General features: G+C 59.5%; 42 protein-coding genes, 1 tRNA gene and 1 pseudogene. 21 read left to right on the top strand and 23 right to left on the bottom strand.

Features of this window, described 5'->3' with window-relative positions:
• The first annotated feature begins 12 nt into the window (after nucleotides 1–12).
• Together PQU92_RS17365 and PQU92_RS17360 are read left to right on the top strand one after the other, a co-directional pair.
• Nucleotides 13–2337, top strand: coding sequence for an acetamidase/formamidase family protein (locus PQU92_RS17365; protein ID WP_272749564.1), 2325 nt, complete (start codon nucleotides 13–15; stop codon nucleotides 2335–2337).
• Nucleotides 2338–2621: 284 nt separating this feature from the next.
• Complete coding sequence (locus PQU92_RS17360) at nucleotides 2622–3551, top strand: ribokinase (RefSeq protein ID WP_272749563.1); 930 nt, start codon at nucleotides 2622–2624, stop codon at nucleotides 3549–3551.
• A 4-nt stretch (nucleotides 3552–3555) separates the two neighbouring features.
• On the opposite strand, the gene PQU92_RS17355 is transcribed toward PQU92_RS17360, so the two are convergent.
• On the bottom strand, nucleotides 3556–5055 hold the full coding sequence (locus tag PQU92_RS17355) for a carboxylesterase/lipase family protein (protein ID WP_272749561.1): 1500 nt from the start codon (nucleotides 5053–5055) through the stop codon (nucleotides 3556–3558).
• Between the two features lie 147 nt (nucleotides 5056–5202).
• Nucleotides 5203–7614: a TonB-dependent siderophore receptor gene (locus PQU92_RS17350; protein ID WP_272749560.1), complete on the bottom strand. Its 2412-nt coding sequence runs from the start codon at nucleotides 7612–7614 to the stop codon at nucleotides 5203–5205.
• A 376-nt stretch (nucleotides 7615–7990) separates the two neighbouring features.
• Between PQU92_RS17350 and PQU92_RS17345 the strand changes: the two genes are divergently transcribed.
• From PQU92_RS17345 to PQU92_RS17330, 4 genes are all read left to right on the top strand, one after another.
• Entirely contained in the window at nucleotides 7991–8812 is an 822-nt protein-coding gene (locus PQU92_RS17345) for an oxidoreductase (RefSeq protein WP_272749559.1), read from the top strand.
• Between the two features lie 243 nt (nucleotides 8813–9055).
• Nucleotides 9056–10264: an aromatic ring-hydroxylating oxygenase subunit alpha gene (locus tag PQU92_RS17340; RefSeq protein WP_272749558.1), complete on the top strand. Its 1209-nt coding sequence runs from the start codon at nucleotides 9056–9058 to the stop codon at nucleotides 10262–10264.
• A gap of 95 nt (nucleotides 10265–10359) precedes the next feature.
• Nucleotides 10360–11451 (top strand): acetamidase/formamidase family protein, encoded by a 1092-nt coding sequence (locus PQU92_RS17335; RefSeq protein WP_272749557.1) that lies wholly within the window; start codon nucleotides 10360–10362, stop codon nucleotides 11449–11451.
• 15 nt (nucleotides 11452–11466) lie between these two features.
• Complete coding sequence (locus tag PQU92_RS17330; protein WP_272749556.1) at nucleotides 11467–12420, top strand: helix-turn-helix domain-containing protein; 954 nt, start codon at nucleotides 11467–11469, stop codon at nucleotides 12418–12420.
• Between the two features lie 60 nt (nucleotides 12421–12480).
• On the opposite strand, the gene PQU92_RS17325 is transcribed toward PQU92_RS17330, so the two are convergent.
• The gene (locus PQU92_RS17325) at nucleotides 12481–13758 is read right to left on the bottom strand and encodes an MFS transporter (RefSeq protein ID WP_272749554.1); all 1278 of its coding nucleotides are present in this window, start codon (nucleotides 13756–13758) and stop codon (nucleotides 12481–12483) included.
• Nucleotides 13759–14048: 290 nt separating this feature from the next.
• Between PQU92_RS17325 and PQU92_RS17320 the strand changes: the two genes are divergently transcribed.
• From PQU92_RS17320 to PQU92_RS17310, 3 genes are all read left to right on the top strand, one after another.
• Complete coding sequence (locus PQU92_RS17320; protein ID WP_272749552.1) at nucleotides 14049–16262, top strand: beta-glucosidase; 2214 nt, start codon at nucleotides 14049–14051, stop codon at nucleotides 16260–16262.
• A 156-nt stretch (nucleotides 16263–16418) separates the two neighbouring features.
• The gene (locus tag PQU92_RS17315) at nucleotides 16419–17255 is read left to right on the top strand and encodes a DODA-type extradiol aromatic ring-opening family dioxygenase (protein WP_272749551.1); all 837 of its coding nucleotides are present in this window, start codon (nucleotides 16419–16421) and stop codon (nucleotides 17253–17255) included.
• A 114-nt stretch (nucleotides 17256–17369) separates the two neighbouring features.
• Nucleotides 17370–17861 carry a VOC family protein gene (locus PQU92_RS17310; protein ID WP_272749550.1) on the top strand — a complete coding sequence of 164 codons (492 nt, stop codon included), beginning with the start codon at nucleotides 17370–17372 and terminating at the stop codon, nucleotides 17859–17861.
• Nucleotides 17862–17891: 30 nt separating this feature from the next.
• On the opposite strand, the gene PQU92_RS17305 is transcribed toward PQU92_RS17310, so the two are convergent.
• The 3 genes from PQU92_RS17305 to PQU92_RS17295 form a co-directional block, all read right to left on the bottom strand.
• Nucleotides 17892–18521 carry an NADPH-dependent F420 reductase gene (locus PQU92_RS17305; protein WP_272749549.1) on the bottom strand — a complete coding sequence of 210 codons (630 nt, stop codon included), beginning with the start codon at nucleotides 18519–18521 and terminating at the stop codon, nucleotides 17892–17894.
• A gap of 68 nt (nucleotides 18522–18589) precedes the next feature.
• Nucleotides 18590–19459: an NAD(P)-dependent oxidoreductase gene (locus tag PQU92_RS17300; RefSeq protein WP_272749548.1), complete on the bottom strand. Its 870-nt coding sequence runs from the start codon at nucleotides 19457–19459 to the stop codon at nucleotides 18590–18592.
• Nucleotides 19460–19477: 18 nt separating this feature from the next.
• Nucleotides 19478–20584 carry a TauD/TfdA family dioxygenase gene (locus tag PQU92_RS17295; protein WP_272749546.1) on the bottom strand — a complete coding sequence of 369 codons (1107 nt, stop codon included), beginning with the start codon at nucleotides 20582–20584 and terminating at the stop codon, nucleotides 19478–19480.
• Nucleotides 20585–21020: 436 nt separating this feature from the next.
• Between PQU92_RS17295 and PQU92_RS17290 the strand changes: the two genes are divergently transcribed.
• The 3 genes from PQU92_RS17290 to PQU92_RS17280 are packed head-to-tail and all read left to right on the top strand — an operon-like array spanning nucleotide 21021 to nucleotide 26444.
• On the top strand, nucleotides 21021–21716 hold the full coding sequence (locus PQU92_RS17290) for an ImuA family protein (protein ID WP_438263834.1): 696 nt from the start codon (nucleotides 21021–21023) through the stop codon (nucleotides 21714–21716).
• Nucleotides 21619–23157, top strand: a complete 1539-nt coding sequence (locus PQU92_RS17285; protein ID WP_272749544.1) for a DUF6504 family protein — start codon at nucleotides 21619–21621, stop codon at nucleotides 23155–23157. Before PQU92_RS17290 ends, PQU92_RS17285 begins: the two co-directional genes overlap by 98 nt.
• The gene (locus PQU92_RS17280) at nucleotides 23154–26444 is read left to right on the top strand and encodes an error-prone DNA polymerase (RefSeq protein ID WP_272749542.1); all 3291 of its coding nucleotides are present in this window, start codon (nucleotides 23154–23156) and stop codon (nucleotides 26442–26444) included. The genes PQU92_RS17285 and PQU92_RS17280 overlap by 4 nt, the downstream gene beginning before the upstream one ends.
• Nucleotides 26445–26919: 475 nt before the next feature.
• Here PQU92_RS17280 and PQU92_RS17275 read toward each other — a convergent pair whose 3' ends face one another.
• Nucleotides 26920–30300, bottom strand: a complete 3381-nt coding sequence (locus PQU92_RS17275; protein WP_272749541.1) for a type ISP restriction/modification enzyme — start codon at nucleotides 30298–30300, stop codon at nucleotides 26920–26922.
• A gap of 279 nt (nucleotides 30301–30579) precedes the next feature.
• Between PQU92_RS17275 and PQU92_RS17270 the strand changes: the two genes are divergently transcribed.
• Nucleotides 30580–31131 carry a recombinase family protein gene (locus PQU92_RS17270; RefSeq protein WP_272749540.1) on the top strand — a complete coding sequence of 184 codons (552 nt, stop codon included), beginning with the start codon at nucleotides 30580–30582 and terminating at the stop codon, nucleotides 31129–31131.
• Nucleotides 31132–31142: 11 nt separating this feature from the next.
• On the opposite strand, the gene PQU92_RS17265 is transcribed toward PQU92_RS17270, so the two are convergent.
• A complete protein-coding gene (locus PQU92_RS17265; RefSeq protein ID WP_272749538.1) occupies nucleotides 31143–31841 on the bottom strand; it encodes a HEPN family nuclease in 699 nt (232 codons plus the stop codon).
• Nucleotides 31842–32952: 1111 nt separating this feature from the next.
• Here PQU92_RS17265 and PQU92_RS17260 point away from each other — a divergent pair.
• Nucleotides 32953–33378, top strand: a complete 426-nt coding sequence (locus PQU92_RS17260; protein WP_272749537.1) for a hypothetical protein — start codon at nucleotides 32953–32955, stop codon at nucleotides 33376–33378.
• Nucleotides 33379–33864: 486 nt separating this feature from the next.
• Complete coding sequence (locus PQU92_RS17255; protein ID WP_272749536.1) at nucleotides 33865–34584, top strand: hypothetical protein; 720 nt, start codon at nucleotides 33865–33867, stop codon at nucleotides 34582–34584.
• A gap of 79 nt (nucleotides 34585–34663) precedes the next feature.
• Here the strand turns inward: PQU92_RS17255 and PQU92_RS17250 are convergent, their stop codons facing one another.
• A complete protein-coding gene (locus tag PQU92_RS17250) occupies nucleotides 34664–35362 on the bottom strand; it encodes a PDDEXK family nuclease (protein ID WP_272749535.1) in 699 nt (232 codons plus the stop codon).
• 465 nt (nucleotides 35363–35827) lie between these two features.
• Between PQU92_RS17250 and PQU92_RS17245 the strand changes: the two genes are divergently transcribed.
• Entirely contained in the window at nucleotides 35828–36886 is a 1059-nt protein-coding gene (locus PQU92_RS17245; protein WP_272749534.1) for a tyrosine-type recombinase/integrase, read from the top strand.
• A 25-nt stretch (nucleotides 36887–36911) separates the two neighbouring features.
• Here the strand turns inward: PQU92_RS17245 and PQU92_RS17240 are convergent.
• The 3 genes from PQU92_RS17240 to PQU92_RS17230 all read right to left on the bottom strand — a co-directional run bounded on the left by PQU92_RS17240 (nucleotide 36912) and on the right by PQU92_RS17230 (nucleotide 39439).
• A tRNA-Leu gene (locus tag PQU92_RS17240) sits at nucleotides 36912–36996 on the bottom strand.
• A gap of 45 nt (nucleotides 36997–37041) precedes the next feature.
• Nucleotides 37042–38490 (bottom strand): M20/M25/M40 family metallo-hydrolase, encoded by a 1449-nt coding sequence (locus PQU92_RS17235; RefSeq protein WP_272749533.1) that lies wholly within the window; start codon nucleotides 38488–38490, stop codon nucleotides 37042–37044.
• Nucleotides 38491–38635: 145 nt separating this feature from the next.
• Complete coding sequence (locus PQU92_RS17230) at nucleotides 38636–39439, bottom strand: competence/damage-inducible protein A (protein ID WP_272749532.1); 804 nt, start codon at nucleotides 39437–39439, stop codon at nucleotides 38636–38638.
• 37 nt (nucleotides 39440–39476) lie between these two features.
• Here PQU92_RS17230 and sfsA point away from each other — a divergent pair, with 37 nt between their 5' ends.
• Nucleotides 39477–40178 (top strand): DNA/RNA nuclease SfsA, encoded by a 702-nt coding sequence (gene sfsA / locus PQU92_RS17225; protein WP_272749531.1) that lies wholly within the window; start codon nucleotides 39477–39479, stop codon nucleotides 40176–40178.
• Here sfsA and PQU92_RS17220 read toward each other — a convergent pair.
• The 4 genes from PQU92_RS17220 to PQU92_RS17205 form a co-directional block, all read right to left on the bottom strand.
• Nucleotides 40157–40597 carry a hypothetical protein gene (locus tag PQU92_RS17220; RefSeq protein ID WP_272749529.1) on the bottom strand — a complete coding sequence of 147 codons (441 nt, stop codon included), beginning with the start codon at nucleotides 40595–40597 and terminating at the stop codon, nucleotides 40157–40159. The two genes, sfsA and PQU92_RS17220, sit on opposite strands and share 22 nt — an antisense overlap.
• Before the next feature lies 1 nt (nucleotide 40598).
• The gene (locus PQU92_RS17215) at nucleotides 40599–41147 is read right to left on the bottom strand and encodes a response regulator transcription factor (RefSeq protein ID WP_272749528.1); all 549 of its coding nucleotides are present in this window, start codon (nucleotides 41145–41147) and stop codon (nucleotides 40599–40601) included.
• 168 nt (nucleotides 41148–41315) lie between these two features.
• Nucleotides 41316–42953: a phosphatidylglycerol lysyltransferase domain-containing protein gene (locus tag PQU92_RS17210; protein WP_272749527.1), complete on the bottom strand. Its 1638-nt coding sequence runs from the start codon at nucleotides 42951–42953 to the stop codon at nucleotides 41316–41318.
• Nucleotides 42954–42993: 40 nt separating this feature from the next.
• Nucleotides 42994–43731, bottom strand: a complete 738-nt coding sequence (locus PQU92_RS17205; RefSeq protein ID WP_272749526.1) for an SPOR domain-containing protein — start codon at nucleotides 43729–43731, stop codon at nucleotides 42994–42996.
• Between the two features lie 56 nt (nucleotides 43732–43787).
• Here PQU92_RS17205 and panC point away from each other — a divergent pair, with 56 nt between their 5' ends.
• Nucleotides 43788–44654: a pantoate--beta-alanine ligase gene (gene panC, locus PQU92_RS17200; RefSeq protein ID WP_272749525.1), complete on the top strand. Its 867-nt coding sequence runs from the start codon at nucleotides 43788–43790 to the stop codon at nucleotides 44652–44654.
• 42 nt (nucleotides 44655–44696) lie between these two features.
• Here the strand turns inward: panC and PQU92_RS17195 are convergent, their stop codons facing one another.
• Nucleotides 44697–46445 carry a hypothetical protein gene (locus tag PQU92_RS17195; RefSeq protein ID WP_272749523.1) on the bottom strand — a complete coding sequence of 583 codons (1749 nt, stop codon included), beginning with the start codon at nucleotides 46443–46445 and terminating at the stop codon, nucleotides 44697–44699.
• A 363-nt stretch (nucleotides 46446–46808) separates the two neighbouring features.
• On the opposite strand from PQU92_RS17195, the gene PQU92_RS17190 reads away from it, so the two are divergent.
• Both PQU92_RS17190 and PQU92_RS17185 read left to right on the top strand, forming a co-directional pair.
• The gene (locus tag PQU92_RS17190) at nucleotides 46809–47270 is read left to right on the top strand and encodes a hypothetical protein (protein ID WP_272749522.1); all 462 of its coding nucleotides are present in this window, start codon (nucleotides 46809–46811) and stop codon (nucleotides 47268–47270) included.
• A 21-nt stretch (nucleotides 47271–47291) separates the two neighbouring features.
• Complete coding sequence (locus tag PQU92_RS17185) at nucleotides 47292–47858, top strand: hypothetical protein (RefSeq protein ID WP_272749521.1); 567 nt, start codon at nucleotides 47292–47294, stop codon at nucleotides 47856–47858.
• A gap of 6 nt (nucleotides 47859–47864) precedes the next feature.
• Here the strand turns inward: PQU92_RS17185 and PQU92_RS17180 are convergent, their stop codons facing one another.
• From PQU92_RS17180 to PQU92_RS17160, 5 genes are all read right to left on the bottom strand, one after another.
• Entirely contained in the window at nucleotides 47865–48848 is a 984-nt protein-coding gene (locus PQU92_RS17180; protein WP_272749520.1) for a glycerophosphodiester phosphodiesterase family protein, read from the bottom strand.
• Nucleotides 48849–48889: 41 nt separating this feature from the next.
• A complete protein-coding gene (locus tag PQU92_RS17175; protein WP_272749519.1) occupies nucleotides 48890–49321 on the bottom strand; it encodes a MarR family winged helix-turn-helix transcriptional regulator in 432 nt (143 codons plus the stop codon).
• A 235-nt stretch (nucleotides 49322–49556) separates the two neighbouring features.
• On the bottom strand, nucleotides 49557–53168 hold the full coding sequence (locus PQU92_RS17170; RefSeq protein ID WP_272749518.1) for a TonB-dependent receptor: 3612 nt from the start codon (nucleotides 53166–53168) through the stop codon (nucleotides 49557–49559).
• Nucleotides 53169–53777: 609 nt separating this feature from the next.
• A complete protein-coding gene (locus PQU92_RS17165; RefSeq protein ID WP_272749517.1) occupies nucleotides 53778–54695 on the bottom strand; it encodes a LysR family transcriptional regulator in 918 nt (305 codons plus the stop codon).
• 381 nt (nucleotides 54696–55076) lie between these two features.
• On the bottom strand, nucleotides 55077–55475 hold the full coding sequence (locus PQU92_RS17160; protein ID WP_272749516.1) for a DUF1489 family protein: 399 nt from the start codon (nucleotides 55473–55475) through the stop codon (nucleotides 55077–55079).
• A gap of 97 nt (nucleotides 55476–55572) precedes the next feature.
• Between PQU92_RS17160 and PQU92_RS17155 the strand changes: the two genes are divergently transcribed.
• Nucleotides 55573–57492: a patatin-like phospholipase family protein gene (locus tag PQU92_RS17155; RefSeq protein ID WP_272749515.1), complete on the top strand. Its 1920-nt coding sequence runs from the start codon at nucleotides 55573–55575 to the stop codon at nucleotides 57490–57492.
• A 73-nt stretch (nucleotides 57493–57565) separates the two neighbouring features.
• Here the strand turns inward: PQU92_RS17155 and PQU92_RS17150 are convergent.
• Nucleotides 57566–57671, bottom strand: a pseudogene (locus PQU92_RS17150) (IS5/IS1182 family transposase); the annotation flags it as partial.

The following is a 57671-nucleotide window of genomic DNA, read 5'->3' as shown; positions in this document are numbered from 1 at the left end:
GAGGGAGGCACGATGCTGCGTTTCACGACCAATGCCTATCCGAAGGAGCAACGCTGGGATTCGTGGCGTTTTGCATTGCAACGCAAATCCATGCAGCTTGAGGCGATGAATGCCGACACCGCCTATGGCGAACTGGCCTCGTACCAAAGTCAACAGAAACTCGAATTCATCAGCGTCGCCTCGACCCCGCAAATCCTGCGTATCGACATGACCGAACAGGCCGATCAGGTGTGGCTGGTCGTGCTGCTCGAAGGCGATATGAACATCACCTATGGCGGTACGGTGACGCCGGTGCGCGAAGGCGGCGTCGTGTTCGGCGACGGTAATGCCCAGGCGCAGCTCGATTTCCACCGCGATCACCGCTTCCTGCTGGTCAAGATTCCAAAGGCTTTTCTGAGCCTGCGTGTGCGCAATCCTCTGCCCGGCGGTGTCAATCCGATCGCCAGCGACATCGGCTCAGGCCGTATCCTGTCGGGGATGCTGCGTTCGGTCGCCGACACGATCAACGACCTCAATACCGACCGCATCCGTCCGGTCGAACTGAGCCTGCCGGAGTTCCTGCTCACCGCCCTGATGGAGGACGCCCCGGTCAAGTCGCTGGGCGGGTCCGCCGGGGCCCGCGCCATGCTGCTGGAGCGCGTGTTCCAGACCATCGAGATGCACCTCTCGGACCCGAACCTCAACCTGCAACAGGTGGCGACCGAGCACGGCATTTCGATGCGCTACCTGCAAAAGCTGTTTGAAAGCGTCAATGAAAGCTTTGGGCATTATGTGAAGCTGCGGCGGCTGGAACGCTGCCGGATGGACCTCCTGAGCCCGCTGCACGCGCAAAAATCGATCTCGGATATCCTGTTTCAGTGGGGGTTCAACGACTCCGCTTCGTTTAGCCGCGCCTTTCGCGAGCAGTACGGCCTGTCGCCGCGCGAATATCGTAAAGCGCCGCCAGCCCTCGACGACGGCGAAGCCCCGCGCCGCGGACGACCGGTCGTGGCAAAGGATGGCCGGTTTCGCGAAGACCTGTCGACCCCCGATCCCGATGAGGAGATCGAGGAACCGGTGACCGAAGACAGCCTGCCGGAATTGCCGAAACACAGCGTCCGCCACCACTTTTTGCCCGCGACGCCCGAGACGATCCACTGGGGCCACCTCAGCCGTCACCTCAAACCGGCGATCCGCGTGCAATCGGGCGATTACGTCACCATCGAGACCCTGACCCACCATGCGGGGGACGATTACGAACGGATGATCGAGGGTGATCCGGGAGCCGAGGCCATCTATCACTGGACCACCGATGAGAAGACCGTCGAACGCCGAGGCGCCGGACCGATGGATGCCTCCGCGGTCGGGCGTGGTGCCGGCGAAGGCTTCGGCGTCCATATCTGCACCGGCCCGGTGGCCATTGCCGGTGCCAAACCCGGCGACATCGTCGAGGTGCGCTTTCTCGACATCAAATCACGGCCTTCAGGGAATGCGAAGTTCGCCGGACGCAGCTTCGGCAGCAATGTCGCCGCCTACTGGGGCTTTCACTATAACGACCTGCTGACAGATCCCAAGCCACGCGAAGTGGTCACGATCTACGAAGTCGAGACCGGGCACGACCGCTGCTGCGCCCATGCCGTCTATAATTTCCGCTATACGCCGCAGACCGATCCCTATGGCACGCGGCACGACCGTTACGACTATCCGGGCGTGATTATCGATCCCGACAGCATCGAGCGCAATTTCGACGTCCTGCGCAATGTCGAAATACCCGTGCGCCCGCACTTCGGCTTTGTCGCCGTGGCCCCGGCCTATGACGGACTGGTCGACTCGGTGCCACCCGCCAATTTCGGCGGCAATATCGACAACTGGCGGCTGGGCCCCGGGGCGTCGATCTTCCTGCCGGTGCACGTGGCCGAGGCGTTGTTGTCGCTCGGCGATCCCCATGCGTCACAGGGCGATTCCGAGCTGTGCGGCACGGCCATCGAATGCTCGATGACGGCGCTGATCCAGATCGTCCTGCACCCGAAGGCGTCGCAGCGTGATCCCCTGCGCGACCTCGACTATCCGCTGATCGAAACCAGGGACGAATGGGTGCTGCTCGGCTTTTCGCAGCCCAACTACCTGCGCGAATTGGGCGACAAGGCGCAGAGCGAGATCTACAAGAAGGCCTCCATCGAAGGGGCCATGCGCGATGCTTTCCGCAAAGCGCGGCGGTTTCTGATGACCACCAAGGGGTTGAGCGAGGACGAGGCCGTATCGCTGTTGTCGGTGGGGGTCGATTTCGGCGTCTCGCAGGTCGTCAACGGCAACTGGGGCGCGCACGCGATCATCCGAAAAAGTCTGTTCCTGAATTAGGGTTTTAAGAAGATTTTGACCACGAAAAACACGAAAAGCACAAAAAAATTCATTGTGCTGAACTTTCGTGCGAAACGCTAAAATCCTTAATGTGCCACGAACTCGATAAGGCCCTTCAGGCAAGAAAGAGGTAGCTTCTTTTTCGTGCTTTTCGTGTTTTTCGTGGTCAATTCTTTCTTTGATTAGCACAAAATGCCGCAGCAAGAGGTTGTGCGCGTCAGGACAAGACCCGTCAGACGGCGCAGGCAAGACTTGAGGCCCTACCGCCTGAAAAAGAGAGCCTCATGTCCGGACCTGCCCCCAAAATCGTCGTCGTCGGCAGCATCAACGCCGACGTCACACTGGAGGTCGAGCGCCTGCCGCAGCCCAATGAGACCCTGATGGCGCGGGCCAGTCGCCAAAGCATCGGCGGCAAGGGATTCAATCAGGCCATGGCGCTGGCGCGGCTGGGCTGTGAGACGGTCATGGTCGGCGCGGTCGGCGACGACCTGATGGGCAGCGAGGCCCGCGCCCGTCTGCGTCGTTCGGGTATCGACGATCGCCATATCAGCACGATCACAGGACAGGTAACCGGCACGGCGCACATTCTGGTCGGGCGCGACGGGCAGAACATGATCACCGTCTCGCCGGGAGCCAATGCCGCCCTGACGCCCGCTCACGTCGAGGCCGCCACCGACCTGATCGCGTCGGCGGACGCGCTGATCGTTCAGATGGAAGTGCCGCTGGCGACGACCCGGCGCGCCTTGGAGATCGCCCGCGCGCACGGCATCCTGACCGTGCTCAACCCCGCCCCGGTCCTGCCCGGCGTCGAGTCGCTGCTGCCGTTGGCGGATGTCGTGACGCCGAACGAGACAGAACTGGAACGCATGACCGGCATGGACGGGTTTGGCGATGCCGCCCTGCACGCGGCCCTGCACAGCTTGATCAAAACCGGTGCAGGGCGGGCTCTGGTCACCATGGGCAGCAGCGGTATCGCGGCGTTGATCGAAGGGACTCTGGTGCGCCTGCCCGCGCATAGGGTGAAAGCCGTCGATGCGACCGGCGCGGGCGACGTGTTCAACGGCGCTTTGACGGCGAAACTGGCGGGCGGTGCGAAGTGGCTTGAGGCCCTGCACTATGCGATGGCGGCGGCGGCCCTGTCGGTGTCGCGCGCCTCGGCCGATGCCGCCCCGACCCTGAGCGAAGTCGAGGCGTTTTTGGCAGAAACCGTCTAAAACCCTATTTGGTGGTTGCCGCTTCCAGCGCATCGAGACGCGCCTTGGCAAAGTCGGTGACCGGTGCGATGCCGCTATTGTCAAAATGCATCAGGGTGCGGGATTGGGCCGTATAGGCAGGCCATGGCGTCAGGCCTTCGCCGTTCGGATTGCCGGTCCTGGCGAAATTGACCCAGTAGCGGTTCATCGATGCCGTCATGTTCAGGTCTGATGGCGTCCACTCATGCCGCGCGGTGCGGCTCTGGCGGATATCGAAAACCATCTCGATCTCATTCTCATGCCCTGCCCCCGGCGTCGTGGCGCGCAGGGTTTCCGGCACATAGCCGAAGCGATAGAGCCAGACCTTGCCGTTTTTCTTCGCCGTCTGTTCCGCCCGCCAGCGCGCCGGGAGCGTCATGGCGTATTCACCCCACAAGCGCTTTTCGGCGACCTCACGCGGCGTGCCGTCGGCCATGTAGAGTTTGACGACGCCTTCACCCTTCGGCCCCAGAGACTCGATCAGCTTTTTCTCGGCCCCAGGCAGCCAGCGGATCAGGCTTTCTTCGTAATTATTGGCCCCGACCAGATAGGGCACATCGGCGATATGGCCGTTCTTATAGGCGTCCGGCGTCGATTCCAGAACCACCTGAGCGTCGGCAATAACGCTTTCCGGCAGCAGTACCGGCGCATCAAGCACCGTCGCGGCGGGCAAGTGACGCAGAGCTTCGGCGGTCAGCGCGCCTTTCTTGTCCCCCCATGCCTTGCCGTCGGCTTCGGCCTTGTCCAGCGGCTTGACGAAACCGTTCGAGCCGCCCGACTGCGCGATGGCCTTATGGAACAGGCCGCGCGCCTTGGGCGACGCCATCAGGAAATTGACCGAAGAGGCCCCGGCGGATTCGCCGAAGATCGTCACATTGCCCGGATCGCCGCCAAAAGCCACGATATTGGTCTGCACCCATTCGAGCGCCTTGATCTGATCCATCAGGCCGTAATTACCGACCGCTTCGCCGTCCGCTTTCAACGCCGGATGGGCGAAGAAGCCGAACCGCCCGACGCGGTAGTTGAGCGAGACGACGATGACGTCCTGCTTCGCGAACGCCGTACCGTCATAGCTGGGGTAGGACGACGCGCCCATAATGAAGGCGCCACCATAGATCCACACCATGACCGGCAGCCTCTTACCTGTCGCGTTTTCCGGCGCCCAGACATTGAGATAGAGGCAGTCTTCGGATTCCGGATTGACGAAACCAGGGCCCGGCGGGCTTTCCATATCCATCTGTACGCAATCCGGCCCGAAGCTACGCGCCTCCAGAAGGCCCGACCACGGCGAAGGCGACTGCGGCGCGCGCCAGCGCAGGGGGCCGACCGGTGGCTGCGCATAGGGGATGCCGAGATAGCGTGAGACGCCGTTTTCCGTGACGCCTTCGATCTTGCCATCGTGCAGACCGACTTGCGGCCCGGCCACGGCGGTCGTGGACAGCAGACAGGCCAGAAGACCGGCGGAAACACTCACAAACTTGAACATGCAAAACCCTTTTCAACCGAATGCGGCGGGCCCCGATACGCTGGGCCCGCCGTTACGCTTACTGACTTTCTTAAGACGCGCATCTGATCCAAAAACCCCAGAAAGCAAGAATGGACAGTTTTTGGGATGCGCTTCTCTTAAACCACCTTAGAAACTGCGGCTGACCTTGAGATGCACCGTGCGGCCGATACCGGGCAGGACATTGGCATTGGCATCGGTGTCGGAGTTGGCGAGGAAATATTCCTCGTCCGTCAGGTTATCGACATTGAGGTCGATACGATACGGCCCTTTCACGACATAGGCCCCGGCGCGGACCAGCGTATAGGCCGGCAGGGTGATCGATCCCGGCAGGAAGCCGCCGGTTTCCGAGGCATAGGTCACCCCGCCGGTCATGCCCCATTTGCCGCGCACGTCGTAAGTGGCGAACAGAGAGCCGCTGGTCTTGGGCGTGGTGCGCAGATAGTAGCCGTTCTGCGTCCCGGCAATGTAGTTGGCATTCGAGAAGACATAGCCGCCGTAACCGTCGGTGCAGGCAATCCCGGCCATGCAGGACGGCAAGGTCAGGAAGAAGCCCGCGCCTGCAGTCGGTGCGACCTTGGTCTTCATCCGCGTCAGGGTCGCCGTCAGGCCGAAATTGTCGGTGACCAGCCAGCGCAACTCGCCCTCGATGCCCTGCGTCCGCAGCGCGCTGACGGTTTGTACGCCCGTCGGCGGGTTCGACAGGAACGAGCGATCCTGATCGTAGGCCGCCAGTGCGGCAAACAGGCGCCCACCGTATTGCGAGGTCTTGACCCCGGCTTCGCGCAGACGCGAAGCCCCCAGATAGGCGTCATTGAGGATCAGCGAAGGCGCGAGACCGCCGCCCTGATCGATTTGCAGCGACTTGGCGCGGGCAAAGGTCGTGTAGAACGTCGCCCACTCGAACTTGTAGGCCAGGGAGGCGTTATAGCTGTAGGCGTCCTTCTGGTTGGTGCGGCGGGCGCGCGTCGTGCCGACCTCGGTGCCGATGTTCAGCGCGTCGACGTCGTAGCTATCGGCGCGACCACCGATCGTCAGACTGACCGGGCCCCAGGTGCCGTCGGCCAGAGCAAACGCGCCATAGTTATGGATCTTGGTCGTCGTATCCGTCGCCCACTTGTACCCGGCGACAAACGGGTTGTTGAAGCGGTCGTCGATCGTTGCCCCGACGCTCAGGTCGCGGCGGTCTTCGGAAATAACGAAGTCGTTGAGCGAACCCTGCACGTGGGCGTGGGTGAAGCGGTGACTGACGCCCGACACCGTTTTCCAGTCGATGGGACCCGTCGAAAAGTCGCGGATATAGCTGAGGCGCTGTTCGCTGAGCGTCGACTCGTAACGCGAACCGAAGCCATAGCTCTGATAGTTGTCGGATTCCAGCGTGTTGAGGAAGGCTTCCAGCTTCAGCTTGCCACCCAGAAGTTCGCGCGAGGCCCCGGCATAAAGGGTGTGCGTCGTTGCCTCATTGATATCGACGCCTTCGTCGATGAAGGTGGTGCGGCGCGACAGCTCGACCAGTTTCACGGTCGACGGGTCGAGTTTGGTGAAGTTGTTCGGCGTCGGCGTGACGCCGATCGCCGGGCCGGCGAAGAGCAACGCCGAACCACCGGTGACGGCGTAGTAGCGCGACACGCTGATGAAGGGCGAGGTGCCGTCGGTGATCTTGGCGATCGGGCGGCCGGAGATGTACAGGCCGTCATCGATCAGCTGCTGGGTGACGCGGTTCCAGCCGATGTTTTTCAGATAACCTTCGGAATGGACGAACTGATAGCTGGTTTCCAGCGACCACTTGTCGCCGAGCGTGCTGGCGAACGAGCCCTGAAGGACCTGCGATTTCGGGTGCATCCCCAGATAGAAGCTGTCGGAATCCTCGACCTTGGCAAACAGGTGCAGGCCCGCGTCGTTGGTGCCCCAGTTGGCCGGCAGCGACAGGTTGCCGGTCAGGATCTTCTCGCCGTAGCTGCCGACAGTCGCGGACACGTCGCCGCCTACCTTGTCGACATATTTGGTGCTTTCGCCGTAGCCCGTCTTCGGGATGAAGTTCATGAAGCCGCCGACCTGACCGGAGCCATAGACCGGCGAGGTCGGGCCGCGCACGATTTCGATGGAGGAGGTCGCATCGACCGGCGTCGGGTAGTTGGCGAAGTTCGACAGGCCCTGAAAGCCGTTATAATAGTTGTCGGCCATGGTGCCGCGGATGTTCAGGCTGCCCGGGACGCCGAAGAACGAACCGGTATAGGTGCCCGCCGCGACCGCCGTGAAGTCATAGACGTTCTTGATCGAATAGCGCGACAAAAGCTTGTCGGAAATTTCAGTGACCGAACGCGGCGTGTCGACCAGCGGCTTATCGATACCGAAGACGCTGGAGGTGACGCGCTTCTGCTTGACGCCGCCCAGATCGCGGGCGCCGGTCACGACGACCTCGGTGACCTCTTCCGGCTTTGCGTCCTGGGCAAAGGCCGGTGCCGCAAGCGCGCTCAGGGCGCCGCAGAGGGCCGTCAGGGCCAGAAGAGAATGTTTGTACGTAATATGCTTACCGTTCATCGTGCCATATCCCCTTGGCCATAGAGCGTCCAAAAAAGCCCGCCGTCCATATTAGAAATGCGAACGCTTCCGATCGGTGGATCGTTGTCATCAAGGTGTCATGATCGGCGGCCGGCGGTCTTGAGCGGGCGCGCCCTGTAAATTGCCGCAATTGACGCAGCGCAGCATGTTAAGGCTGTGTTTACCTCTCCCGCACGCCGACCGATGACGGGGCTCTGTGCGCGCCCGGACAAACCACCGTTGCCAAGATGACGCCGTTACGCCGGAGGCCGGACGCGATGCGTCATCTGTCGGCAAGTATTGATTCGCCGCGCGTCAAGACAGCCATGACCTCTGCGAAGAGGATCGCGCGCAATCAAAACACGGAGATTCAGCGATGAAATGGTTTATTACAGGCGTTTCCAAAGGCTTCGGTGTGGCCATAGCTAAGGCAGCGCTGGAACGCGGTGACCTTGTGGCGGGCACCGTGCGCGGTCAGGCCGATCTGGTGGCCTTCAATGCCCTGAAGCCCGGCTTTGCCTTCGGCCTTCTTATGGATGTCACCGACCGCGCGCAGGTCGATCTGGCCGTCGCCGCGGCCGAAACCGCGCTCGGCGGTATCGATGTGGTCGTCAATAATGCCGGTTATGGCCTGATCGGCGCGGTCGAAGAGGCCAGCGCCGCAGAAATCCAACAGGTCTTCGACGTCAATGTCTTCGGCGCAATCAACGTGCTTCAGGCCACCCTGCCCTATCTACGCGCCCGTCGCGCCGGACACATTATCAATGTCACCTCGGTGTCGGGCTATGCGCCGTGGGCGGGGTCTGGCCTTTATGGCGCCACCAAGTTCGCCATGGAGGGCCTTGGCCGGACCCTCGCCGAGGAGGTCGAGGAACTTGGGATCGGCGTGACCAATCTCGCGCCCGGCGGGTTCCGTACCCATTTCGCCAAGGGCTCGCTCAATGTGGTCGCGCACAAGATCCCCGACTACGACGGCAAGGCGCGCGAGGCGGAGCGGACCCTGGCGGCGCATAACGGCTCAGAGCCCGGCGATCCGGATAAGCTGGCGCAAGCCGTTCTGACCATTGCGGGCATGAAAAACCCGCCTCTGCATCTGCTGCTGGGGGCCGACGCGCTGGGCTATGCCGAAGAAGAAATGGCCGAGATTCAAAAGGACATCGACCAGTGGCGCGACCTGTCGTTGTCGACGGCGTTCTAAGCGCATTCTGAAAAGTGTGCAGCGGTTTTCAGAATCAAATGCGCGACAAAGCAATAATTTAGAACAAGTTCCGATCCAACTGGATCGGGACATGTTCTAAGGCGCGCAACAACTTCTTGTGCGCCTAAACACAAGACCGGCATCCACCACCGGCGTTAGGTCTTAGCTCAAGATGGCATCCGCCCGGATGGAGTTACGTCCGGGGGCGCTGCCACGAAACGACGAATTCAGGTGATCGTCGCCATGCCCACAAAGTTACCTTCCAAAGCCTTTATCGACTCGTTCGCGTCCTCGGATATCGACCTTGCCGACGCCGAGACCCTGCCGCCCGAATGCTATACCGACGCCGACTTCTACGAATTCGAGAAAGAAGCGCTCTATTACCATGAATGGCTGTGCGTCGGACGTGAGACCTGGGTGAAAAACCCCGGCGACTATTTTACCACCAAGATCGTGGACGAGCCTATCGTCATCGCGCGCGGTCGAGATGGCGCAATCAATGCCATGTCGTCGGTCTGTGCCCACCGCGCCATGCTGGTCGCCGAGGGGGCTGGCAATACGCGGATGTTCCTGTGCCCGTACCATCACTGGGCCTATGGTCTCGATGGCAAGCTGACCGGCGCTCCGGCTATGGAAAAAACGTGCAACTTCAACAAGGAAGAGCACGGCCTGACGCGGTTCGCGGTCGAAATCTGGAACGGCTTCATCTTCGTCAATTTCGATATTGACGCCGCACCGCTGGCTCCGCGTCTGACGCAGGTGACCGAGGCGCTCAAGGGCTACGACCTCTCCAATGCCGACGATCTGCGCCCGCAGGCCCCGGGCACCTTCCCGTGGAACTGGAAGGTGATGTTCGAGAACAATAACGACGGCTACCACGCCTCGAAGCTGCATCAGGGTCCGCTGCACGACTTCGTGCCGTCGGATCTGGCCGAGTTCCCGGACTCGGACCCTGCCGATGCCGGGTTCCTGCGCTACAACGGCACGACCCACAAGGACGCCAGCTTCAACCCAACGCAGGTCGCCCAGATGCCGGTCTTCCCCGGCCTGAGCGAGACCGACCGCAACCGCATGACCTTCGCCAATATCCCGCCCACCCTGTCGCTGGTGATGATGAGCGACATGGTCATCTATCTGATCCTGCGCCCCACAGGCGCCGAGACGATGGAACAGGACGCCGGGACTCTGGTCGCGCCGGGCGCGTCGAAGCACCCGACCTTTCAGCACAAGTTCGAAATGAACATGAACTCGGCCACCCATATCATCGATCAGGACATGCACGTCGATGAGCTGGTGCAGGTCGGGCTGCGCTCCAAATTCGCCCCGCGCGGCCGCTATTCGTGGCAGGAAGGCGCGCAGATCCAGTTCAACCGCTGGCTCATCAAGCGTTATCGCGACGCTTTCGACCGTCTGAGCGGTCCGCACCTCAAGGCCGTCAAGGGCGCGGCTTAACCCCCTAAAACTTCATGAAACTCCTTTCTGTCCGGTCATCCCGGACAGAGATCGGAGCCTCGTGTCTCACCCTTCCCTCTCAAGAGAACTGTATCATGGCTTTTATCTGCACCCCGGGTGAGACCCGTCAGGACACCCAGCCCAAGAACCTGCATTTTCTGCGCGCGACGCCGGAAACCATCCACTGGGGCTATTTCCACCCTGAGATCAAACCCGCCCTGACGGTCAACTCCGGCGATATGATCATGGCCGAAGCCGTCACCCACCATGCCGGCGACGCGCCTGAGCTGATGATGGACGAGGCTATCACGCGCATCTTCACCGAAGTGCCCGAAGCCGACCGTAATCCCGGCGTCCACATCATGACCGGCCCGATCTATGTCGAAGGCGCCGAGCCCGGCGACATGCTGGAGGTGCGCTATTTTCAGATGACGCCGCGCTTCAATTACGGCTCGAATCTGGCCGCCAACTGGGGCCACCTCTATGAGGAATTCGGCAAGAAAGAACGCGTCACCATCTACGAGCTGAACCCCAATTCCAATACGGCCTCGGCGCACTATGCCTATGATTTTCCGGGCGTTTACCTGACACCGGGTACGATCACCCATTGCCCGGAATGCGACCGCGTCCCGGCCCTGAAAGGCATTTCGATCCCGGCCCGTCCGCACCTCGGCACCGCCGGGGTCGCACCAGCCGTCGATCAGCGCGTCTCGACCATCCCGCCCGGCCTGCACGGCGGCAATATCGATAACTGGCGCATCGGTGCGGGCGCGACCATGTACTATCCGGTGCAGGTCAAGGGCGGCCTGTTCTCGATCGGCGACCCGCACGTCTCGCAGGGCGACGGTGAAATTTCGGGCACCGCTATCGAAGCCTCGCTCAACTGCCTGTTCCAGATCATCCTGCGCAAGGACTTCAGCTTCCCGTCGCCGCTGCTGGAAACGCCGAATAACTGGATCGTCCACGGCTTCGACGAAGACCTCAACAAGGCGATGAAAAACGCCTCGCTCGACATGCTGACCCTGCTCACCGAGCATCAGGGCCTGTCCCGCAATGACGCCTATTCGCTGATGTCGGTTGCCGCCGATTTCGGGATCACCCAGGTCGTCGACGGCACGCAGGGCATTCACGTCCGCATCGACCGCAACATCTTCCCCGACAAGGGCGTGGTCAAAGATCCCGAATAGGCATAGCTTAGCCCCATGCCCTTGTGGAAATTCTCGGTAGATACGGTTCCGGAAACGGAACGTCAGGCGGCGTGGGTGGATGTCCTGCGCCGCCTGAAACTGCCTGTGGCCGACCTGTCGTCGCTGTCGCGCGTCCGCGGCTCGGTCATGGTGACGACCACGCCGCTCGGCTGCGAATTCGCCGTGCTCGAGTCCACGCCGCAGACCTATTCCGGGCGCAACCCGGACCATAGCTCCGCCGTCTGGCTGGCGGTTCTGGCGCGCGGCGAAGGCATACTGGACCACGGCGGGGAAACCACGGTCCTCAGCCCGCGCTCGATCATCTTCGGAGCGTCGGGCGTCGATTCGACCCTGCGCCTGACTTCTGATTTTCGCATGTTGTTCATCAAGATTCCGCAACTGGCCGTCAGCCCGCGCATGATCACGCCGCTGGGGCAACGCGTCGGGATTCTGCCCGGTGTGTCCGGGCTGGAGAAGATGTTCAACGGCCTGCTGCTCAATCTGGCCGACACGCTGGAAGCGCTCAATGACGAGCATTTCCAGCCGGTCGAGCAGTCGATGATCGAATTCCTGGTTGCCTGTCTGGCCAGCGACGGCCGCATCGAATCCAAAGGCGGCGCCGCCGGTGCGCGGGCGTTTCACCTGCGTCGTATCTGTCAGAAGATCGAAACCCTGCTGCACGACCCGGAACTGTCGCTGCTCAAGGTCGCCGCCGAAAACGGCGTCTCGCCGCGTTATGTGCAAAAGCTGTTCACCGGCGCGCAGATGACCTTTTCCAACTACCTTAAAACGCGCCGGCTTGAGCGTTGCTACGCTGACCTGATCAGCCCCGTCCACGCCCAGTTGTCGGTATCGGAAATCTGTTTCCGCTGGGGCTTCAACGACGCGGCGCATTTCAGCCGAACCTTCCGCGAACGCTTCGGCCTGTCGCCGTCCAAGCACCGCCAGTCCGGCCAACCTCGCATATAAAAAAGAACCCGACCCGGCGAGTGAACCGGGTCGGGCCAAGGGTCTGAGGAGGTTTAAACCTTACAATCCGCCGTGGTTGACGCTGGCCACCTCGGCGGCCGTGATCTTCATCCGGTACGGCGGGAAGAGCATGATCAGCGCCGCAACGACGACCAAACAGATTTCGATGATGATGATCGACCCGGCATAGGCCTTGTAGTGGTCGAACCACACATCCATCAGGAACGGCGTCAGACCCTGCGCCAGCATGACCACCGCATAGATGACGCCAGTAATCAGACCATAGGCCTTAAGACCGAAATAGCGCGAGATATAATAGGGCAGCGCACCGAACGCCGTGCCGAGCCCGATGCCCAGAAGCGCCCCAGACGCCAGCAGCAGCGGTGTGTTCATCGCGGCTTCGAGCAGCCACAGGCCGAAGGCGGCCACGACGAAGAACGGCGCGGTGACGCGGGGCGACTTGATCCGATCAAGTAGTGTGCCGACCACGATCTGCCAGACCGAGGTGACCAGGGCCAGCACCACCATGACCGTGGTGGCCAGCCCCATATCGATCTTACGGTCGGTCAGCACCGGGATGACGTGCGAAAACACCGCCGTCAGGCACCCGGCCCCCAGACCAAGGCTGGCGATGATCAACCAGAAAACCGGCGTTTTGAGGGCCTCATTCAGGGTCAGGCCCTCAAGCCCTTCGGAGGGGGCGTTCGGGTGGTACTTGGCGGGCGTCGGCTCAAGAACAGGGCGCGGTGCGTCCTTGAGCAGGAAGAAGGTCGCCGGAAAACCGAGCGCAAAGATGATGAAACCAATGACGGCAAAGCTCATCTGCCAGCCTATGGCCCCCAGCAGGATCGCAGCAATGATCGGCATGAAGGTCGCGCCCACACCGTTACCGAGGCCGGCCGAAATCCCCAGCATCAGGCCACGACTCTTGTCGAACCACTCCGACACGACCTTGGAGAACATGGCCGTACAGGGAATGGCCCCCGCCACACCGATCAGGGCGAACAACAGATAGAAGTGTAGCAGGCTGTTATTGACCTGACTGATCGCCGCCACGCTGAGCGCGAACAGGATATTGCCGATGAGCAGCACCTTGCGTCCGCCGTACTTATCCATCAGGCGGCCCACCATCGGAAAGGCGATGATGCTGACCAGCGAGATGATCCCCAGCACGGCGGTGACCTGAGAGCGCTGCCAGCCGAAGCTTTCGGAAATCGGCACCAGAAAGACGCCGAACACCGAACTGACCGTGGCGGTCAGACAGACCATATTACCTATGGTACAGGCGACGACGACGCCCAGCGCCGTTTTGCGGTTGTCCTTGGTTTCAATCGTCATGCCCACGCACTCCACATTATAGTCCAGAGCGGAATGACTTTAAATAGAATCGCCATTCCGCTCTAAATCTTTGATTGGTCGCGCATTTGATTCCGAAAACCGTTGCACACTTTTCGGAATGCGCTTTGAACAGCAAAACCGGAATCCGCAACCGCGTCAAAGCCAAACCCCCGCCTGCCAAAAAACAGGGCGTCAGGCGTATAGTCCGCATGGGGCACCATTTACAGCGCTGTCAAATTTTACGACGCCGCCGGTCAAGACCCGTACGGCGACCCTGGGGAATATTGGCCATGCACAAACTTACGAAACCTATGTCGTATGCGCGGGCCCACACCCGCGCTCTTTTTCTCACCGTTTTGATGAGCGGCTCGGCCCTGAGCTCTGCGGTGATGGCCGATCCAGCTGCGCAAAAACGCGCCGCCGGGATCGAGGCGCGGATGACGCTGGATGAGCGCATCGCCATGGTCAACGGCACCTGGCCCGTGCCGTGGGTTACGCGTACCCCCGACAATCCGCAGCCCGAAGACGCCATCCCCGCCGCCGGTTATGTGCCGGGCGTCAAGCGTCTCAATATCCCGCCCCTGTTCGAGACCGATGCGTCATTAGGCGTGACCAATCCGTCCGATGTCCGCCCCGGCGACCACGCCACCGCCCTGCCCTCGGCATTGAGCACCGCCGCCAGCTTCAATCCGAAACTGGCCTATGAGGGGGGCGCGATGATCGCCGCCGAGGCCCGGGCCAAGGGGTTCAATGTGCTCCTGACCGGCGGCGTCAATCTGGCTCGCGATCCGCGCAACGGGCGCAATTTCGAATATTTCGGCGAAGATACGCTCTTGTCAGGCGTCATGGCGGGCGAAGCCATTCGCGGCGCGCAGTCGCAAAAGATCATCGCCACCATCAAGCATTTCGCCGTCAACGATTCCGAGACCAACCGCGACTGGTCGAACAGCGTCATCGGCGAACAGGCCATGCGCGAAACCGACCTGCTGGCGTTCCAGATCGCCATCGAACGCGGCAATCCCTATTCGGTCATGTGCGGCTATAACCTCGTCAATGGCGACTATGCCTGCGGCAATGACCACCTGCTCAACGGCGTCCTGAAACGCGACTGGGGCTATAAGGGCTTCGTCATGTCCGACTGGGGCGCGGTCAAGGCGACCGATTTCGCGCTCAAAGGCCTCGATCAGCAGGCGGCCAAGGAACTGGATGCCCAGCCGTGGTTCGGCGCGCCGCTGAAAGCCGCCGTGGAAACCGGCGACGTCCCGCCTGCGCGTCTGTCCGACATGGTCCGCCGCATTCTCTATGCGCAGATCGCTTCGGGCGTGTTCGATTCGCCCCCGCAGAAGAGCGAGATCGACTACGCGGCCCACGCCCGCATCAGCCGCGCCGCCGCCGAAGAGGGCATGGTCCTGCTCAAGAACAGCGGCGATATCCTGCCATTGGGTCGCGAGGCGCGCACCATCCTCGTCATCGGCGACTACGCCGAAAAGGGCGTCCTGTCCGGCGGCGGTTCGTCCAACGTCACGTCTGTGTCAGGGCAGCCGGGCGTTCCCATGAGCGGCGAAACCCTGTTCGCGCAATATGTGAGAGAACAGTACCACCCGTCCGCGCCGCTGGCCGCCATCCGCGCCCGCGCGCCCAGGGCGACCGTCCTGTTCGACAATGGCCGCAACGCCACCGAGGCCGCACGCAAGGCCGCCAAGGCCGACCTTGTCATCGTCTTCGGCAATCAGTGGATGACCGAGTCCATCGATGCCCCGAACATTGACCTGCCGCGCGGTCAGGACGCGATGATCTCCGCTGTCGCCGAGGCCAATCCGAAGACCATCGTCGTGCTGCAAACCGGCGGACCGGTCACCATGCCGTGGCTAAGCAAGGTGCCCGCCGTCCTTCAGGCGTGGTATTCCGGCGCTCAGGGCGGTGAAGTGATCGCCGATATCCTGTTCGGCGATGTCAATCCGTCCGGCCATCTGCCGATGACCTTCCCGGTCAGTCTGGCGCAGACCCCACGCCCGGATCTGCCCGGTGTCGATCTGCCGGAAAAGGTCCAGTTCGACGTCGTCTATCATGAGGGCGCGGATATCGGTTATCGCTGGTTCAAACGCACGAAACAGACGCCGCTGTTCCCGTTCGGCTTCGGTCTCAGCTATACGACGTTCAGTTACAGCGACCTGAACCTCAGTGGCGGCGATCAGCTCAGCTTCAGTTTCAAGGTGACCAATACGGGCCAGCGTCCCGGCAAGGCGGCGCCGCAGGTCTATCTGACGCAGACGCCCGACGGCGAGACCCAGCGCCTGATCGGCTTCGATAAGGTCGATTTGCAACCCGGCGAAACACGCACCGTTACCCTCCGCGCCGATCCGCGCCTGATCGGGCAGTTCGACACGCAGACACCGGGCTGGGTGGTCAAAAGCGGCACCTATGGCGTGGCGCTGGGCGCATCGGCGACCGACCTGATCGAAACCGGGACGGTCAAGCTGAAGGCCAAACGCCTCAAACCGTAGATTTTTTCTGGTCGCGATATTGTAGCCAAAAACCGCTTCACACTTTTTGGCATATCGCTCTGATCATCTGCCGACAAGTTTCAAAACGCCGTCAGACAAGACCTGTCTGACGGCCCCGGCTACATCGGAAGCCAAACCTTTTCAAACGGATATAATATGCCCGATTCAGCCCAGCCCCTCACCTCGGCGACTCAGCCGACCCTGTTCATCCCGCACGGTGGCGGGCCCTGTTTCTTCATGGACTGGTCGCTGATGGGCGAACCGGCCAATACCTGGGACAAGACCGCCGACTGGCTGAAGAACCTCGCCACGACCCTGCCGGAACGCCCCAAGGCGATCGTCGTCATTTCCGGTCATTGGGAAGAGGCCGTCTTCACCGCCGCCACCGCGCCGCAGCCGGAGATGATCTTCGACTATTACGGCTTTCCGAAACACACCTACGAACTGAGCTATCCGGCGCCGGGTTCGACCGAACTGGCCAACCGCATCGTCGAGCTTCTGACCGAAGCCGGGATCGCCGCCAAAACCGACGCCAAACGCGGTTTCGACCACGGCGTCTTCATCCCGTTCCTGCTGGCCTTCCCGGATGCCGATATCCCGGTCGTGCCCTTGTCGCTTAAGCGCAATCTCGATCCGGCCGAACACATGGCGGCGGGCAAGGCGCTGAAAAGCCTGCGCGACGAAGGCGTCCTGATCGTCGGTTCGGGCATGAGCTATCACAATATGCACGCCTTCCGCACGCCGTCGGCCACGGCCCCGTCCAAGGCGTTCGACGACTGGCTGACTGCGTCTCTGGCGCAGGACGACCCCACTGTGCGCACCGACGCGCTCAACCACTGGGCCGAGGGTCCCGCCGCGCGCAACGCCCACCCGCGCGAAGAACACCTCCTGCCCCTGATGATCGCCGCCGGTGCCGGTGACGACGACAAGGGGGCGCGCATCTTCTCCGACGTGGTCATGCAGGCCACCGTTTCCGCTTTTCGTTTTGGGTAGTTTTTTTGCGCTCAGAGGCCGCGCAGGCTCCTCGCTTTGCTCGGGCGGTCGGTCGCCCTTGCCGGGGTTCAGTTCCTGAACCCCGGAAATTCATAGTAACTGGACAAGACCATCATGACCTATCCCAATACCTTAATCTTCGTCGATCTGGCCTCCGACGACCCGGAAGCCACCGGTCAATTCTATGCCGAGGTCTTCGGCTGGACCAACGAAGGCCGCCCGGCGGGCGTCTATCACCGCCTCGTGCCCGGCGAGAATTTCAAGAACAAGGACGGCAGCCAGAGCCAGATCGGCAACCTGCACATCGGCATCTTTAATACCAACAATGCGCGCCCTTACCCAACAGCCGAAGGCGCGGGCACCAAGGCTCTGAGCCGCGGCGACCACAAGGCGCGCCTGTGGGTCCTGGTCAGCGACGACGATACGCCGGAACGCATCCTCGACGCCGCTACCTCGCGTGGTGCCAAGCTCCTGTGGAAAGACCACTACTGGAAAGAATTCAACGGCTATAACTACGCCTTCGAAGACCCGTGGGGCAACGAGATCATCCTGTGGGGCAAGGCGGGCGAAAATCCGCAAATCCCGGATGGCTACACCAAGGAATAAATAGAAAAGGGGCCGTTTCCGGCCCCTTTTTTAGTCTTGGTTCACCCCGATCCACGACGGCGCGATGGCCACGCCGTGCCCGGCCCCATAGGCCAGATAGATGTTGAGACCGGCAACCGGCTCCAGATAGCGGGCGTTCTTCAGGCCCCCGGCATCCACCGGCGCAAAACCGAGCGAACCGACCAGTGCGATGACTTTTGCCTTGGCATCGGCATCGTCACCGGCGACAAAGACCGGCACCGTGGTCTCACCGATGGTCGCGCCTGCCGCTAAAACCTGCGCCAGAATCGTATTGAAGGCCTTGACGACCGTGATGCCCGGCACGGCGGCAGCGATCTCTTCGGCGGCCGAGGTCGAATAGCCGAGCGTCAGCCCCATATAGTCGGCGGTCAGCGGGTTCGAGATGTCGACGACGATCTTGCCCGTTAGGCCCGGAATGGCGCTCAGAGCCGCCACCGCGTCGCCGTAGGCCGTGGCATTGATGACGACATCCGCCGAAGCGATCTCGTCTGCCGCAACCGCCGTCGCGCCGGTCGCAGCGGCCAGAGCCTCGGTCTTCGCCGCATCGCGACCGAGGACGAACACCTCATGACCGGCTTTGACCAGATGGGTGACAAGACCCGATCCCATATTGCCAGTACCTATAACGCTGACATTCATGCAAAGCTCCTTCGTTGGGTGAACGCACGGCGCGATCCCCTGGGTTAATAAACAAATTTTTCAGTGACTTATGGTCTGTGACGCACCGAGGCCACGACGGCGGCGATATCGTCTGCGCCCCTGCCCTCGGCCATCGCGGCTTCGAAGCTCGTCAGGGCCGCCCGGACGGTGACCAGATCGACCCCGAGAGACCCCGCAGCGGCAATGGCATAGACCATGTCCTTGGCCTGCAGGGCGACCTGAAAATTCGGGCGGTAATCATCGGCCATGACGCGTCCCGCGATCATCTTCACCATCGGGCTGCCCGGCGAGCCATCGAGCAGCGTCTCCACCGCCTGTTCCAGATTGAGACCCGACCGATCGATCATCGCAAAGGCCTCGGCCAGAGCCGCGACCTGCACCCCGCCCATGAAGTTGTTGATCAGCTTGAACATCGCGCCGCTGCCTGACGGGCCCATATGGACCACCTTGCGGCCCAGGACCTCAAGCGCCGGACGCACACTGTCCAGCGTCTCTGACTCACCGCCCGCAATGAAGACCAGTTGCCCGGTCTCCGCATGCGGCTTGGTACCGGTCACGGGTGCATCCAGCGGCTTACCGCCCGACGCCGTCACATGCCCGGCCCACGCGGCGATCCAGTCCGGCGTCAAGGTCGAGGCCTCCAGACAGACTGCTCCGGCCCTGATGCCCGCCAGTGCGCCCTCATCCCCCAGCCACAGATGGCGCGACGCCGCGTCATCTGTGACCATGGCCATGATCAGATCGGCCCCTTCGGCCGCGTCCCGAGGGCTTGCGGCGATCCGGGCGGCCCCGGCAAACGGTGCGGATCGCTCAGGATTGCGATTGAAAACACTGACCGTGAAGCCCGCCTCAATAAGGCGACGGGCCATGGCCGACCCCATGATGCCGAGACCGAGAAAAGCGATGGAAGCTGTCATGGACGCGTCTTACCCTGATTATCCGTGGTCGGCCAGCAGGCGCGGCACCGGGGCATCCTTGATGCGGAAGAAACCGAGATTGTCTTCGGTCTGGCCTTCGCGCGGCTTGTGACGCACCTGAACGACGCCGTTCTTGCCGAAGCCGTCGATGACCGGGCGGTCGCCCTGACGGCTCAGCCACAAGCGCAGCAGGTGACGACGGCGCTGAGGCTCCGGATAGTCGTGATAAAGGGTCCGCGCGTGAAGGGCGGCGTAGTTCGACAGCCACTGAATGTCGCCGGGGCGGAAATCCATCTCGATGGCCATGCCGGGTTCGTAGGTGATCTTATCGAACAGTTCCAGTACCTCGATCTGCTCGGGCGTAAGCTTCGGCACGCCCTCATATTCCTGCGCCGTCAGGATATAGAGCGACCCCGCATACATCGAGAAGACGCCATCGGTCAGGTTGATGATCGGCGAGGTATAGGTGTCGGCCGGCGCATACTTGTCCTGACGGCGCCAGTCCCAGTGATAGGGCTCGAACAACAGCGGCGCCAGGTCCGGGCGGCGACGCAGGATCTCGTTATATATCTCGGCCCCCGACACGAGGCACGACGCGCCACCCTCTTTGGCCGGACGCAGGCACATCAGCGACACGACGTCCGACGAATCCGAATGGAACACCAGATAGTCGCGCACCTTCGACGACTTCGCCGTCGGATCGTCCATCATCTTGTCCGACGTGGCATAGACCGAGTCGATCAGGTCGCCCTTTTCGTTCTGGCGGATCGGGTCGCCCATATAGAGGCCGAGAATGTAATAGATCGCCGCCGACAGGGCGTCGGAATAGAGGTGCGTACGCAAACCCCGCACCAGCACGAAACCGCGACCGGAATCGACGTCGCGCCCCCATTCCTTGATCGCGTCGAGGCATTCGACCAGCGGATATTCTTCCTTCTGCACAAAGCGCAGATCGGGGTCTTCTTCGACGAAACGCGTCCCCAGCGCCTCCAGTTCGGCGATCTGGGCTTCGGACAGCATATAGACCCACGAGTCGGATTTCGACAGGACATCACCGCGCCATGCGGCAGCGGTCGTGATTTCTTCCAGCTTAAGCGCCGGGGCGTCGACAGTAGCAGTAGTCATGAGACGATCCTCTGGGTGATCCGAATGGTATGTCCGGACCCTAACAGAGGGGCTGCGTCGTCTCTTGTCCCCGCGGGCCTGATTAATTGACCGGAGCCGTATGAATGCGCCTACAGGCAAGACGCCGGCTCAGATGATCAAGTTTTCAATCGATCACGCATTCAATGTCCGCTTTCTCAGCCGCTCTTAGTCGCTATTAGGTCCGCAATGGGCCAACGGCGGTCATTTACCGCACCCATAGTTGCCCTGCCAAACTGTGAACCTTGACTCTCCCTCGCATTTGGAACAAAAAGTGAACTTAATTTCGAGAAAGTCGGATGCGGTTCTCCACATGCCAAAGCCAAAAGCCTCCCCAGATAGAACACCCTCTCCGGTTTTGACGACCCTACGGCAACAGATTCAGACGCTGGACGGTAGTCAGGGCCGTGCGGGGAACTTGGCTTTCGGTCTGCCTGAGATCGACCGGCGGCTTCCGGGTGGCGGGCTGGCTATGGGGGCGTTGCATGAGGTTTCAGGGGATGCGCGGGGGGCCGTGGATGGGGCTGCGGCGGCGTTGTTTGCCGCGGGGATTGCTGCGCGGACGACGGGTCAGGTGTTGTGGTGCGTGACACGAAACGATCTGTTCGCGCCGGGTCTGGCGCAAGCAGGATTGACACCGGAACGGTTGATCTATGTCGAGGCGGGTGACGAGAAGAGCGTGCTGGCCTGTTGTGAGGAGGCTTTGCGACATCGTGGTCTAGGCGCCGTGGTCGGCGAGGTGTCGCGCCTTTCGCTGACATCGTCGCGACGGCTGCAACTGGCGGCGGAAGGTCATCCGGTGTTGTCATTGATCGTGCGACGCTGGGGGCGCGAGCAGGATGCGGTGGCCTTCGGTCAGCCGACGGCGGCCGTGACGCGCTGGCGGGTAAGTCCCCTGCCCTCTGCGCCCTTGCCGGTGCCGGGTTTGGGAGTAGGCTTGGGCCGGGCGCGCTGGCGGCTGGAACTGCTGCGCTGCAAGGGCGGAGACCCCGCCGTTTTCGATGTGGAGGCCTGCGATGCCAAGGGTCGTCTCGCTCTGGCTGCCCCAGTGGTCCATCGACCGCTGGCGGTGTCAGACCGTGCGGAACACGGGCACGTCCGGATCGCCTCCTGACGCGCCTATTGTACTAAAAGGTACGGATGGCCGCCGCCGTGTGGTGACCGCCGCCAACCGCCCGGCTCTGCGCGGCGGCGTGCGGATCGGTATGCCGCTCACTCAGGCTCAGGTGCTGGTCGAAGGCCTTGTCGCACATGACGCCGAGCCTGAGCGAGACGCCGAAGCGCTGGAGGTACTGGCGCAGTGGGGATTGCGTACCTTTTCGCCCTTGGTCGCGCCCGATGCACCCGACGGGCTGATTATCGATGTGACCGGCGCCGATCACCTTCATGGCGGCGAAGCCGACCTGCTGCGCTACATGGTGCAGCGATTGGCCGGGCAGCAGATCGAGGCCCGTGCCGCTATCGCCGATACGCGTGGTACCGCGCATGCGCTGGCGCGGTTCGTGGCGCGACCGATCCATCTGTGCCCACCCGGACAGACAGCGGCAGCATTGGCAGCATTGCCGGTCGCCGCGCTGCGGGTGACGGCGTCTCAGTTGCAAAGCCTTGGTCAACTGGGGTTTGAGACCGTCGGCGATCTGATGCATCAGCCGCGCGCGCCTCTGGCCAAGCGCTTCGGTCCCGATCTAGTGCGCCGCCTCGATCAGGCGCTGGGTCATACCGCCGAGCCGATAGAACCGGTGCATCTGCCCGACGTGATCGCGGTCGAGCGCGGCTTCTTCGAGCCCATCGGCGCGCCGGAGACTCTGGCGCGCTATACCGGCAGACTGACCGCCGATCTGTGCGAACGGCTTGAGGCCAAGGGTCTGGGCGCGCGACAGGTCGATCTCTATTTTACCCGCGTCGATAATCGCATCGAGGCCATCCGGGTCGGCATGGCAAGGCCCGTGCGTGACGCGGCGCGTCTGACACGGCTCCAGTGTGAAAAGCTGGATACGGTCGCCCCCGGTTTCGGCATCGAGCGCATGCGACTGGTCGCCACCGAAGCCGAACTTCTCGCCCCGGTTCAGGTCTCGCACACCGAAGACAACACGATCGATCTGGCGGCCCTGATCGACGTGCTCTCAAACCGCATCGGCGATGGACGGCTTTACCGCCTGACGCCTGTGCAGAGCGATGTCCCTGAACGCGCGGCCCGCCGCAGCGATCCTCTGGAAGGGATGGCAGCGGACTGGGCAACGCAATGGCCTCAACAGTGGCCACGCCCAGTGCGGCTCTTCCCAAAGCCGGAAGCCATCCGGACGCTGGCGCAACTGCCCGACCATCCACCGACGCACATCATCTGGCGCGGCACGCGTTACCGGGTCACCGCCGCCGATGGGCCGGAGCGCATCTTCGGCGAATGGTGGCTGCGCGACGGTGAGATCACCGCCGTGCGCGACTATTTCCGCGTCGAGATCGAGACCGGCGAACGGCTGTGGATCTACCGCTCCGGCGACGGCGAAGACGCCCACACCGGCGATCAGAACTGGCATCTGCACGGGATGTTCGCATGAGTTACGCCGAGCTTCAGGTGACAACGCACTTTTCCTTCCTGCGCGGGGCCAGCGCACCGGACGAGTTGTTCGCGCGCGCCGCCGAACTGGGCATCTCAGCGCTGGGCGTCGTCGATCGCAACAGCCTCGCAGGCATGGTGCGGGCCTGGGTCGCGGCGAAGGACAGCGGTGTGCGACTCGTGCCCGGTTGCCGTCTCGACCTGCGCGACGGCATGTCGATCCTCGTCTATCCCACTGGCAAGCGCGCGTGGGCGAACCTGTGCCGCCTGCTGTCTCTGGGCAAGGGCCGCGCCGGTAAAGGTCGATGCGATCTGGGCTGGGATGATGTCGAGGTCTGGCACGAAGGGCTGCTGGCCATCCTGATCCCCGACGCACCCGACGAGACCAGCGCCCGGCAACTGCACCGCCTGAAGGCGCTGTTCGGCGACCGGGCCTATATGGCCCTGACCCTGCGGCGGCGACCGAATGACCAAATGCGCTTGCACGGCCTGTCGGAACTGGCCGACAGCGCCGGGGTGCCGACTGTTGTCACCAATGACGTCCTGTTCCATGCGCCTGAGCGGCGGCTGTTGCAGGACGTGGTGACGTGCATCCGCCACACCTGCACCATCGACGAACTGGGCTTTCGGCGCGAGCGCCATGCCGACCGCTACCTCAAATCGCCCGACGAAATGGCGAGGTTGTTTCCACGGTACACGGAAGCCTTGGCCCGCACGCAGGAGATCGTCGCGCGCAGCACATTCGACCTTGGCGATCTCGAATACCAATACCCCGATGAAACCACCCATCCGGAATTAACGCCGCAGCAGACGCTGGAGAAGTTTACGTGGGAAGGTGCCGCGGCGCGCTACCCCAAGGGCGTCTCCGACAAAGTGAGGACGCAACTCGACAAGGAGCTGGGGCTGATCGGCAAGCTCGGCTACGCCGCCTACTTCCTGACCGTCCATGCCATCGTCAAGTTCGCCCGCTCGCAAGACATCCTCTGTCAGGGCCGTGGTTCGGCCGCCAACAGCGCGGTGTGCTTCGTCCTTGGCATCACCGAGGTCAATCCGATGGAGCACGACCTCCTCTTCGAGCGCTTTATTTCGGAGAACCGTAACGAGCCGCCGGATATCGACGTCGATTTCGAGCACGCCCGGCGCGAGACGGTCATGCAGTGGGTTTTCGACACCTATGGCCGCAACCACGCCGCACTGGTGGCGGTCGTCAGCCGCTACCGCACACGTGGCGCCCTGCGTGATGTCGGCAAGGCACTGGGCCTGACCGAAGACCTGCTGAAGGCGCTGTCGTCGCAATACAGGCATTGGGCCAGCAGCGTCGATCGCAAACACCTCGACGGGCTGGGGCTGAACCTCGCCGACCGACGTATCCGTTTGACGCTGGAACTGACCGAGCAATTGACCGGCTTTCCGCGTCACCTGTCGCAGCACCCCGGCGGCTTCGTCCTGACCCGCGACCGGCTGGATGATCTCTGCGTCATCGAGCCGGCGGCGATGGCCAATCGTCAGGTCGTCGAATGGGACAAGGACGATATCGACGCCTTGAAGTTCATGAAGGTCGACTGTCTGGCGTTGGGCATGCTGACCGCTATGAAAAAGAGCTTCGAGTTGCTCAAGGCGCACAAGGGCCTCGCCATCAACGGGCGGTCCTGGAACATGGCCGATATCCCCGCCGACGACACACCAACCTACGGCATGATCTGCAAGGCCGACACAATCGGCGTCTTCCAGATCGAAAGCCGCGCCCAGATGTCGATGCTGCCGCGTCTGCGGCCGCGCAAATTCTACGATCTGGCTATCGAGGTCGCCATCGTCCGCCCCGGTCCGATCCAGGGCGACATGGTTCATCCGTACCTGCGCCGTAAACACGGGCTGGAAAAACCGGACTATCCGCATCCGGATGTCGAGGCCATTCTGGGGCGAACCTTCGGCGTGCCGCTGTTTCAGGAGCACGCCATGAAGGTCGCCGTGGTCTGCGCCGGCTTTACCGCCGACGAAGCCGATCACGTACGCCGCAGCCTCGCCACCTTCAAGCATACCGGCGGCGTGAAGAATTTCCGCGATAAGATGACCAAGGGGATGCTCGACCGCGGCTATGACCCCGCCTATGCCGAACGCCTGATCAAGCAGCTTGAAGGCTTCGGCTCCTACGGCTTTCCGGAAAGCCACGCCATCTCCTTCGCCATGATCGCCTATGCCTCGTCGTGGATGAAGTGTCACCACCCGGATGTGTTTCTCTGCGCCCTGCTCAATTCTCAGCCGATGGGGTTCTACGCCCCGGCGCAACTGGTCCGTGATGCCCGTGACCACGGCGTCGAGGTGCGCCCGGCCTGCGTCAATGCCTCGCGCTGGGACTGTACGCTGGAGCGCATTCCGAAAAGTGGGAACCGGTTTTCGGAATCGGATGCGCGACTAAGCGAAAATGAGCGCAACGGAAAGAACTTTGCCGTGCGGCTGGGCCTGCGCATGGTCAAAGGCCTGTCAGAAGCCGACATCGCACAGCTCGTCCTGACGCGCGAGGATACGCCCTTTGCCTCCATAGACGACACATGGCGGCGTAGTGGTCTGCCCGCCTCGGCCCTCGCCAAACTGGCCGAAGCCGACGCCTTCCTGCCCTCGCTCGGTCAGTCCCGCCGCGAGGCCCTATGGACGTTGAAGGGCCTCAATGACCGCCCCCTGCCCCTGTTTGCCGCCGCCGAAGCGCAGGAAACCTTCGAACCCGCTGTCGCGCTCCGCCCCATGACCGCAGGTCACGAGGTGGTGGCGGACTACGGGCATGTCGGTCTGTCGCTCAAGGATCATCCGGTGAAGTTCCTACGCGGCGAACTGACGGCACGCGGCGTGGACACGTGCAGAGACGCCACCGCCAAACCCGATAAAAGCCGTGCCGTCGTCTCAGGTCTGGTGCTGGTGCGCCAACGTCCGGGGACGGCCAAAAACGTCACCTTCATGACCATCGAGGACGAGACCGGCAGTGCCAATATCGTCGTCTGGTCAAGGCTCTACGAAGCCCAGCGCCGCACCATCATCACGGCGCGCATGGTCGCCATCGCCGGGCAAATCCAGAAGGAAGGCGAGGTCGTGCACCTTGTCGCCGAACACGTCAGCGATCTGTCCGACCTGCTCGACAGCGTCAGCGACCGCAACGACGCCTTCCGCCTGCCGCACGGACGCGGCGACGAGTTTCGTACCGGCGAACCCGGCCCCGACCCGCGTACGCTGAAACGCACGGGCAGTCGCGCCGCTCAGTCGCCCCCGATCCTCGTCAAATCGCGGGATTTTAAGTAAGCAGGATTCACAAAAAGGTTGTGGAGTGATCCACGGCCTTTTTATTTCGCTTTGGCCACGTCACCTGCTCCCGGTAACGGGTGCAGGGTCTGCGACCCTGATGGTACGGGCAGCCGGACTCGAACCGGCATGGATTACTCCGACGGATTTTAAGTCCGAAGAAAGTGACTGAACGATATGACTTTTCCTTCAAACCCACAAAGAAAAAGACCCTTTCCTTTCATATACTTACAGAGTTCCGTCAAACCAAAATCGCCACTGATCACTGGACAATTCAAATCGAGGAGCAGATGAGTTTAACCGATTGATCACTCCCCTCTCCAGACTGGCGATAGCAAAGTAACAGGCCACCCTTAAGCACTACGATGCCAACGTACTTATAAACAATACTTTCCAAGGTCATGGATCGGCAAATGCGGGCAACCGCATTCAAGCGTTTTCAGGGATTATCTATAGGCAAGAAGAAGGACCTAAGTTAATTAAACAAATCACTTTGATGGGCATTTTTTACTTTTTTTGATTTCGAATTCTTGGAAATCCCGATGTTAATTTCAGTTTGCAATTTCTGGAATGATATAATCTCCGATTTACATATGTTTTGCAACAATTCCTCTTGACGCGTCTCTAGCCGCACTAATCGCTCCAATACATGGATTAGATTTATCAAGTCAGTCGTGTATTCATCGAGCCAATGGTCCGGAGCGATTTTTTCTAGGTCAGATGGCTGTCGCCGTTCTCCGATCATTGGACGGCTTCTATCTAGCTTTCGGTAGCTAAACCATTGTCTTATAACATTTCTACCCCCCACTTCATATTCAAATGCCTGTTGGGAAACGTTTTCCACGTAACCACCGCCTATATGGAGCCGTCGATAACCGGCATCATATGAGATCTCGTCCGGAAGGGGGCTTGGACTGCCGGGAATTGCACCCTCAAGTGTAATTATCGGGCTATCGGATTTGGGCAGTCTTGGGGGAGAAGATGGTCTACCTGCTTGGGGGTCTGTGAAGCGCTCACCGTAGCAATGTAACCACGCCACCTCTTTCCCAATCTCCACTGCCTCCAAGAACAATGATTTCTCCGCGGTTAGCGGAAATCGGATTTGTGGGCGGACCAACTCCGACGAGAACAGCCTTGTGAAGCCAGGATAAGCTGTTACTGCGCAAATGTATGCGAACACATCTTCGGCACCAACTTGCATTTCGAATAACTCAGAGAGGTAAGTCATTAGCGCCGGCTGTACGTTCGACAGGGAACCAGTCGCGTCTCTCCAAAGCGGATAGACACGACCTCCTGAAGACCCTTTGTAGAAGTTCATATCAGGCAAAAGTCCTGAGACAGTCAACGCGGGGCCAGTTTCGGGATGGCGAGTTTCAAGTGCGAACAGATATGCCTGCCGGGGACCAAAGCTCCTCCACAGCTCCGGCCGCGCCGATAGCAACAATCTGTTGTCAGGAATAATCCATTGTCGATCAAACGACCTAAAGCCAATACGGACCGGTTTAACGACCGGCCCGTCATCCGCGGCTACGGAATGAGCGCGATGCTCATGCCCGACCAATCCGTCTTTCACAACTTTTTTGGTGTGTCGATCGGCAAGTTGCCCGTCCCTAAGGGTAGGAAAAAACAAATCTTCCTTCTTTTGAGGGTCCTTCTCACCAACTAGACGGTCCCACCTTTTGCGTAAACTCTCAACATCGGGAGCCACGACCCAAGTACGACCAGGCAAAACCCCGGAACTAGATTCCACGAAGCAATCAGCAACCGGAACGAAGTGCGTCCAAGCACCGCTGCCTTCTGGTAAAAATGAGTCGCGCCAGCCTTTTGGAACCTCTAGCCAATCCTTATCAGCTAGCGACGTTTGCGAAAGAGCTGTGAACTTGAGTTCCCTGTCGCCCTGCGGGAGAGCTTTGTAGACGACATCACCGGCGACAGATCGATCCTTCCCAGCTTTTCTTACTGCAAGTACGATGGCTATCGGCTGTTGCACACCTTGGAAAATACGAGTTCCCACATCGGGTTGGTGTCCCTCCGGGGTGCAATTGATCACCCAGATTTTTGTACAGTCTTTCCGCAGGTCTTCCCGCATGCGCTGAAAGCCCGGTCCGTCCAGAAAAGCAGATGCAGTAATGAAACAAATAACGCCCGATTTATCCTCACACTTTTCGCCCGTTGTTAATTCATGCCCAGAACCAAATACTTTCCAAGTAGCCCAACGCCAAAAGAATATGTAAAGGTTCTTCAAGTGTTTTGAATGTTCGCTTAAACCCCATTCTGGCGGCGGAGACCAAAGGTCCATAGGTGACGGGTAACCGGTGCTACCTTTTTCGATCCAACCGCCTTTTCCTTTAGCCTTGTCTTTATATGGCGGGTTGCCCATAACTACCGTTATGGGCTCGCTTCGCTTGATCTCGTTCGCAGCTCTCCTCGACTCGCCAATCGGTTGGGTCATTTGGGAAAAATGTGTGGTCGCCTCGTACGGATCGCCAAGCGTGTCAGTCACATACAATCGGGGAGCGCGCGTCTCTGCTACTTCTCCTATTGAGTTCGCCGTAAGCGAATGAAGCTCAGCAATGAGACGGAGCTGGGCAACCGCAAATGGGCCAAACTGCATTTCAAAGCCAATTAGGCGTTCAATAGAAGCCGCAATTGCGGCAGGTACAGCTCCGGGACCAATATCATCTCGGACAGTTTGTGCGATCTTTTGTAGCGCACCTAACAAATAAGCTCCGGTGCCTACCGCCGGATCGACAACGGTAACGTCTTTAGATGCGAATCCTTGCGGCAATGAAAACAGATTTTCATCTCTGAGGGCTTCATCCACAAAACGAACCATCGCCTCAACAACTTTTGGAGGCGTATAATAGGAGCCGGTCTTTCTTTTCAATCTACTGTCGTAAGCTTGAAGAAAGTCTTCGTAGAAATAGAGCCATGCATCACTGTCATCGTGCGTCAGAACAGACCAATTGACCTCATTCAAAACCCTTGATAAGGCTTTTAAAGCGCTGTTCAAAGCTTTTTGATTGTTGGGATCATCCGTCAAAAGTCGCAATGCTGTTGCAATTAGCGAGTTTGTCTTTCTTAGTTCTATTGCAGCTCGCTCTATACCGTATTTAAGCTCAATATTTCTCGCACGAGCTACCAACAAGCCAAACGTTACAGCCTGAGCGTAACCATCGGCGAATTGATCATCGGTGGCATTTGGAAATAGCAACGCTCTCCATTCAGCAGCAAGCGACGTAAGCCCTGGATTTCCGCGCTCCAGTTCTTCACTGACCTCATCCCGAAGTAGGCGACACAAACGCGCTGTTATTTCGGCGAGCTGCTCAGTACTATTGGGAACAATTGGATTCCAGTTCAAAAAATTTGAAACAAGAGATAATAAAGCTGCGGGAGCTTTAAGCAAATTCCCAGATTTGCGAACATCCCCTTCCAAGAATATTACTTCACCTTGAATTTTTCCATCTTGCCAAAGGCTAAACGAGTTTCCATCCGTATAAATTATGTTCGGTAGTAAGCACAATTTGCTCCATTGCTTTTTGTCATGTTCGTCGGTAAAATTCAAAGGGTTACTACCCTTTCCCGGCGCTTTTACTTCTATGAATCCTACAAGCGCATCTTTGACTGTCACAGCATAATCAGGACGAGTTGCAAGCGCGCTTAGTGTGGTCTCACCAACGAGACTTATCTGGTCGCTTTGGTAACCAGCCAACAAGCTCAAATCCTTTATAAGCTTTTCTAAAGGACTCCGAATTTGGTCCTCAGGCGCGCCAGAAATAGCAACATTAGAAAGTTTTTGCTTCGACGCCTGCCCGAAAGAAGCAATTACGCTTTGAAAGGTTAGATTCTCTGCCAATTTCGTAGGTCCTAAAATGTTCTTGCGTCGCGCCGATTCACAATTTTGACGCTACCCCAAAATGCTTGGCCTCGACAACTGCTCATGAACTGACACACGCTACCGCCACTCCGGAGAATGCAAAAGGTCCGTGCCTCGCCTACGTATGCCCCGTTGAGGCGCCCCCACTCGATTGGGAAACCCTTGAAGCCGTCCACAAGAGGCTGCCTTATTTGATGGACGCCGAAATAATGAGGCGGTAATTTTCAAGGGTCATAGACCCAAGCGAGACACTTTATCATGAGCGCCATAGTCGGCTACGCCCGCGTTTCCTCTTCCGGACAATCTCTTGAAGTTCAGCAGAGCCAACTCGAACAGTCTGGCTGCACGAAGATATTTGCCGAGAAAAAATCAGGGACGACCACCGAAGGGCGCGAAGAACTTGAACGCGCCCTCGATTATGTCCGCGAGGGTGATGTCTTTGTCGTGACCCGCCTTGACCGTCTGGCGCGCTCTATCACCGACCTCCGGCAGATCATTGACCGATTGACCGCCAAGCGTGTCGATTTTCGCTGCCTCCAGCAGTCCGGCCTCGACACGACAAAAGCGGAAGGACGCTTAATGCTGAACATTCTCGCCAGCTTCGCAGAGTTTGAAACCGAACTCCGGAAAGAGCGTCAACGCGAGGGTATCGACAAAGCGAAGGCTGCGGGCGTTTACAAAGGGCGCCCCAAGACTATCAGCGCCGAACAGGTCAAAGCGCTCCGGGACGAAGGCGTCGGTGGTACAGAGATCGCCAAGCGTCTCGGTATCGGTCGCGCTTCTGTTTACCGTATGCTTACGGGTGGTTAAGATACGCAAAGTTAACGCTGACCGTCAAACCAACCCGGTCCATCCTCTGAAAGCCGAGTATCGACGCCATTATCGGTTAACCATGCGCTCCACTTACCGAGAAACTCTTGATACCCTTCCACCGAGATGCGCAAAATGCGAAGCTCATTCTTACGTTTTACGCTCGGAAAAGCTGCAAATGCGAGCATGTGAGTGGCGTCTTCACTTTGCCGCCCATAGCTATCTAGGTAGGCAATACCGCCATGTGACAGAGCGTTCCTGATACACTTGAGAACATTTTTCGTAAGGGCTGCTCCCGCGTCTGCCTTCGCCTTATCAGAATTGAGCGTTTCGAAAATCTGATGATCCCAATTCTTTGCAATATTAAAATAACGGGTACTGTCGATATACGACCATTGATCAGTCGACCAAAAGGGTGCATCCCCGAATTTCGAATTATCGGATAAGCTCTCTTTTAAGCGCTCATTTACTTTCACTTTGCGGTCTAGCTCTGTGTCGTCAGCCACACCTCCCCTATCCTGCATCGGTTGATATAGCCGCTCATAGGGTAAAACGATCATGGGAGTGGACATCGCCAAAAGGAAAGTGGTTGTAAGCGGACCGCGCCAACGCTGGGCAAATTCATCTCTAGCCGTCATTCCTACAAGCCCGTCGATCAAATGTTGGCAACGACCGACAAGTTCCAAACTGTAATGCTTTGGACGCCCCATTCACCCTCCAAATTCATGCCGGCAAACACAATGCAAATCCTGAGGCACTACACAACGGTAAATTGTGCGGCAGCAAGACCTCAACTAGCCAAAAATTTCCCGACGGATGAGCAAAAACGTCAACCACGTCATCGTGAACTCATCTGACCTTTGAAGGTTACGACAAGACATTAAGCCATGCAATGCTTACAGCCATCCCGAATTGGTTACAGGGTGGGACGACGAACGGCACAAGGGTGAAAGAATGGAGCCTTCAAGCCGTCCACAGAAGGCGGCACGAGTGTATGGGTGGTGGGTGGGCGTCGTGATAAAAATTTCAAGAGGCAACAGCCGAAATAAAGGCAGCAATATCAGCATATTTCACGTCGATTTTTGACGCTGGCGGTGGTAACATAGTAGCCAACTGACCTCGTTGACATGAGGGCCATAGCGCAGGGGAAGATAGCCGACGCCCCTCGGCACCACCCTCTCCGGGACGTAGACCGGATGGATGAGCAAGCGCAGCGACTGGTATCAAAGACCATTCAGACGCGGGTGCGGGAGCGTCCACTTTTTAAGTGACCCCAGCTTTGCCGATGAGAACCTGAAAGGACGAGCGAAAGCTCGGCGTTCCGGAGATTGAAGGTAAGTCTCCAGAGCGTGCTTCCGCCTAAAGCGGATAACCGAACGGCGAAAGCCGGGATTCAGGACTACGCACGGGAGAATGGGTTCCGCCTGTGCTCGACTCGTCACGTCGTAATGTCCTTCACCATCTCATTCTTGAGTATCCCCCCACCTACAAAGACCTCTCCGGAGGTTGAGCCCCTAGCGCTCTTCTTTGTAGGTGGGGGGATTTCTCTATACCTTCGGTACATCCCGGTAAGCAAATGACCTACATTAACAGGAAGCAGACTGGAGCGCAGCGAGCAACGCGAGCGTCAGGCGCGACAGTTCTGCTTCCTTGGCGCCGAAGGCGCCTAATGCAGAAACAGAACTGAGAATATAGTTTGTATCTGTAAAACAAAAACGCGCCTACGGCGCGAAGAAGATCGCTCGTCAGCAACTCCGCCTCCGGCGTCGTGCATTCCGGCGATCTTCTATAAGCACTATCAACAGTTAAAAGGAATGATTTATGAGCCTTGCAGAAGCGCTTAAAAAACAAGGGATTGTAAATGATAAACCATTGTCTAAAGAAGACGTCATCAGTGACAAGAGCATATTAAAATCTCTTGATCATTACCTGACAGTAATAAATCCAAGAATTAGAATTTCGAAGTCGGGTGATATTTTTATTGATAGTCAGAGGTCACTCCCATCTGAAATTGAGACATATTTTCAAAAATCAAATATGATTGCCTTTCTGTTATTTAAATCAGAAATTGATAAATTAAATATGGGCGATTACAGTGGATACCCGGAAATAAGCTCAACAAATAAAATTGATAATGATCATTTAAAACTACTTCCATTGGCTATATGTTATAGAATAAAGTTAGCCATAAATGAGCGCAACGGCCCTATATATGAGCAAGCACGGAAATTAGCTGAAACTTGTTAGGTTATATCTGACAAATACAGCATTTTACTCGGCATGGACAATGCACCCAGTATCTCAAGATGGGTCCGGCGGTGGTGAGAGGTGAGATAAAGACCGAAGTCTTAGAAATCGGCGTCACCTCTTCACCCTGTTGGAGTTTCTCGGGGGACATAAAAAATTAAGGCCCCTTATACAGTGACACCTTACAGCCTAGACCACCGGCATGACGGACGAACACGAGATCAGCAAGCCGCAAAATCGCCATCAAAGTAACGACGTTATCTCGTTGTTCATTTATGTTTCGATAAGTTCAGTCGAAAAAGATTTTTTCACGCGTTGACGGCATAGAGTGCCTTCAGCTTCCGACCGTATTAACTAGATAACACAATGGTCACGGAAGCAGATATAAGACCGACTTAGTTGATGTCTCCGGTCCCTCATTATTGGGAGGCTGCTGACTTTTGAGATATTTTCTGGTATAAAATACTTACATGGGGAGACATGACTGTGATCGAGACCAATATCTCCAGCTATCGTAAGTACTTGCTAACTGAAATGTGTGGTGTTGACGGTGGCAATCCCGGAACTCCCGAAAGCCCCTCGACTTGGTTGCTGGGTCTTGAGCCGGGCAAAGCCAAAAACGATGCGTCTTCTGAGAGCCTTTATAGCCAAAAAGCTCGCGCATATGATATCGACTTGCAACTAACGTGGCGCTTTAACTGCCAAGCGTTTCACTTGCTCGCAGCTATAGAAGGCTCAAACAACAGCTACGAAGATTTCGCGCGGCTGCATCAGCCGTTTGCCACGTCCGAATCTCGGTACTTCAAAGCCAATTTGTACCCCCTGCCGTGCAACAACATGGCAGACTTTCCAGACGAGGCAAAACTTAGAACAGGTTTCGCGGATAAGGTCTCTTACAGACGCTGGGTCGAAGAAAACAGATTTCAAGTCATCCGGAAAATGATCGATAGGTGCCAACCAAGACTGGTGATTGCCACAGGCACCACATATCGAGCGAAGTTTGAATCAATCACCTTCGGCGATGTCGGGAGCCTAGCGTTTCACGACATACCGATCAAAGGGCGGTCAAAGCGAGTATATCAGAGACGTGAAGGCGAACGACACCTATTCGTTATTCCTCACCTATCCGGCGCGTATGCGCTCAACACGCCAGAAGCTGCCAAAGTCGTCGGTGCGTTTGTTCGCGGACAAATACGCTCTGAATGACTCAAGGAAGCTCGCTTGAGGTGCTCGGCCCGTTTTAGATGACGGCGGTGCGCTCCACATACTTGCCCGCCTGCGACGCTTAGGGGAGTCGCCACGGGGAATGTGTGTTGAGGTCATTACAGTCCAACTCACGGGACATAGATAAAAGCCGCTCCGGCACTAGACTGTGCCGGATGGCATACTTCAAAGCCACGACCTTGTTCAAAAAAGCACCAGACCGATCCGTGAAGCCGAATTTGAGTTCGCCTACCCGATTCAACCCTAACTTAGAAATCGTACCGACAATCTGTGCATGATCCCCGCCAAGCCGGCCAATAAAAATCTGCCGCTTGGATATCCAAGTAGGATCAGAGATCACGACTGGAACCAGAAAGCGCTCTCTTAAGGCACCCTCCAGTCCGAACTTTGAGAGGTCGCCCTGTCGGTGATACCAAGACAACGGGTCTCGTCCTGAATAGGTCTCTCCCCCCTCCAAAAACGCCTTCAGACTAGCGGCCAAGCCGTCGGCGTCATCAAGCTGGCATCTGAAAACGACCTCAACACGAACCCCAAGCTTTTCAACCGCAACAGTCACCAAATCGAGAAGCCGAGTGTTCTCCTCCTCCGCCGCAAGATGGCCTTCGCTCTTCTCCCGGAGCGCATAGCAGTCATGCTCGAAGCCGTAGGCGGAATCGCAGTTACAAACGAATACCACCGCCCGAAACTTCGGAAGATAAAAGTGCGGTCGCCCCGGAAGACTGGCGTCGTTTCGAGTGTATCTGAAGCCCTGCCGGTGCATGAGCGCTCCCACGGCAGAGATATATTTTTCAGCCCGGCCTCTAGGCTCAACAACGAATTGCCCGTTGTCGTCACGAGTAACGGCAAGCCGTCTGCGCCAATCCCTCGATGATAGATTGCTGTTTAACAAGGCTTTTCCACATCACTCATTCGCTCAAAGTCGAGCGTCGCGAGGCAATCTATACCGTCAAATGTCGCTGAACGGAAAGTCGAGAAGCATTCCGGTTCGACTGCGGCACTCATTATCCACAAGGAGAAAAACATATGCCCCGACGGCAATTCATATCGACAGTAGAAATCAAAAAGGCCCTGAAAGCGCTGAAAGCAGTGGGCCACACCCCGCGCGAAGTCCTCTTCGATTGCGACGGTAGCTTAAGAATTAGGATTGCAGATCAGAACCATGACGACACCGATCTTGACGCAGAATTCAATGTCTTCTTCCGCACGACTTAAGGAGCAACCCCGAATGCCGAAAGGCGTTCGCCGCCAAAAGAAGACACTCTGCACCGGCGAGGTCGTCTATTATGGCTATTACGGGAGGGGGCGCGGAGCCCCCTCTCTCGGCAAGATCGGCACTCCGGAATTCCATGAAAATCTGGCTAAAGCGATGAGGTCCGAGCAACCCTCAAACAATATCGACAGCTTGATTTTTGCGTACTCCAAATCGAACGAGTTTCGCTCGTTATCGGAGCGCACAAAGAAGGATTATCGCGGCTTCCTAACGAAAATCAGCATCAAGATGGGCAAGATGAAACTGTCCGTCGCCCAACGACCGCTCATGACGAAACACCTATCGTCTTGGCGGGACGAGATGTCAGGCCATCCCAAGCAAGCGAATTACACGATCACCGTTCTCAAACTGCTTCTGTCTTGGGCGAAGACACAGGGAGATATCGAGGTCAACCCGGCGGAAGGTGTCTCTAAGCTAAAGGAAGGTGACCGGCGGCACATCGTTTGGAGCCAAGACGAAATCGATGCGTTCAACAAAGCCGCTCCCCCTCATTTGCGTCTGGCAATGTCTCTCGCACTCGAAACCGGACAAAGGCAAGGCGATTTGTTGATCTTATCGAAGACTGCCATCAAGGACGGTGTTATCGAATTGCGTCAGAACAAGGGAGACGTGCCGGTTGCCGTGCCGGTGTCACCTGAACTTTTCGAAGTTCTTTCAAATCATCCTCACCCTGACTCTGTGACGGTGCTTTGCAATGGATCAGGGGAGCCGTGGAACCCCAAAGGCGACGGGTTTCGGTCTGCATGGTCTAGCGTCTGTCGTGATGCGGGTATCACTGGGAAGACATTTCACGATTTGAGAGGGACGTTTGTCACCCGGAAATTTGAAGCAGGATGGAAGGCAGAAGATATAGCCTTCGTGACAGGCCATAGCCTCGCTAACCTATCCATCTTGGAGCGATACACGAACCGGGAATCTGCATCCCGTGCAAAGGCTCAAAAACTTCGAGAACGCATGTACGGCGCGAAAATGTCAAACCAAGGTGAAAACCAAGAAGAAAACGCCGGTCTCTGAAAACGGCAAACCCTTATAAATAAGGTGGTACGGGCAGCCGGACTCGAACCGGCATGGATTACTCCGACGGATTTTAAGTCCGTTGCGTCTACCGATTCCGCCATGCCCGCAAACCGGTGCGGGCGTTCTAACCAAAAACGCCCGCGCGGCAAAGTTTATTTTCCGTTCGTCGGCTGGAAGACCACCTCGGTATTAGCGATCATCCACACCGTCGCCGCCCAGGCGGCGACGTTTTGCGTCATCTTCTTGGGATCGATACGGTCCAGCGTATCGTCCGCCGTGTGGTGAACGTCGAAATAGTCGGTGCCGTTCTGCTGCAGGTCGAAGACCGGCACGCCCTTGGCATTGAGCGGCGAGGTGTCGGGGCCGCCGCCGGTCGAGACGACGCGGTCGACGAAGATGTTCAGCGGATAGAGAATAATCCCCAGTTTCTTGTTGAAGTCGGGATAGTCGGTTTTGGGCAGCGACAGTGAATATATCACGTCGGCGCCGAAGTCGCTTTCGGCCGCCGCAATGTGCGTGTCGCCAGCGTGAGCGGTGGCGTAGGCATTGGCGCCCGAAAGCCCCTGATCGCCCGGTTGCGAGACCTCTTCGGAGCCCCAGAACACCACGCGCACGGTGCGTTCCGGACGCACGCCCTGATCGAGCATGACCTTGGCGGCCGCCATGGTGATGGCCACGCCCGCCCCGTCGTCGATGGCCCCGGTGCCGAGGTCCCAGCTATCGAGGTGGCCGCCGATGACGATCACTTCGTTCGGACGCTTGGTGCCCTTGATCTCGGCGATGACGTTCTGCGACGTCCCCGCGCCCTTGAAGGTCGGGGTCGACAGCATCTTCAGGCGGATCGGTCCGGCCTTGCCCTCGCGCTGCATCTTCAGCAGGCGTTCGAACTGCTCGGCATCCGGCGGCGACATGGCCAGCGCCGCCAGCCCCTGCTCGCCCAAAAAGCGCGTCGCCCCGGTGTGGGCAAAGCGATGGTCCTCGGTCCCCAGCGAGCGCATGACGTAACCGACCGCCCCGCGCGAACGGGCCAGTTCCGGCCCCTGACGGCGGACCGAGCCGGAATTGACGCCGTAGCCCTGCCCCGTCTGGGTGCGCACGGTCGGTTGCAGAATGACGACGATCTTGCCGGTCAGATCGGCCTTGGAGTCCGCGAATTCGGCATAGGTCTCATAGATCGCCGCTTCGCCCTCGACGCCCGCCGCCGGGGTCGCCCCGGAGCCGCCCAGCGCCGTCACGACTATCTTTTGCGCGAAGGGGCCGACAATTTCGAGGCTCTCGGCCCCGCGCTGCCAGATTTGCAGCGGGAAGCTTTCGATGCGGACATTGTCGAAGCCCATCTTCTTGAGTTCCGCAGCCGACCATTCCGCCGCCTTGCGCTCGGACTCAGAGCCTGCCGGGCGGGCGCCGAAGCGCGTCGTCAGTTCGGCCACGAAGTCGTAGGCGAGGTTCGATTTCAGCGCCGCGTCGCGCAGTTTGGTCGCGGTGACTTCCGGGGCTTCGGGGGCGACCGGCGTCGCGGCCGCTTTAGGCTTCGGTGCGGCCATGGCGGGTGCGGAAACGGCAAGGAGAGCAGACGTCAGGAGGAGGATCGCTTTTTTCATATTCTTACTCACGAGCGGGTCAGGAGATGGATTGCAAAAACCGGATTGAGGGGCTTTTGAAACCGTAAAGGCCCCCACCACCGCATCTCGCGCTTCGCGCGTCGTGCGGTCCCCCTCCCCAGCAAGCTGGGGAGGTATGATATATTTACCCGACAACCTCTTCGAAGCGGGCATCGGGATAGCGCTGGCGGGCCTGTGCCACGATGGGCGGCAGGCCCGCCAGAAGGGCGGCGAAAGCGGCGTCGAGGTCGTCGGCATTGCGGCCACGGATGACCAGTTGCGTGCCGAATTCTTCGGGATAGATGCCGAAGGGGTATGAGCCCAGCGACAGGTCCGGATATTGCGCATCGAGCGACTTCAAAATGTCAGCAGCCAGACTTTCGGGGACATAGGTCGCTTTGACGGTGCGCGACTGCACCTGCTGCCCGTGGCGCAGGCGGTGCGGCAGATCGTTGAGCATCCCGGCCATGATGCGCGGCACGCCCGCCATGACGAAGACGTTCTCCAGTTGAAAGCCCGGTGCGCCCGACACCGGATTGACGATCAGGCTCGCCCCATCGGGGATGCGTGCCATGCGGCGGCTGTTGGGATTGAGCAGGTTGGCGTCGCCGCCATAGCGCGCCAGCAGGATATCGAGCGCGTCCTGACGCTCGTCTATGCCGACACCGAAGGCATTCGCCACGCAGTCCGCCGTGATGTCGTCGTGGGTCGGGCCGATGCCGCCGGTGGTGAAGACGTAGTCAACGCTGGTGCGCAGTTCGTTCAGCGTGCGCACGACCTGCGCCTCGACGTCGTGCACCATACGTACCTCGACTAGATCGACGCCGAGCGCCCCGAGGAATTTGGCGATGGTGTTGACATTGGTGTCCTGCGTCCGACCCGACAGGATTTCATCGCCGATGATCATGACGGCGGCGGTCGGGTTTTCGTCTTCAGTCTTGACCGTCACGGCGGCGGCTCCTTATGGAAAGACGCGGAGGCTTCCCATGATGTTTGCAAAGCGCCTTACAAAAGGCCGTCTGGTATCGAGATACAAGCGATTCTTTGCTGAAGTCGAACTTGATACCGGTGAAACGATCCTAAGCCATTGTCCGAACCCCGGCAAGATGCTGGGGCTCCTCGATCCGGGCACAGAAGCGCTGGTCACCCACGTCGATGACCCGAAAAAGAAACTGCAATACCGGCTGGAGGCGCTGCGCGAACACGGCACCTGGGTGGGCGTCAATACGCAGTGGCCGAACCGGCTGGTCGCGATGGCGATCCGCGACGGCGCGATCCCCGACCTGAGCGACTATCCGCTTATGCGACCCGAAGTGAAATACGGGCATAATTCGCGCATCGACTGGCTGTTGCAGGACCATTCGTCTCAGCCGGATGTCTATGTCGAGGTCAAGAACGTCCACTATTCGCGCGTACCGGGGCTGGCCGAATTTCCCGACTGCGTCACCGAACGCGGGGCGAAACACCTGCATGAACTGATCGAGATGGTCGAGACGGGTTACCGGGCGGCGGTGGTCTTCTGCGTTCAGCGCGACGACGTGGTCCGCTTCGATATCGCCCGCGATCTCGACCGTAAATTCGGCGCGGCCTATGATGCGGCCAGGGCCGGTGGCGTCGAATTTTACGCCCATGCGTGGCCCGTATCAGAGGCGGGAATTGCTCACAGTCACAGGCTGGAAATCTTGTAGCGGCGGCGCAACCGTTCTTCCCACACGCCGCCGCCGATCGCCAGATAGAGCGCGATCCCGCCCCAGAAACCGATCCCGGTCAGATAGCTGTACATATTCATTTCAGGCGTCATCAGGTGCACCAGATGCGCGGTCATGGTGTTGATCATGCAGACCGCCGCCGCCAGCGTCCAGACCTTACGCGTCATCAGCGACAGGACGATAAAATAGACCGTTATGAATCCGTCGAGGATCAGGGCCGCCGCGCCGGGAAAATAGGTGACCTTATCCTGAAACAGCGGCGTCAGACACGAGGCGATGAAGATGATGACGGCGGCGATGCGTTCGTCCCGCCCGCCGCGCCACAAGGCGAGCGCTGTGACCCCCACGAGCAGAATCAGCCCGACAGAAATCCAGATAATATGGGCGATGTCGCGCATTCTATTCGAGCCGGGCCACCACATGCTCTATGGCCTCGATCATACCTACCGCGGCAATCAAAAGACCGCTGACCAGAAGCGTCGAGACCAGGGCAAGAACGAGGATAAGGCCGATCCATTGGACGGGATTCAGGCGCCGGAGATAGGCCTGCAGGCGTGTATATTTGCCGTCCGGCGGGCCGATATCCGGGACAGCGCGAAGGTGGGACATATCCCTCGCGCCATCACCGGATGGCCCCGCCCCCTCGGCGGCAAGGGGCAACTTAGCGGGGTCGGCGGCATCGGGTATCGGTCTTGCCGCCCCTCGGTCGTCGCGACCGACCCCTGTTTGGGGGGTCGCCTGCGCCTCATAGGCCACCAGCAGGCGCGCGGCATCGCGACTGGTGGCGACGCCCAAACGCTCGCGCGCGGCTTCGGTATGGGTCTTGACGGTGCGTTCGCCGATGTCGAGCAGGCGTGCGATTTCCTTGGCCTGATGGTTCTGGGCGACCAGACGCAGGATTTCCTTCTGACGGGCAGATAACTTCTCTACCCCCGACGGGTTCTCCACAACGACACTCCTTACGCACGACCTTTTATTCGGAGCGGTATAAATCAGAAAAACCCGGACTTTTCCAGACTAAGTGGGGCCTGCGCTTCCCAATTTGACAAATAACGACGTTCACGAAGGACTATGGGTCACGCAAAGGTGCCGGTCTGCGCGGCACCCACCTCTGAGCTAGTCCTCGTCGCGCAGCTTATCCACACGGCCGCCCAGATTGACCACCGCCCACAGGGCCGGCATCAGGGCGGTCTCGTTGCCGGATACGGCGAAATAGACGGGTTTCCACACCGGCTTGAACTTTTCCTTCCAGGCCCGCAGCCCGTCGAAATTATAGACCTCGCCGCCATAGGCGTAGATCAGAGCGGCAATTTTATACCACGCCGGACTGAGCGGTTTGGCCTCAAGGCCACCCAGAGGCGCCATGCCAAGGCTAAAATAGGTGAAGCCTTCGTCACGGGCGTGGAAGATCAGCCGCAGGAACAGATATTCCATGATATTGGCCGGCGCATCGGGCGCGTAGCGCATCAGGTCGAGACTCAGCGAGGCCTTGCCCGTCGACGGCCACAGATTGGCAAACGCCATGATCTCGCCGCCGATGCGGATGACGGCCACCGGCGTCAGGCGCATATAGTCGGCGTCGAAATAACCGAGCGAATAGCCCTTTTCCTTCGCCCCCTTGTCCTCCAGCCAGGCATCGGAAATGGCTTTCAGGCGCGGCAGATGGCTTTCCAGCGCTTCGGGCGCGATGATCTCGAACGTCGCCTCGACCTGCTCGAACCGGCGCCACACCTGCCGGAAGGCATAGCCCTTCTTGCCCGCCAGATCGAAGCTCTGCGCCGGGACCAGAGCCTCCTCGCCGATCTTGAACGGCCTGAGCCCCAGATCGAGCATCAGCGGCAGGAATTCCGGCCCGACGCGGTAAAAGGACAGCTTCGCCTTGGCCAGAGACGCCATTTCCTTCAACCGCCAGCCCAGCCGCGCCACCTCGGCCTCCGGTCCGACCGGCGCCGACATGACCACCCAGCTACGGCCCGACACGCCGTACATGGCAAAGGCCGTGCGGTCCTCGTTCCATAATATATGCTTGTCGCCGGTCAGGGCCAGCCACGCCTGAGGATCGTCGGCCAGTTGCACGACGCCGCGCAGATCCTCGATGTCGTCCTCGTCCGGCAGGTCCGGGGCGGTCCGGGCGATGCCGAACAGACGATAGAGCGCAAACAGCAGGACGGTCGCCGCGATGATGACCAGCCCGCGCAGGAAGCGCGACACGCTGGCCTCATAGGAAAAGCGCTGCCACAGGGTATGGCCGTAGGGGATGCGCTCATAGAAGTAGAAACCGCCGATGGCGATGAGCAGCAACAGAGCGGCCGTGACGATCAGCCAGCCGGGTTTCAGCGTCAGGGTCAGGATGCGCGATTTGCGGCTGAAGGCGCGCTTGCACGGCAGGAGGATCAGGGCGCACAAAACCATAACCTCGGCCACGCCGAAGGCCAGTTCACGCGTCACCGACAAAAACGCCCCGGCCAGCAGCAGGCCCAGCGCCATATACCACGCCGTGTCGATGCGCTCCCACAGGCCGCGCGCCGCGAAGATCAGCAACACCCCGGTCACCGCACCGGCAATATGCGACAGTTCGACCACCTCCAGCGGCAGCCACTTGCGCACGAACGGCAGGGCTTCGGGGTCGATCGGCGACAGAACCGAGGCCAGCAGCAAGGCCCCGGCCAACATCATCAGCACGGCCATGACCTTGGGCACCAGCCGCACGACCGAGTCGAGGACCAGCCCGCGGATATCCTTGGGGTGTTTCATGCCCGCATTTTACACGCGCGGCGGATTCGGAGAAGGGATTTTACCCCGCCCGGATGCACCAGCTGTCGGTGATGCCCAGCTGGCCGCACAGCCGCTCGGCCTGTTCGGGCGACGCAACCGGCCCGACGCGCAGACGGACCATGGGCTTGCCGTCGGCGGTGGTGACCGCCTGAAGCACCGGCTTGAAGCGCTCAAGCCCCGGATTACGCGCCTGAAGCGCGGCCCAGGCGGCTTTCGCGCCGTCGCGGCTGCTGAACGAACCGATCTGGATGGTCTTGAACGCCGGTTCATCGTTTTTAGGCAAGGCTTTCGTGGCGGTCTTCGTCGCCGCTTTCGCCACCGGGGGCGCCTCGGCCACCGCGACGGTCTTCGTCGCCACCGGCACCGGTTTCGGGGCGAACACCTCGGCCTGAGCCACCTCCGTCGCGTCCGGCAGGCCCGTATCGAGCTTGGTATCGGCGTCGGGGCGCTCCATGTCGAGCGGGTTGACGATGCGGATGTTCATCTTCGGCGCATGGGCGACCAGACCGTCCTTGCCGGTGGTCAGCTCTTTCGCCGTCTCGAAGGCCAGTTCGATCTGTTCGTCACGCGACGCCTCGGACGATGAGGACGAGGATGACGCCTCACCCTTCCCATCCACATCGATTTCGGCTAAACGCGCGGCCATCCGCTGAAAGTCCTTGCCGTCGCCCCTGGGCAGGTCGCAGCCGCTCAGGCCGGTCGCCGCAAGGCAGATCGTCAGGGCCAGCAGACTTGAAAACGGGGGCGGGGAGCGCATATAGGCACCCTGACACACGGCGCTTAAATCGCCGTTAGCAAAACTGGTTAACACGCATGCTGAATGCCGATCTGACACCTTACACCGTGACGCGCGTGCGCGACCTCGCCGCCCTGCGCGACGCCGTGCGCGCCTTTCGCGCCAAGGGGTTAAGCGTCGGTTTCGTGCCGACCATGGGTGCCCTGCACGCCGGGCACCTGGCGCTGGTCGAGCACGCCAAAAGCCTCTGTGACGTGGTGGTGGTGTCGATATTCGTTAACCCGAAGCAATTCGCCCCGCATGAGGATTTCGGCCGTTACCCGCGTCAGGAAGACCGGGACGCGGCGCTGCTGGCTACGGTCGGCTGCGACCTCGTCTATCTGCCCGAAGCCGACCTGATGTACCCGGACGTGTTTGCCTCGACCGTCCATGTCGACGGCCCGGCCCTCACGCTGGAAGGCGAATTCCGCCCGCAATTTTTCGACGGCGTGGCGACCGTGGTCCTGAAGCTGTTCAATCAGGTCCAGCCCGACGTCGCCGTCTTCGGCGAGAAGGACTATCAGCAGTTACAGGTGGTCAAAACCTTCGTGCGCGACCTCGATCTGCCGGTCAGGGTGGTGGGTCTGGCGACCGTGCGCGAAGCCGACGGCCTCGCCCTCTCCTCGCGCAACGCCTATCTCAGCGCCGACGAGCGCCGGACGGCGGCACGGCTGATTGTCGAGCTGAATACTGTCGCCGAGGTCGTGCGGAGCGGCGGCGACCGCGCGGCGGCCTTGCAGACCGCCACCGAAAACCTCAGGGCCGCCGGTTTCGGCCCGGTCGACTACATCACCCTGCGCGATGCCGAAACCCTGGCCGAAGCCGGTCCCGACACACGTGCCTTACGCCTGCTGGCCGCCGCCTGGCTCGGCAAGACGCGCCTGATCGACAATATCGCGATATAAAACAGCCCCGGTCCAGAGAACCGGGGCTGTCTTTATGTCTGCTTAGTTCGGGACGCGTACCGTACGATACCCCGTTCCGGCACTGTCGGTCGCCCCGACCTGCACCAGACGCTCACCTGAGGCGCTTCCGGGCAGATCGCCCAGCACCAGATGCGCCGACCTCAGGGTCGCATCGTCCGGGGTGATGATCAGACGACGTACACCGACATTCGATGAATCGATATCGACATAGCTCACCGACGGGTTGGAGTCGGTAATCTGGATATTGAACCAGTCGGTATAGAGGCCGTTGACCTGAACAACGTGTTCATACTGCCCGATATTGCCGTTATTGGTAGTAACCCCCGTGACGTTGAAGTGCTGCGAGCCATCGAACAGGAAGGCCTGCGGTGCGGGATCGCCGTTGTCGTAACCGCAGTTCTTGAGGTTCGGGCTGGTGATGTGAATGCCCGAACAGCCTTCGAAGCGCGCACAGGTTTTCTGGATGTCGCGGAAGTCGGCATTGTCGATCCAGATGCCATCGATATAGCCGGCGTTCTGCTGGAACAGCAGCGCGTTCGGACCGGTTCGCGCATTGATCCACGGGCTGGTCAGCTTGGTTGAGGTGATGTGGCTGTTTGACCCCAGGCACTGAACGTGCATGGACGTGCCCTGATTGTCGCTGGCCGAACCTTCGATCTGAAGATAGTGCTGGAAGGTCTCGGCAATGCTGCCATTGGTGTCGGCGGTCATCTTCAGGCCCGTCTTGCCGTGGTAGATGACGGTCGAATACATGTGGATGCCGGTGATCCCCGCATAGTTGCTGGCAATCATTTCCAAACCGATCGAGTTTTCGGCATAACTGTTTTCCAGCACCGTATTGGTGAATACCTGATCGGCGACGTAACGCAGGTTCGAATCATCGACGCCATAGGCTTTGAGGCGAAGAGCCGAGCCGACACCGGTGATCACGTGCAGACCGGTCCAGCGCATATGGCGCATATTGACGACCTCGACACAGGCCGGCAGACGGGCGCCTTCGTGAATGACCCCTTCGACCGTGACGTTGTCGACCGTGCTATAATCGGGGCTGCTGAAATAGTTGGTGCCGGTTTCGCCGATTTGCAGTGGGATGTCGCAGCCGCCAAGATTGGCGATCATCACGTCCTTAAGCGCGAACTCTGCCGGGACAGCCGGCGAGGTCGGCTTGATGTGAACACCCCGCGCCATCGGCGTCGACAGGTTCTTGAAGTACAGACGCGAGCCGCCAACCGAGCGGCCGGAACCGCTGAGGACGAACTTGCCATAGGCCGTCAGCGGGAAGACCAGCTCGCTTTCCAGATAATAGGCGCGCGACGGCAACTCGAAGGTCAGGGCGTCGCCCCTGGTGTTGAAGTTGTCGGTATTGAGGAGCGCGGCGACCGCACGGTTGAACGCCGCCGAATCGTTGGTGGGCGTCGTTGCATTCCCATCGCCCTTGGCACCGAACCACTCCGGGCGCACGCGGCGCAGGCCGTAAACATTGCCGTAGTAATAATAATCCACCGAACTAATGGTCACGACTTCGGGAACGAAAATCTGTTCAGTGCTTTCACAGACAAACTGTCCGCCAAAACGAACGGTGCGTCCGTTTCCGACTTCCAGTGTAACGCCGTTGTCGATGATGACCGTGGCGGTGACGGTGTAGGCGCCGTCGGCATTGATGTCGGCGATCCACTGGTTGTTCGTCGCGTTTACGGGGTCGTATTTCAGGTGAATCGTCTTTGGGGTCAGACCTGTCGAAGGGTCCCAGACGGTCGAAAAATTAGGCATTGCAAATCCCGGATGAAACACTGCCCTAAGTGACAGCGCGGCCATAATGGAGCCGGTTGGGACGCCGGGGATTGTATGATGTCAGGCCGGTAAATAGGCCAATAAAATCAGTGCACATCATGCAAAGTGATCGATCATATATCCATTTGCGTTCCACGAACCATGGCGACCCAACCTCGCAACCTTGCCATTTGAACAACCTGAAACTGTACCCGCATCCCGGCGTTCGCGACGGAGGATGTTGGCCGCATGGCTGGGCAAGACGCGCCTGATCGACAATATAGCGGTTTAGCCTAAAAGTTGACGCGCACCGGACTGCCGCGTTATGCTTTATCTTGTTACCGGTCCGTTCAAGGTAAAACCATGCCTGCACCGCGCAGTTTGACATCGCGATTCATCAAGGGTTTTCTGAGCCTTGCCCTCACCTTTGCGGCGGGTGAAAGTGCCGCTCAGGTGGGGTGCACGCCCGGCAAGGAATGTATTTTCATCGCGGCCCCCGAGTGCGGCGTCTATAATCCTGAGCTGTGCAAGGACCCCGCCGAGCGCGCCCGCTACGAAAAGCTGGCGGAGGAGCAACGGCGCAAAGACAAGGCGGCCGCCGAGGCCCGCGAAGCCGAACGCCTGCGCAAGGAAAAGGAAGTCGCCGACCAGATGAAAAGTCTGAACATGGGGCGGCAGCGCGAAGCCGAAGCCAAGCGGCTTCTGGCCATGAAGGCCGCGGCGGACGCGGCCCGCAACAAGATCAAGCGGGACAATTGCGGCATACCGGAAGGCAACCCGAACTACCGACCGCAGGGCTGGCACGGCACGGCCTGCCCACAATAATTCATTCGTATGAGGGGTAAGATGAAACTGTTGACACTGGCGCTGGTGGGGCTGCTTGCCCTGGGCGGACAAACCACGACGGCGCAGGCGCAGGAACAGACCGTTGAAAATGCCCAGAAATTTCTGGGCATTCTGGCGTCGCAGAACCAGTTCACCCTGAGCCACCGACAGAATAATTATCAGTGGGACGAATATTACTGGACCGATGACGCCACCGACAATACGCGGCACCATCATGACATTACCCCGCCCTTCAAGGTTAATTCGGCGCGTATGTCCACGCGGTGCGCCACGGTCCTCAATACGAATGTCATTTTATATTACGGCACCGTCGAAGGCCGTTTTAACACACCGACCCTGAAAACTGATAGCCAACCCCCGATAGACATTTCCATCGACTGGGCCAAGGTGGCGATCGTCCGGCGCGAAGGCAATGGCGTGGTGATCAGCGGTAACAACTATACCAATATGACCTACTACAACTATTTGCGCTTTAACCTGCCGTCCGAGGACCTCGCCAAACGCGTCGAATACGCGCTTGAATTCATGCGCCTGAGTTGCGACGCGGCGGCCTCGACCGGGTTCTGACGCTGTCTATTGCGCCGGAGGCATCGACAACGGCCCGATGACCTCGATCGTGTCGGTGACGATGCCCATGCGCCACGACTTCGGCACCTTCGACAGTTCTTCCGGCGTATTGAGCGACGGCATGCCGCCCTTGCGCTTGTTAACGTCGCCGATCAGCCAGACATAGCTCCCCGCATCGGCGAATCGCGTCTGCAGGCGGTTCGGATAGCCCCAGGCCAGCCACGCATAGTTGGTCGGCAGATACATGGTCGTATGGCGGCAGGCCTTAGGCATGTAGCCGCTCCAGCCCAGCGCCATGTACCCCAGGGCGCACGATTTGAGCTTCGCCTTGCCGGTCGGGCGCAGGTCCGGTCGCAGGACCGCCAGCCGTTGCGTCGGACGCTCGCCCGCAAAGACGCTCAGGCGTTCGGGATGGGCTTCTGGATGCGCCTTGAGCCACGCATCCAGAAGATCGGCCTCGCGCGAGTCGTTGCTCTTGATATTGATCAGGATATGCTTGTCGGGAAAGGCGGTCAGCACCTCCGCCAGAGACGGCATCCGGCCTTTGAACTGGCCACGAAACGGATAAGTCTTGCCCCCGTCGGCGGTATAACCGTAGCCGATATCGAGGGCCTTCAGTTCGGCCATACTGTGCTGGCGCGTGATGCCTTTGCCGTCGGTGCGGCAATCGAGCGTCCAGTCGTGAAAGACGACGAAATCGCCATCGGTCGTCGGGTGAACGTCGATTTCCACCCCGTCGGCGCCCAGATCGAAGGCCGCCTGCATCGACGGCAGGGTGTTTTCCAGATAGCCGTGCGTCGGCGGCAGGATACGGTCCGCCGTGCAGGTGTCGCGCGTCAGGCCTTCGCGGCGGTAATGCTGATAAAGCCCGCGATGCGACAGCAATTGCGGCGTCGTTTCCGGTGGCGTCGCCGCCCACGAGGCGTTGATCAGATAGAGCGCCGCGATCACGACCGCACTCCCCGCCCCGATTATATAGCGCTTTTTCATGCACACCCCACATACGTAGCAATGCTACATATATGCCGTGCTCAGGTTTTCGGGTCAAGCCACGCGTCGAGATTTTCGATCAGATCGGCCACGGTTTCGGGCTTGAGACGCGCCAGAAGCGCCCCCATCAGGGCCAGTCGCCGGGCATAGACCCGCTCATAGGCCGCCCGACCCGCCGCCGTCAGGCTGAGCGACACGGTGCGCTTGTCGGTCGGATGCGGGGTTCGCGCCACCATGTCCAGCCCGATCAGGGCGTTGACCAGACGGCTCATGGTCGGATGCGCAACCTTTTCCAGCGCCGCCAGTTCGGTCAGGGGGATGCCGGGGTGGGTATAGAGGGTGCTCATGGCCGCGTACTGGGCACTAGTGATCGCGCTCCCCCCGTCCAGCACCCGCGCCTGCCGCAGCAGGCGGGTGGCGAGGTTCTGAAAACGCGCCGCCAGTTCGGTGGTATCGGAAGGCAGGTCAGGCACAGATCGTCTCTCAGGCTTCGTTGCGGGCTGGATAGCAGAAGACGCCGCCCGAATACAGAGGCCCTCATACAGAGGCCCTCATACAGAGGCCCTCCCGGTGATCGCAAAAAAGGACGGCCCTTGCCGGACCGTCCTGAAGTCAGCGCCTTCTCATATCGGGATGATACAGATGAAAAGGCGGCAAGGGCCCGCCGCCGCAGGGAGGGCGCGGCGACGGGATTCACGAGTGGAAAGCCTATTGCAGCTTATAGATGACGCCCAGGCGCATCTTGCGGCCACCATAGACGACCTGCCAGGGCGTTTCCGGAACGGCGGCCAGACCACGGGTCGGGCCGACGCGGACGCTGGCTTCTTTCAGGACGTTCGTCGCCTCGAAATAGACCTCGACGTTCGGCTTGAATTTGTGCGTGATCTTGGCATCCAGATAAGCGTTCTCGGCGTTGTAGTACGCTTCGCCGGGATTGTAGGGCAGGCTGACAAAGGTCCGCGGGTTCGAGTTCGGATAGGCATAGGTCGGCAGACGGTTGGCATCACACGAGGCAATACATTCCAGAACCTGAGACCGGACCTGATAGGCCAGTTTCGCGTTCGTCTTGCCGTCGTCGTACCAGATCGACAGGTTGCCGAAATATTCAGGCCGTCCCGATGGCCCCAGATTCTGGCCGGAGATCAGGTCCTGATAACCGCCGCCCGACGCCTTGTTGGTCGAATAGTTCAGATCGATACCCGTGTAACGGAAGCGCCACGGCAGGAAGGTCAGGGCCGCCTTCGAGGAGAATTCCCAACCGGCCTGGGTGGTGCCCGGCTGATTGATCCAGGTATTGTAGGTAAAGGTGAAATCCGACAACGGCTTTCCGGATACCGGATCGACTTCACTGGTCCCGGCGAACACCGGCTGATCGACCATGATCTTACGGGTCGGCGAGCCGATCTTGATCTTCTGGCGATAGTAAGCCAGCGACACGAAGGTGTCCCTGTTGATATACCACTCGATCGCCGTGTTGTTCTTGGTTGCCGTATAGGGCTTGAGATCCGGGTTGCCGAAATCGCCGCAGGTCTGATCGAGGTCTTCACCGGCGACAATCCGGTCTTCGATCCGCTGATCCACCGTACAGGTGCCCGCCGGGAACAGGTAGCTGACGCCCGCGCGCGAGATGGTCTTCGACCAGTTATAGCGCAGAACGACCTTGTCCGGAACGGCCCAGAGCGCGGCGTTATAGCTTGGCAGCCAGTCGGTATAGTCGCGTTCGACGGCGATCGGCTTGGTGATGGTTGTCGTCTGGACGCGGCCATAGCCTTCCGCCGCGTTCCAGTCCTTCAGAGGGTCGCCGGTGCCCGTGATTTTACGCACGGAACTGATCGACGTGAAACCGCTGCCCGCTACCTTCGAGTTAACCGCGCGGACGCCGAAATTGCCTTCGAACGTCATATTCAACGGCAGCGACTGTTCGAAATCGAACATGTAGTAGGCGGCCGTGACTTCTTCCGAAGAGAAGTTGGTCGGCATCGCATAGAGGTTGCCGTCGGTGCCCTTACAGACCTTCAGGCAGTTGGTGTTGTAGTTCTGTGCCGAGGCCAGTTGCGAATACAGCTTGGGGACATCGAGGGTATTCCACTGCGTCATGCCCTGAACGCCGTCGTAACCCGGGAAGAAGGCGCCCTCCATGGGCAGGACGCTGTTCTGAAGTATTTTGATCAACTCAGCGCGCGGAAGCGTTTCCACGCCGTGCATCCAGTCCGTACGGGCCGAGGTCGGAACCCCGCTGGAAAGATTATACATCGCATTCGGCACATAACCATAGACGCATCGGTTCGCGGCCGTTGTCGTCGCCTGATTTTCACAGGCGCGAACGGTCGACCGGAGGTTTTGCGTCGGTACACCGATCATCAGGCTCGGCAAATACCCGTCGCCACGCCACAGTTGATTGTCGATCTTGCGGTACTGAATACCGGCCTTGAAGCGCTTCAGGATCGGAAAGTCCGGCATCTGATAGGTCAGGTCGATCTTGCCCTGGGTTTCACCCGTCTCAACCAGTCGCGGTCCATAGCCCAGGCTGATAGAGTCCGAATACTGAGCCAGTTGCGCCGCCGTCGACCCGGTGGCCGGGTTGAGCGGCATAAACTGCGTCAAATCGTTGGGATTGAACGACGCCGGAAGCTTGATATCCCACGTACCGGTCGGCGTGGCGAACATCTCCGCCCCGGTATAGAAGGTCTTGATCGAGGCACGATAGTCGTACCGCGTATATTCTGCGTCCTGTTTGCTGCCCATGAACTCGATCAGAAGCGGGCCATCCTTATAGGTACCGCCGGCCTGAATGTACGATGTATCCCAGATCTGATCGTTGTAGATTTGGTCGATATTGTACTCGGCACGCCCCAGCGTCAGCGCGGTGACGTGGTGAGCGGAATCCATTTTGATGGAACCCGGCACGATATTGATCGCCTGACCGTAGATCGGGAAGGCGTTGTTGGTCGTCACGGAACCGGCGGTATTATCCAGTTGCCGATAACCGGACAATTGCGTCGGATTATAGAGGTAATAACCGTTCCCGGCAGTGGGCGTAATATAGTCGGGTGAGTTGACCGGGAAGGTCGTATTGCCCACCAGAGTAAAAAGGTTAGTCGCAAAAGCGTCGCCGCCGCGCGAATTGGGATCGATATCGATATTGCCACGCGAGCGGTTGGCGCGGATATCCTGCATTTTGCGATCGGTCTTCTGATACTTCGCGAAGACGGTCAGCTTATCATTGACCCGGAAGTCGAACCGGATATCCCAGGACTGTCGGTCCTCGTACTGCTTTTGCAGAGCCTCACGCAGGTTCGACGGCGAATAGTCGTTCCACTGGCTCAGGCAGGTGAATTGTTCCTGAATACGAATCGTCTGCGCGTCGCGGCGGCTGTTGCCGCTGTTGGCGCCTGTAATCGTATTGAGCTGGGCTTCCGTATAGAGCGGGAACGCGGCCAGACAGTCGGCCTTGGTCTTGGCGTTGGCCGATTTGGTAACGATGTCGAGCGGTGTACTGGTCACGAATTTCTGGGTGCCGCCGGCCGCCAGATCATAGCTGCCGACCGGCAGGGTCGCCGCCGAGCCGGAGACAGTCGCCGGATTGAACTGGAAGGTTTTCTCCGGCGAGCCATCGAAATCGACCAGGCGGTAATAGCCCTGATCGAAATTGTCCATGCTGGTCTGATGGCTCTCGTTATACGTCTTGCGCGTCGAGAGATTGAAAACGACCCCCAAACGACCTTCGAAGAACTTGCGCGACGCCACGATACCGATGTCGGGAACGATCTTTTCGTTCATCGAGTTGCGTTCACCCGCCACACGAATCTGAAAAAACGGCTTCTTGAAGTCCAGGCCGGTCCGGGTCTGGATCGAGACGGTCCCGCCCAGACCGCCTTCGGTCTGATCCGGAGTCGCGCCCTTGACGACATCGACGCTCTTGATCAGATCCGCGGGCAATTCGCGCAGGTCGGCACCGCGACCGGACGGGTTACCATAGGCCAGATCGTAGCCCGATGTGGCGGCCGACATGCCGTCCAGCTCGACGCGGGTCAGGTCTGCCGTGTTACCGCGCAGGGTGATCTGCTCGCCCTCGCCGCTTTCGCCCCGCGCCAGACTGACGCCCGCGATACGGGACAAAGCCTCGGCAAGGTTGCGGTCGGGGAACGAACCGACATCGTCGGCGACGATCGAATCCGTTGCCGTCTTGGCGCGCTTCTTGCGGTCGATGGCCGACTGCTGCGATGCGCGCGTCCCGATGACGACGACTTCGGTCACGTCCGTCTGGCCCGATGGGGCGGCCTGTTGCGCGGCAACCGAGGTCGCCGTTAGCGCTATCATGGCCAGTCCAGTGCTCGCCATGAGGTATGCCGCGAAACGCCGCGACGAAAACTCTCTCATTGTTCCTCTCCCTGTGGGACTGAACCGGAGGCCCCGGTTCTTATTTTTTTGAATTGTGCACGAAGGCTTCCGACCGTTTCCCTTGCCGTTGTGGCGGCGATACCCAAGCGGGAAGCGGTATCAAGACACCTTCGAAAGATGTAGACGCGATGCGGCGGGACAAATGCCTCGGACGAGACCCTTCCTCCCTCATCGTCAAAAATGATAACGCTACCATTTCAAAGACGCAATACAGTTTTCAAATAAGGAAATGATTTTTCAATTTGGAAGTTAAAAACGTGACAAAAAACACACGAAACGCGGTCGGAGCGGCCTGAATAATTTTATTAAATACTATATTTTTCAGATATTTATTACAATTTCTCACAAAAACGTTATCGCGCCCGGTGCTTTTTCATCAGGTAATTTCCGGATGCCACGTCTATCGCAGATGAAAATCGGCGCACGGCCACGAAGCGACATCCCCGTCGCGCATCCACACCCGTTTCCAGACATGAAACAGGTTGTTTGCGATTTTTACCGATAAGCCCCCCGATTCGGGTGGTCACCTCAGGCGCTGGCCTCGGGCTGTCCGTAGGCCTGGGCCGCGCGCCGCTTGAATTCGGAAATCAGCGCCTGAGCCCGGGGGTCGTTGCTGCGCTCCTTGAGCGAATAGACCCCCATACGCACGGGGTCCGACATATCGTCCTGAACGAGGTGGACCTGATGGACGCCCAGCCGGGCGAATTCATTCGCCATCAGATCCCCATGCTGCAGCACGGCGTCCGTCTGTTTTACGTAATCCAGACAGGCTTCGAGCGAATCCGAGGTGAAAGCCTTGCCCACGGTGCCGCCGGTAAAAACCGAATTTGAAAAGCGCCGCTGGTGGCTTTCCTTGGGAAAGGCGAGCGTCGAGGGATAGGCCCTCAGTTCGGCCAGGGTGCGAATCTGGCCCAAAAGCGGATGCCCGGCGCGGACGAAATAGCCGTCGCGCAGGTGGCCGACCGGCGAGAAATCCGTACCGAGGCTGGGGTCGAGGTCCGGCACCTTGTGACCGACAAAGGCGACAATGTCTCCGGCCAGAAGCTGATCCATCAGACGCAGGACATTGCCGATGCTCACATGGATGGCGACGTCGGGATGCTGAGTCCGGTAATCGAAAATGAAGGTTCGCAGAAACGCCGTCCACGCCGTATATCCCGAACCGAGGCTCAGGCCGTAGTCCATGTCCTTGCGTTGACGCGCGATCGAGGTCAGGGCGTTGTCGTGAAGCCGCTTCATGACAACGCCATGCTCATAAAGCGTCTGACCGTACGAGGTCAGGCGCATGCCACGCGGCGTGCGCTCGAACAGTTCGACGCCGAGCGAGGTTTCCAGCTTCTTGAGATTAAAGGTCAGGGTCGGCTGGGTCACCCTCAGGCGTTCGGCCGCCAGACTGAGCGACCCGGCATCGGCCACCGATAAGAACTGAAGCAGGGCGCGATCCATAATCCCCTCCGAACGATATAGATTTTTTCAATGGATACGCTGATATTTCGTATTTTTCTATAGGGAATGATGCTGATAGGTTTGATATCGAAAATAAGGGCGCCTCAGCATTTTACTAAACAAATGCGGCAGGACCAAAAAACAGGCTTAGGGAACGTAACAAAAATCCAGTCAACCGCATCTGCTTTACAGAAAACAGGCCCTTATTAGATCCATTCGTTGAGCGGATAGGGCTGCGTGCCGCGTATATATACGTCACGCACCGCCCGTTCTGCTTCAACACACGCTATACCTTCTGACTAATCACCCCCATACCGGAAGGTAAAACTCATGCGGCCCGTTAGCGTGCGGGCCGCTTTTTTTTGCCCGACGGTCAGGCGCTCACCACGCGCCCGCCTCACGCAACGCATTGACCAGTTCCGGCGGCAGTTCCGCGCCATTGTCGCCCATCACGAGGTCTTTCGGCGAGTCCTTGGCCTCCAGATAGCGCCAGCCCTGAAACGCCCGGCGCGGATGCGGCTCAGTCAGGATATGCTGCGTCGAAACGGTAATCAAGCATTGGGGAATCGCGCCTTCGACCGTCTCGATACTGACGATCGGGCGGCGGACCAGAATGACGCCCTTGATGACCCAGAACAGCGAACCGCCGTCGAGCAGTTCTTCAGCACGTTTGGGCGTCTGGCGCGTGTGGATCGTGCGGGTAGCGTGGCCCGCTTCCCAGCTCAGCAGATCTTCGACCGTATCGGCACCCACGCACAGCTTGACCAGATTGACGCTCATCGCTCGACTTTCGCTACAGATTTTACTTAACTAATTGGCAGTTAATATGAGGCGCATTATCTATTAACCGTAACCATAAGAATCAAGGCCCGCCCCCATGGCCGACACGCTGGAAACCGCCCTCGCCAAGCTGTTCAACACCTCGTCCGCACTGGAAGAGGCAAGCTGGATCACCCTGTCCGGCGGCAGCCGCCTGTTCAGCGCCGGGGACGAGTCCGACCACCTTTATCTGCTGCGCTCCGGGCGTCTGGGCGTCTTCCGCCACGACGACGACCAGCAGGGCCTGCACCTGATCGGCATCATCAAGCCCGGCGAGCCCGCCGGCGAGATGTCGCTGATCGCCGGGACGCCGCATACCTCGACCCTGATCGCGCTGCGCGACTGCGAGCTGATGGTGCTGCCGAAGGAGGCCTTCCTGCGCGCCATCGAGACCGCGCCGGACGTGCTGCTGGCGCTATCGAAGCAGATGATCCAGCGGGCGCGTGAGGGCACACCACGCGAAGGCCGCCGCCATAATACTCCGAATGTTTTCGCCTTTTTCGCGCTGAACGACATCCTTGTGCGGCCACTGGTCGATAAGATCGCCGGGCATATCCGCACGCTGGGCTACAGCGTCGCGATCTTCGACAAAGACAATCACGGCTCGACCTTCGACACCTTCTCGAAGGCCGAGGCCGAGAACGACTATGTGCTCTACGTCGCCGAAAAGCCGGAAAGCCACTGGCGGCTGCTCAGTTCGCGGCAGGTCGATCACACCTTCTGGATCGCCGATGCGCGCGAGCATTCGGCGCGCGAAAAGCCTGAAACCCCGACCGGCACCTTGAGCCCCGAAGACTCGCAGATGCTCGATCCGCTGGGGCTTCAGCGCGCGCCGGACCTGATCCTCATTCAGGCGCAGGAGTCCGATGGCCGCAAGATCATCGCCCACACAAAAAGCTGGATAGACGCCTTCAAGCCGGCCCGCTGGTTCCATGTCGGCGATCACTCGACCCAGGACGCGGCACGCATCGCCCGCATCGTCACGGGACATTCGATCGGTATCGTCTTTTCCGGCGGCGGGGCGCGGGCCTTCTCGCACATCGGCGCGGTACAGGCCCTGCGCGAGGCCCATATCCCCATCGACTTCGTCTGCGGTTCGTCGATGGGCGGCATCGTCGGGGCCTGCGTGGCACAGGAATGGACCGAGGCCGAAATCGACGAGAATATCCGCGCGGCCTTCGTCGACTCCTCGCCGCTGGACGACATCACCTTCCCGTTTCTGGCCCTCACCGGCGGCAAGAAGGTCGATGAACGGCTGGCGAAGTATTTCGGCGAGGTGCTGATCGAAGACCTGCCCCTGCCCTTCTTCTGCCTGTCGTCGAACCTGACCTCGGGGACGATCAAGGTGCACAAGGGCGGGCTGATGCGTCAGGCTTTGCGCGCTTCGATCTCCCTGCCGGGGATCATGCCGCCGGTGATCGAGGACGGTCAGGTGCTGGTCGACGGGGCGGTGATGCGCTCCTTCCCGGCCCTGATGATGCGCAATACGCATCTGGGGACGGTGATCGGCGTCGATGTGACCCGCGCCAAAGGCATCGATCCGAAGACGGTCGAGGTGCCGAAAAGCCTGCCGACCTGGTTCCTGAAAGGCGACTGGCGCAAGGGACCGCCGATCGTCTCGATCCTGATGCGCTCGGCGACGATCACCACCGCCGCCGACCTTGAACAAAGCCGTCTGGCCAGCGATCTTCTGATCATCCCCGAGCCCGAAGGCGTCGAGATCCGCGACTGGTACGCCTACGATCTGGCGGTCGAGTCGGGTTATCAGACGACGGTGGACAGTCTCGCCAAGCTGGAACACCCGGTAACGCAGTTGCGCAAGCTGGGGGTCAGCCTGCATCCGAACATCCCGGCCTTTACGCCGGACGACAGTTTCATCACGCCGCCGAAGTTCGAAAAGCCGAAATACGGGCTGAAGACGACGGGCCGCGTGGTCAAGCCGGTGAAACTGGGCAACAAGCCTGTGCCGAAGATGTAGGTTCGGCCGAAGATGTGAACACCCTTATCCCTGTCGCATACCGATGGGGAGTAGAACGTACTAGGTTCGAGACTCAATCAGTCCACCAAGTAATTGCGATAGCAATAGCGATGGCGGCAGCAAAATTGGCTGCGAGTTTGTCGTATCGGGTGGCGATGCGTCTCCAGTCCTTTAATCGG

The sequence above is a fragment of the Asticcacaulis aquaticus genome, assembly GCF_028550415.1.
Taxonomy (GTDB): Bacteria; Pseudomonadota; Alphaproteobacteria; order Caulobacterales; family Caulobacteraceae; genus Asticcacaulis; species Asticcacaulis aquaticus.
This window is presented reverse-complemented; position numbering and strand designations above follow the sequence as displayed.

Coding starts and splice junctions, on each gene's coding strand:
- PQU92_RS17365 (WP_272749564.1), top strand. CDS start 13: ATGCTGCGTTTCACGACCAATGCCTATCCGAAGGAGCAACGCTGGGAT.
- PQU92_RS17360 (WP_272749563.1), top strand. CDS start 2,622: ATGTCCGGACCTGCCCCCAAAATCGTCGTCGTCGGCAGCATCAACGCC.
- PQU92_RS17355 (WP_272749561.1), bottom strand. CDS start 5,055: ATGTTCAAGTTTGTGAGTGTTTCCGCCGGTCTTCTGGCCTGTCTGCTG.
- PQU92_RS17350 (WP_272749560.1), bottom strand. CDS start 7,614: ATGAACGGTAAGCATATTACGTACAAACATTCTCTTCTGGCCCTGACG.
- PQU92_RS17345 (WP_272749559.1), top strand. CDS start 7,991: ATGAAATGGTTTATTACAGGCGTTTCCAAAGGCTTCGGTGTGGCCATA.
- PQU92_RS17340 (WP_272749558.1), top strand. CDS start 9,056: ATGCCCACAAAGTTACCTTCCAAAGCCTTTATCGACTCGTTCGCGTCC.
- PQU92_RS17335 (WP_272749557.1), top strand. CDS start 10,360: ATGGCTTTTATCTGCACCCCGGGTGAGACCCGTCAGGACACCCAGCCC.
- PQU92_RS17330 (WP_272749556.1), top strand. CDS start 11,467: ATGCCCTTGTGGAAATTCTCGGTAGATACGGTTCCGGAAACGGAACGT.
- PQU92_RS17325 (WP_272749554.1), bottom strand. CDS start 13,758: ATGACGATTGAAACCAAGGACAACCGCAAAACGGCGCTGGGCGTCGTC.
- PQU92_RS17320 (WP_272749552.1), top strand. CDS start 14,049: ATGCACAAACTTACGAAACCTATGTCGTATGCGCGGGCCCACACCCGC.
- PQU92_RS17315 (WP_272749551.1), top strand. CDS start 16,419: ATGCCCGATTCAGCCCAGCCCCTCACCTCGGCGACTCAGCCGACCCTG.
- PQU92_RS17310 (WP_272749550.1), top strand. CDS start 17,370: ATGACCTATCCCAATACCTTAATCTTCGTCGATCTGGCCTCCGACGAC.
- PQU92_RS17305 (WP_272749549.1), bottom strand. CDS start 18,521: ATGAATGTCAGCGTTATAGGTACTGGCAATATGGGATCGGGTCTTGTC.
- PQU92_RS17300 (WP_272749548.1), bottom strand. CDS start 19,459: ATGACAGCTTCCATCGCTTTTCTCGGTCTCGGCATCATGGGGTCGGCC.
- PQU92_RS17295 (WP_272749546.1), bottom strand. CDS start 20,584: ATGACTACTGCTACTGTCGACGCCCCGGCGCTTAAGCTGGAAGAAATC.
- PQU92_RS17285 (WP_272749544.1), top strand. CDS start 21,619: ATGCCAAGGGTCGTCTCGCTCTGGCTGCCCCAGTGGTCCATCGACCGC.
- PQU92_RS17280 (WP_272749542.1), top strand. CDS start 23,154: ATGAGTTACGCCGAGCTTCAGGTGACAACGCACTTTTCCTTCCTGCGC.
- PQU92_RS17270 (WP_272749540.1), top strand. CDS start 30,580: ATGAGCGCCATAGTCGGCTACGCCCGCGTTTCCTCTTCCGGACAATCT.
- PQU92_RS17265 (WP_272749538.1), bottom strand. CDS start 31,841: ATGGGGCGTCCAAAGCATTACAGTTTGGAACTTGTCGGTCGTTGCCAA.
- PQU92_RS17260 (WP_272749537.1), top strand. CDS start 32,953: ATGAGCCTTGCAGAAGCGCTTAAAAAACAAGGGATTGTAAATGATAAA.
- PQU92_RS17250 (WP_272749535.1), bottom strand. CDS start 35,362: ATGCACCGGCAGGGCTTCAGATACACTCGAAACGACGCCAGTCTTCCG.
- PQU92_RS17245 (WP_272749534.1), top strand. CDS start 35,828: ATGCCGAAAGGCGTTCGCCGCCAAAAGAAGACACTCTGCACCGGCGAG.
- PQU92_RS17235 (WP_272749533.1), bottom strand. CDS start 38,490: ATGAAAAAAGCGATCCTCCTCCTGACGTCTGCTCTCCTTGCCGTTTCC.
- sfsA (WP_272749531.1), top strand. CDS start 39,477: ATGATGTTTGCAAAGCGCCTTACAAAAGGCCGTCTGGTATCGAGATAC.
- PQU92_RS17220 (WP_272749529.1), bottom strand. CDS start 40,597: ATGCGCGACATCGCCCATATTATCTGGATTTCTGTCGGGCTGATTCTG.
- PQU92_RS17210 (WP_272749527.1), bottom strand. CDS start 42,953: ATGAAACACCCCAAGGATATCCGCGGGCTGGTCCTCGACTCGGTCGTG.
- PQU92_RS17205 (WP_272749526.1), bottom strand. CDS start 43,731: ATGCGCTCCCCGCCCCCGTTTTCAAGTCTGCTGGCCCTGACGATCTGC.
- panC (WP_272749525.1), top strand. CDS start 43,788: ATGCTGAATGCCGATCTGACACCTTACACCGTGACGCGCGTGCGCGAC.
- PQU92_RS17195 (WP_272749523.1), bottom strand. CDS start 46,445: ATGCCTAATTTTTCGACCGTCTGGGACCCTTCGACAGGTCTGACCCCA.
- PQU92_RS17190 (WP_272749522.1), top strand. CDS start 46,809: ATGCCTGCACCGCGCAGTTTGACATCGCGATTCATCAAGGGTTTTCTG.
- PQU92_RS17185 (WP_272749521.1), top strand. CDS start 47,292: ATGAAACTGTTGACACTGGCGCTGGTGGGGCTGCTTGCCCTGGGCGGA.
- PQU92_RS17180 (WP_272749520.1), bottom strand. CDS start 48,848: ATGAAAAAGCGCTATATAATCGGGGCGGGGAGTGCGGTCGTGATCGCG.
- PQU92_RS17170 (WP_272749518.1), bottom strand. CDS start 53,168: ATGATAGCGCTAACGGCGACCTCGGTTGCCGCGCAACAGGCCGCCCCA.
- PQU92_RS17165 (WP_272749517.1), bottom strand. CDS start 54,695: ATGGATCGCGCCCTGCTTCAGTTCTTATCGGTGGCCGATGCCGGGTCG.
- PQU92_RS17160 (WP_272749516.1), bottom strand. CDS start 55,475: ATGAGCGTCAATCTGGTCAAGCTGTGCGTGGGTGCCGATACGGTCGAA.
- PQU92_RS17155 (WP_272749515.1), top strand. CDS start 55,573: ATGGCCGACACGCTGGAAACCGCCCTCGCCAAGCTGTTCAACACCTCG.